Genomic DNA, 56,925 nt, shown 5'->3' with positions numbered 1-56,925 from the left:
TGAGGACCTTGAGCTCCACCCCGGTCTCCTCGCGCACCCGACGCAGCACCTCGTCGGCGTTGCTCGCCTCCCGGACCGCGGAGGTGGCGAACGGCAGCAGCTCCTCGACGCCCTTGTCCTCGGCCGCCTGGAGCGCCTCGTGGATCGTGGAGACCAGCCGGGCGACGCCGTCCTCGCCGATCGCGCCCTGGGCGTCCAGGAGCTGGGCGAGCCGCAGCTCCGCCTTGTGGGAGTGCGCGGGCAGCGGGCGCGCACCGGGGTGCGCGTCCATCACCAGCAGATGAACCGTGTTCGAGCCCACATCCAGGACACCAAGTCTCATGAGCGCCAACGCTACTGTGCGCTCGGGCACCGGCCCGCCACACGTGACGCTCGGCACGCATACCCTTGATGTGTGCCAAAGACGAAAAAGGCGAAGCGCGAGGAATCGACCGGTCCGTCCGCCCAGGACCCGACCGCCGCCCAGGACCCGACCGCCGGCAAGGCGGCGAAGGCCGGGCGCGGCGGCAAGGGCGGGCGCGGCAAGGGCGCGCTGCCGGTGGCCGGCCGGTCCGGTGGCGCCGCGGTGCCCGACGAGAAGGGCATCGACTTCGCGCGGGCCTGGGTCGAGTTCCCCGACCCGGCCGACGACGAACAGGTGTTCCGCTGCGACCTGACCTGGTTGACCTCCCGCTGGACCTGCATCTTCGGCAGCGGCTGCCAGGGCATCGAGGCCGGGCGCGCGGACGACGGCTGCTGCACCCTGGGCGCGCACTTCTCCGACGAGGAGGACGAGGTCCGGGTCGCCGGTCACGTGGCGCGGCTCACCCCCGAGATGTGGCAGCACCACGAGGTCGGCAACCGGGCGGTCGAGGACGGGGGCGGCTGGGTCCAGGAGGACGAGGACGGGGACCGGCAGACGCGGCGCTGGAAGGGGTCCTGCATCTTCCAGAACCGTCCCGGCTTCGCGGGGGGCGCGGGCTGCTCGCTGCACATCCTCGCCCTCAAGGAGGGGCGCGAGCCGCTGGAGACCAAGCCGGACGTGTGCTGGCAGCTGCCGGTGCGGCGGACGTACGAGTGGATCGACCGCCCCGACGACACCCGGATCCTCCAGGTGTCGATCGGCGAGTACGACCGCCGGGGCTGGGGTCCGGGCGGCCACGACCTGCACTGGTGGTGCACCTCGGCGACCTCCGCGCACGGTGCGGGCGACCCGGTGTACGTGACGTACCGGGCGGAGCTCACGGAGCTGATGGGCAAGGACGGCTACGACCGGCTGGTCGAGCTGTGCGAGCAGCGGCTCGCCTCGCGGCTGCCGCTGCTCGCGCCGCACCCCGCCGACCCGGCCCGGCCCGCCGGGCGCTGAGTCCGCGCCGGGCGGGGCCGCTCAGCCTTCGGGACCGCCGTCGCCCGCTGGGGGTCGCCCGGTGCCGCCGGACGGGTCGCCGCCGGTCCCGTCCGTCCCGCCGGGAGTGCCCGGCGCGCCCGTCCCGGTCCCGGGTTCCGAGGGTGCGGACGTTCCCGGGTCGGGCGGCGGCGAGGAGTGCGTGGCGGTGGGCGAGGGGCTCGGCCCCGGGGTCGGTCCGCCGCCCGAGGTGTCGGAGCCGTCGGTCGGACCGGACGGGCCCGGTGTCCCGGACGCGGGTGGACGCGGGACCGCGCCGTGCCCCCGGACGAGCACGAACGCACCGGCGGGGTGCAGGGAGATCCGGGCCGTCCAGGAGCCGGGCGGCTCGGCCCGCGGGTCGAGGTGGACCCGCAGGACGACGGTGTCACCGGGAGCGAGGGTTCCCGAGGTGCGGGAGAGCCGCAGCCAGTGGGCGTGCACGGTGGCGGACCAGTGCACCGGGGCGTCCCCGAGGGCGGTGAGGACGAGGGTGGTGGCGCCGCCCCGGGAGCGGACGGCGACCCCGAGCCGGTCGGCGCCCGGGACGACCCCCTCCGGGGTGACGACCTCGGCGGAGACCCGGGCCGGGCTGCCGGGCGGGTCCGCCGTGGTGGGGGTGTTGCCGGCGCCCGCCGTCTTCCCGGCCGGGCCCGGGTCGCCCCGGTCGGACGGGGTGTCGGGTGCCTGCTCGGCGCCGGTCCCGCCGATCCGCTCCACCTCGCTGGCGGTGGTGGGGGCGCCGTCGGCGCTCCGCGGCTGGTCGCGGGTGGTCCACAGGGCCAGCACCGGGGCGGCGACCACCGTCGCGACGACGGTCGTGGTCACGGCGCGGGCCCGTAGCCGTTCCCGACGGTCGGTGTGCTCCTGTGGGGCGAGCGGGAACCCCCGGCGGTCGAAGCGGGGCGCACCGCGCCGGGCGCGCGGGGCGTGCGCCATGGCCGCCCGGACCTCGGGGCGGGGCGCCGTCAGTATCGGCAGCGCCGCGGGGGTCACGCTGGTCCCGGGCCAGGCGTCCGGCCGGGCGCGTTCGGCCGCGCGGCGACAGCGCGGACAGTCGTCCACGTGGCGGACCAACCGTCCGCGCCGGTCGGGATCGAGGAGGACCCGGTCGTCCTCGGCGAGGCCGGACGCGCCGGGGCACGAGCCGGATCGCGCGACGGCGAGGGCGGTCCGGGTGCGCTCCACCTCGCAGGCGGCGGAGGCGAGCAGGTCCCGGGTGCGTCCGGTGTCGAGACCGAGGACGGCGGCGACCTCGTGGGCCGTGAGTTGGTGGCGCACGGCGAGTTCCAGCGCTTCGCGCTGCTCGGGGGTGGCGCCGGCGGCCTCCGGCCAGGCGAGCAGGGCGAGTTCGCGGTGCCGCGCGCGGACCGTGCCCCCGGCCCGCGCGACGGCCCGCGCCCCGGCGCTCGGTGCGGCCCCCGACCCGGCGCCTGATCCGGGAGCTGATCCGGGAGCTGACCCAGGGCCTGGTGCCGGACCTGGTGCCGGGCCTGCCCCGGTCGGGTCGGACGGGGGCGGATCGGGCGCGGTCGTGGCGCGTGCGGTCCCAGCGTCCGCGGACATGGCGTCCACGGACGTGGCACCTGTGGCCGTGGCACCTGTGGCCGTGGCGTCCGCGGTCACGGCGTCCGCGGTGGGGGGCGCGGCCCGGTGTCGGCCCGGTATCCGGCTGCCTTGACGTTTCTTCTTCTCGGCCGGCGGACCGTTGCGCACCTCCGCGAGGCGCCGCAGACACGTCCAGCGCGCGAGGGCGTAGAGCCAGGCCCTGCGCTCCGCCTCCGCGGCGGGCCCGCGGGCGCGCCGCCGTTCGGCGAGTACGAGGACCTCGGCGAGGGCGACCGCCGCGGCGTCGTGGTCGCACAGCACGGAGAGGCAGTACGTGAACAGCCCGTCGAGGTGCGGCTCGTGGCGCGGGGACGGGCGGGGGGCCGGGCCCCCCTTCCGGGAGCCGACCCGCTGGTGCGCGGACCTCGGTGCCCGGTGTGCTCCGGTGGTGCGGGCGGGGTGGCCCGCCCTGCTGCTCGTCACGCGTGCGACCGTAGGCGGCGGTCCACGGCCTCTCCCGCACCTTGAGCGCATTTAACCCGTACGGGTGATGGGGTCCCTCGAAAGGGGACCTGTCAGTGGGTGCGGCTACCGTTCGCTCCATGGCTGCCCGTACGAAGACCGCGAAGGACCGTCCGTCCTACCGTTGCACCGAGTGCGGCTGGCAGACGGCCAAGTGGCTCGGCCGCTGCGCCGAGTGCCAGGCGTGGGGCACCGTCGAGGAGTACGGCGCGCCCGCCGTCCGCACCACCGCGCCCGGCCGGGTCACCACCTCCGCCGTGCCGATCGGGCAGGTCGACGGCCGGCAGGCCACCGCGCGCTCCTCGGGCGTACCGGAGTTGGACCGGGTGCTGGGCGGCGGTCTGGTGCCCGGCGCGGTGGTGCTGCTGGCGGGTGAGCCGGGCGTCGGCAAGTCCACGCTGCTGTTGGACGTCGCGGCGAAGTCGGCCAGCGAGGAGCACCGCACGCTGTACGTGACCGGCGAGGAGTCCGCGAGCCAGGTGCGGCTGCGGGCGGACCGCATCCACGCGATCGATGACCACCTGTACCTCGCGGCCGAGACGGACCTGGCGGCGGTCCTCGGCCATCTGGACGCGGTGAAGCCGTCCCTGCTGATCCTGGACTCGGTGCAGACGGTGGCCTCCCCGGAGATCGACGGCGCGCCCGGGGGGATGGCGCAGGTCAGGGAGGTCGCCGGGGCGCTGATCCGGGCGTCCAAGGAGCGCGGGATGTCGACGCTGCTGGTGGGGCACGTCACCAAGGACGGCGCCATCGCGGGTCCGCGGCTGCTGGAGCACCTGGTGGACGTGGTCCTCCAGTTCGAGGGCGACCGGCACGCCCGGCTGCGGCTGGTGCGCGGGGTGAAGAACCGGTACGGGACCACCGACGAGGTGGGCTGCTTCGAACTGCACGACGAGGGCATCACCGGTCTGGCGGACCCGTCGGGCCTGTTCCTGACCCGGCGCGACGAGCCGGTTCCGGGCACCTGTCTGACGGTCACCCTGGAGGGCCGCCGTCCGCTGGTCGCCGAGGTGCAGGCGCTCACCGTGGACTCGCAGATCCCCTCCCCGCGGCGCACCACCTCGGGGCTGGAGACCTCGCGGGTGTCCATGATGCTGGCGGTGCTGGAGCAGCGGGGCCGGATCAGCGCGCTGGGCAAGCGGGACATCTACTCGGCGACGGTCGGCGGGGTGCGGCTGTCGGAGCCGGCCGCCGACCTCGCGATCGCGCTCGCGCTCGCCAGCGCGGCCAGCGACACCCCCCTGCCGAAGAACCTGGTGGCGATCGGGGAGGTGGGGCTCGCCGGGGAGGTCCGACGGGTGACGGGGGTGCAGCGCAGGCTCTCGGAGGCCCATCGGCTCGGCTTCACCCACGCCCTCGTACCAGCCGATCCGGGGAAGGTCCCGCCGGGCATGAAAGTGACCGAGGTGGCGAACATGGGGGACGCCCTGCGGGTGCTGCCGAGGAGTCGTAGGGGAGAGGCCCCGCGGGAGTCCGAGCACCGCCGGTAGACTTTGCCCCGGTCTCGCCCGTCCGTACGAACCCGGGCGCCCCCAGAACCGCGACCGGAGGAGAGCAGTGGCAGCCAACGACCGGGCAGCGGCTCCCGGAAAGTCCGGCGGGAGCGGCGACGGCCTGATGCGGGCCGCCCTGAGCGCGGTGGCGCCGGGCACGGCCCTGCGGGACGGACTGGAGCGCATCCTCCGCGGCAACACGGGCGGACTGATCGTCCTCGGGTTCGACCGGAACGTCGAGGCGATGTGCAGCGGCGGTTTCGTGCTGGACGTCGAGTTCACGGCGACGCGCTTGCGCGAGCTGTGCAAGCTGGACGGCGGCATCGTCATCGACAAGGACATCACCAAGATCCTCCGGGCGGGCGTGCAGCTCGTCCCGGACCCGACGATCCCGACCGAGGAGACCGGTACCCGGCACCGCACGGCGGACCGGGTCAGCAAGCAGGTCGGCTACCCGGTGGTGTCGGTGTCGCAGTCGATGCGGCTGATCGCCCTGTACGTGGGCGGGCAGCGGCGGGTGCTGGAGGACTCGGCGGCGATCCTGTCCCGGGCGAACCAGGCGCTGGCCACGCTGGAGCGCTACAAGCTGCGGCTGGACGAGGTCGCGGGCACCCTGTCGGCGCTGGAGATCGAGGACCTGGTGACGGTCCGCGACGTGAGCGCGGTCGCCCAGCGGCTGGAGATGGTGCGCCGGATCGCCACCGAGATCGCCGAGTACGTGGTGGAGCTGGGCACGGACGGCCGGCTGCTCGCCCTCCAGTTGGACGAGTTGATCGCGGGCGTCGAGCCGGAACGGGAGCTGGTGGTGCGGGACTACGTTCCCGAGCCCACGGCGAAGCGGTCCCGCACGGTGGACGAGGCGCTGTTCGAGCTGGACGCGTTGACCCATGCGGAGCTGCTGGAACTGCCCACGGTGGCGCGCGCGTTGGGCTACACCGGTTCGCCGGAGGCGCTGGACACGGTGGTGTCGCCGCGCGGGTTCCGGCTGTTGGCGAAGGTGCCGCGGCTGCCCGGCGCGATCATCGACCGGCTGGTGGAGCACTTCGGTGGGCTCCAGAAGCTGTTGGCCGCGAGCGTGGACGACCTCCAGGCCGTCGACGGGGTCGGTGAGGCACGGGCCCGCAGTGTCCGCGAGGGGCTGTCGCGGCTCGCGGAGTCGTCGATCCTGGAACGCTACGTCTGACCGTCCGCCCGATGGTCCGCCCGTGGGGGCGGAGGCGCCGGACGGGGGGGTGCGCGGGGCCGCCGTGCTGCGCGGCTCAGCGCTGGTCTTCGGGCGACGTGCGGGCGATGTGGGCGTTTCACCCCCCGTCCGACCGGCGTCCGGATGGCGGGAAGCCGCCAATCCGCGGTGCTCTGCGCGGCCCGCGCCGCACCCGCCGAACGGCGGGCCGGCGGCGGGCTCAGTCCTTGCGCAGGACGAACGAGGTGCGCGCGGTCGCGAGGCCGGGGGCCTCGGCCTCGACCAGATACGTTCCGGGGGCCGCCGAGCCGGCGGGGGCCGTGGCGCACTCGGGGGCGCTCTGCTTGCGGTTCCACTCCAGGGTGCGGGTGGCGGAGTCGTTGGCGGGGACCCGCAGCAGCAGGCTCTTCGAGTCCTTCGCGCAGTGGTCGGAGGCCCAGACGTCCTTGTCGCCTTCGGACTGGGTGATCGTCACCACGGCCCGCTCGGCGCCGAGGTCGAGCTTGCAGTCGACGTCGGAGGAGTTCTCCGCGATCAGCCGGAGCTTCGGGGTCTGCCCGGGGGCGTAGGTGTTCTCGACGCTGCGCAGCGTCAACTTCACCGCGGCGGAGGTGCAGTTGGGCAGGCTGGACCCGGCCGGCAACCGCTGGCCCGAGCCCGCGCCACCCGTACCGCCGGTGCCCTCGCCGTCCCCGGAGCCGTCCGCACCGTCGCCGCCGCCCGTACCGCCGGAGGAGTCGCCTCCGGAGCCGGAAGAGCCGCCGGAACCCTCACCGCCGTCCGTGCCGTCCGTCGCGCCCGGGGACTGCGTGCCGCCGGAGCCGCCGGACCCGGACTCGTCCCGTCCGCCCGGCTTCTCACTGATCGCCGGGCCGGAGCCGGAGGGCCCGGGGGTGATGGACGCCACGGGGTTCTTGTCGCCGGAGTCGTTGGTCTTGTCCCCGTTGCCGCCCCCACCGCTGGTACTGACCATCCAGATGATCAGCAACGCCAGCACGGCGGCCAGGCTCAGCAGAATCGCCCTCCGCCGCCAGTAGATGTTGGAGGGAAGCGGCCCGACCGGATTGCGCAGAGATCCCACGGCGGCAACTGTACGAGAGATCGGCGGCTTCTCCCGCCCCACCCGCCGCCCTCGGGGCAACTTTTCCGGATCATCATCCCGGAGACGGACCGTCACCGTCCCCCGGCACCCTGTCTTTCGTCAGGTGGGGGCCCTGACGATCGCTGGGTGTGACGGGCGGGGCCGGTTCCGTACGTTCCGTGACCATGAAGGATTTCAGTGAAGAGCTGTACCTGGACATCACCTCGCTGGCCCGGGATTCCCCCTCCTGGCTCCAACACACCGCAGAAATAGGCACGGAGGCGGGGATCGTCGTCTTCGTCGCCCTGTTCGTGGCGGGTGCGGCGGTCGACGGGACGTCCGCTCGCCGCGGCCCTGCTGGCGCCCGTCGCCACCGGTGTCGCCTACCTGCTGAGCGAGTTGGCGAAGACCGTGTTCGACCAGGACCGGCCGTGCCGGTCGGTGGCGGGCGCGGCGGCGTCCCTGGTGGCCTGCCCGGAGCGCGGGGACTGGTCGTTCCCCAGCAACCACGCCACGATCGCGGGGGCTTCGGCGGTGACGCTGGCGCTGGTCTGGCGGGGCCTGGTGTGGGTCACCGTGCCGCTGGCGCTGTTGTCGGCGTTCTCCCGGGTCTTCGTGGGCGTGCACTTCCCGCACGACGTGGTGGTCGGCCTCGCGCTGGGGGCGGTCGTGGCGCCGCTCGTCCTGCGGCTGGCGACCGCGCCCGCCGCCCGGGTGCTCGACTCCGTACGGCACCGGGGGCGGGAGCGGGGGCGGCACACGTCGGGTCACTGAGCCCCGTGGTCGGTGAGCCCCGCCTCGTACGCCACGATCGCCGCCTGGACGCGGTTCCTGACGGAGAGTCGGTCCAGGACGGCGCTCACGTACGCCTTGACGGTGCCCTCCACCAGGTGCAGCCGGGCGGCGATCTCGGGATTGGAGAGCCCGGCGCCGAGCAGGGCGAGCACCTCCCGTTCGCGGGGCGTGAGGAGGTCCGTGCGGGCCCGGGCGGCGGTGGCGCGGGTGAGCCGGGCGCCACCGAGGTGGTCGATGACGTGGCGGGCGACCTTCGGCGAGAGGAACGCCGCCCCGGCCGCCACCGCCCTCACCCCCGCGAGGAGTTCGTGCGGGTCCCCGGACTTCAGCAGGAAGCCGGTGGCGCCGCCGCCGAGGGCCCGGGCGACGTACGCGTCCTCGGAGAAGGTGGTCAGCATCGCGACGGCGGTGCCGGGGACGGTCCGCACCAGTTCCTCGGCGGCGGCGAGCCCGTCAAGGCGGGGCATGCGGATGTCCAGCAGTGCCACGTGCGGCCGGTGCGCCTGGGCGAGCCGGACCGCCTCGTGGCCGTCCCCCGCCTCGGCGACCACGTCGATGCCGTCGTCGGCGGCGAGGATCGCGCGGACGCCCGCGCGGATCATCGCCTCGTCGTCGGCGAGCAGCACCCTGATCGGTTCGTTCGGCTCGTTCATCCCGTCGGTCCCTCCCCCGCGAGCCGCGCCCGCGGAACCACGTCCTTGGCGACCAGGACGCCGTCCCGGTCGAAACAGAGCCTGAAGTGTTCGACCATCGTGAAGAGCTCCCCGTCCGCCCGGTAGTAGCGGCACTCGCCGGCCGCCGCCGGCCGCGGGGGCGCACGGTCCACCGGTGGGTCGGCGGCCGCCCGGTCGGGGAGTACGGGGCGCAGTTGGTCCAGGGTCGCGCCGGGGCGCAGCGCGGCGTACGCCGCGGGCTCCAGGGTGGAGTGCGCCTGGGCGTAGGCGTACCAGGCGAGCGCCCCGCCGAAGAAGAGCGCGCCGAGGGCCGGCACGGCGACGACGGCCGGCACCCGGCGGAGCCGGTCGAGGCGGCTCCGGTACGGGGTCCGTGCGCCGTGGCCGGCGGGTGAGCGTCCGGGCAGCCGGGCGTGGACGCGGAAGCCGGTGCCGTGGCGGCCCGCGGTGAAGGTCCCGCCGAGCGCGGTGACCCGGGCGCGCAGCCCGGGCAGCCCGAAGCCACCGGAACCGCCGGGGCCACCGGAGCCGTGGGCGGGTGCGGCGGTGGGCGAGTTCGGTGGCGGCGGGGGAACCGCTCCGCTGGTGACGGTGACGGTGGTGCCGTCCGCCCCGCGTTCGGTGCGCACCGTCACGGGGGCGCCCGGAGCGTGTTTGGCGGCATTGGTGAGCGCCTCCCGCACCACCGACCGGGCCAGCTGCTCGGCGAGCGGAGACCGCGACGCCCCGTCCGCGCCGGACCCGTCGGCCCCGTCGGGCTCACCAGTCCCATCAGGCTCACTGGTCCCACCGAGCGCACCCAGCGCACCCGTGCCGCCCGGGTGCTCCGTCCGCACCGTCATCCCCGAGGCCGCCGCGCGCCGCACCAGGGACTCGATGGAGTCGGTCGGCGCGGGCTCCAGCGGCACGGGCTCGTCCGGTTCGCGCAGCAGCCCGATCACCGCGTGCAGCCGGTCCGTGGCGTCCGCCGCCGCCGACCGCAGCTCCGCGGCGGCCCGCCGGTGCCGCTCGGGCAGGTCCCGGGCCAGTTGCAGCGCGCCCGCCCGCAGCGCGATCAGGCTGAGTTCGTGGCCCAGGCAGTCGTGGACCTCCTGGGCGATGCGGGCCCGCTCCCGCAGCCGCGCCCGGTCGGCCACGATGCGCTGTTCGCGCTCCAGCTGCGCGGCCCGGGCCCAGCCCGCCTCGGCGAGGGCCCGGCGCTGGCGCCAGTGCCGTCCGCACAGCCAGGGGAACACCACCACGAGCAGCAGGGCCGAGACCAGGACCAGCGCCTCGCTCACCGGGTCGACCCCGCGCACCGCGCTGCGGCCGAGTCCGAGGAGCAGCACCGCGCCGAAGGCGTACGGCGCGGGCCCGGCGCGCTCCGCGCGCACGCCCAGCAGCAGGGCGAACACGGTCAGCGCGGCACCGGTCTCCAGGGTCAGCAGCGCGGAGCCGGTGGCCAGTGCCAGGGCCGCCACCAGCAGGAAGGCGAGCACCGGGCGGGCACGGCCCAGCACGGTGGCGGCGGCCAGCACGGCGAGCGCGGCGATCCGGTGCCCCGGGGGCAGGGGTTCGCTGAACCCGAGCGGGCCGGCCGCCAGGACGGGCACGCAGAGGGCCGCCCACAGCGCCGCGTCCACCCGTCGTCGGCGGTGGGTCTCCCGGACGTCACCCTGTGCGTCCACGCTCACTCCTCTGCCGTCCCGGTCCGCTCCGGGCGTCGTACGGCGCCCCTGACGGGGACGCACCGGGACGCATCGCACCTGACCGGACCCCTGTTCCGGCGGGTCTGCGGGCCCGGTCGCCGGTGCGGGAGCGGGGCTCGACCCGCCCCCGCTCGGCCGCATATCCCGGACCCTGCCCCGGTGCCCGTGGCAGGATCGGCGGTGCCATGACTGTGCCGACGAAGCCCACGCCCCGTACCGCTCCCGACCCCCGTACCTCCCCGGAGGGCCCGCTCCGTGCGCTGCCCGCCCTGCACGACCCGGCGATCGCCTGGTTCGACGACCACGCGCGCGACCTGCCGTGGCGCCGTCCCGAGGCGGGCCCCTGGGGCGTGATGGTCAGCGAGTTCATGCTCCAGCAGACACCGGTCAGCCGGGTGCTGCCGGTGTACGAGCAGTGGCTGGCCCGCTGGCCGCGCCCCGCCGACCTCGCGAAGGAGCCCTCCGGGGAGGCGGTCCGGGCGTGGGGGCGGCTCGGCTATCCGCGCCGCGCGCTCCGGTTGCACGGTGCGGCCGTCGCCATAGCGGAGCGGCACGGCGGTGACGTCCCCGCCGAGCACGCCCAGTTGTTGGCGCTGCCGGGGATCGGTGAGTACACGGCCGCCGCGGTGGCGTCGTTCGCCTACGGGCAGCGGCACGCCGTGCTGGACACCAATGTGCGTCGGGTGCTGGCGCGTGCGGTGGCCGGCACCCAGTACCCGCCGAACGCGACGACCGCCGCCGAGCGCAAGCTCGCCCGCGCCCTGTTGCCGGAGGACGAGGCGGTCGCCGCGCGGTGGGCCGCCGCGTCGATGGAGCTGGGTGCGCTGGTGTGCACGGCCCGCAACGAACGCTGCGAACGCTGCCCGATCGCGTCGCTGTGTGCCTGGCGGCTGGCGGGCAAGCCGGCGCACGAGGGCCCGCCCCGGCGCGGCCAGACGTACGCGGGGACGGACCGCCAGGTGCGCGGCAAGCTGCTCGCGGTGTTGCGGGAGGCGACGGTCCCGGTGCCGCAGGCGGTGCTGAACCGGGTGTGGGACGAGCCGGTGCAGCGGGCCCGGGCCTTGGACGGTCTGGTGTCGGACGGGCTGGTGGAGCCGCTGCCCGGCGGCCTGTACCGGCTGCCGCACGTCTGACGGGTCCCGCGCCCGGCGGGGCCGCCCCGAGGGTGCCGGAACGGTTGCCGGTGCCCCGTCCCGATGCCGTACCGGTCGTGTCACGGGGGCTCCCCGTCGCGGGGCGGTGGACGGGCGCGACGGGGCCGCCGGGTGCGGTGATGTCACGGTCACGCCCCGGCCGGACTCACCCCGTGTCACCGTCACGCTCGGCAAACCGCCTCGAAAACGCATCAAACGCCGACCCCCTTACCGCTTGCCTACATCTGTTACACAACCGACGGACAGCCGTGCGTCCGTCGCGTGCTGGCCCGCACAGTGCCGTGACAACTCCTCCGTAACTTCTGTGCTGTGCCGTCGAGGCACACCAACGGGAGACATCGGCCAGGGGCCGGATCGGAGGCGACGGGGCATGGCGCACGGCGAGGTGCTCGAATTCGAGGAGTACGTCCGCACGCGGCAGGACGCACTGCTGCGCAGCGCCCGCCGACTGGTCCCCGATCCGGTGGAGGCGCAGGACCTCCTCCAGACCGCCCTGGTCCGCACCTACGGGCGCTGGGACGGGATCGCGGACAAGCGACTGGCCGACGCGTACCTGCGCCGCGTGATGATCAATACCCGGACGGAGTGGTGGCGCGCCCGGAAGCTGGAGGAGGTGCCCACCGAGACGCTGCCCGAGCGCAGTGTCGAGGACAGCACCGAACAGCACGCGGACCGCGCGCTGTTGATGGACATCATGAAGGTCCTCGCACCCAAGCAACGCAGCGTCGTGGTGCTGCGACACTGGGAGCAGATGTCCACGGAGGAGACGGCCGCCGCCCTCGGCATGTCGGCCGGTACGGTCAAGAGCACGCTGCACCGAGCCCTCGCACGGCTCCGCCAGGAGTTGGAGAGCCGGCGTCTCGACGCGAGCGCGCTCGAACGTGAGGAGCAGGAGCGTTGCGCGGCCTAGGAATCCGGTCCGGGAAGGAGCGGGACACCGCTCCACCCGGGCCGACCGTCGTCCGGACGCGACGCGTCCGGACGACGCGCACGCCGAGGGCGGGGAGCACGGCCGTGGCCGCGCTCACCGCCATCGGCGTTTTCGGCGTGCTCGGTGTCTCCCTCGTGGCGTGCACCGACGGCGGCACCGGCACCCGCGACGAGGGGCCGGCCCGCAAGGAACCGGGCGGGCAGTCGGTCGCCCCGCCCACGGCCTCGCCCTCGCCCGCCCCCAAGCGGGTCAACGCCGTGCGACTGCTGCTGGACGACCCCGAGGTCAGCGACGGCGTGAAGAAGGACCTGCGGCCCTGCACCGGGCCCGAGGACGCTCCCCCGGTGGACGTCAGCTACGGCAACCTCACCGGCGCCGCCCACCCCGACGTCGTCGTCAACGTCCTGTCCTGCGGGGACAACGTGGGGCTCGGCGCGTACGTGTACCGTCCCCAGGGCGGTGACTACACGAACGTCTTCCGGTCCGAAGAACCCCCGGTGTACGCCGAGATCGACCGCGGCGACCTCGTCGTCACCCAGCAGGTCTACGCCGAGCAGGACCCGGTCGCGTTCCCCTCGGGCGAGGACGTGATCACGTACCGGTGGGCCGAGGGTTCCTTCACGGAGCAGGCCCGCACCCACAACGACTACAGCAACGCGGTGGGCACCCCCAGCGCCGAGCCGCCCGGGAACTGAGAGCGACGGATACGGATTCCGATGGCAGAGCAGACCCACGTCCTCTTCGTCGAGGACGACGACGTCATCCGCGAGGCGACCCAGCTCGCACTGGAGCGGGACGGCTTCGTGGTCACCGCGATGCCCGACGGGCTGTCGGGCCTCGACTCGTTCCGGGCGGACCGCCCCGACATCGCGCTGCTCGACGTGATGGTGCCCGGCTTGGACGGGGTGAGCCTGTGCCGCCGCATCCGGGACGAGTCGACCGTCCCGGTGATCATGCTGTCGGCGCGCGCCGACTCCATCGACGTCGTCCTCGGGCTGGAGGCGGGCGCCGACGACTACGTCACCAAGCCCTTCGACGGTGCCGTGCTGGTGGCCCGCATCCGGGCGGTGCTGCGCCGCTTCGGGCACGCCAGCGGCACGGGCGCCACCGGTGCGGGCCACCAGGACGGCGCCGTCGGGGCGCAGGCCGGGGTCGGCGGGGTGCTGACCTTCGGCGACCTGGAGATCGACACCGTCGGCATGGAGGTGCTGCGCCTGGGCCGCCCCGTCGCGCTGACCCCGACCGAGATGCGGCTGCTGCTGGAGTTCTCGGCGGCGCCCGGCACCGTGCTCTCCCGCGACAAGCTGCTGGATCGGGTGTGGGACTACGGCTGGGGCGGGGACACCCGGGTGGTCGACGTCCATGTGCAGCGGCTGCGCGCGAAGATCGGCCAGGACCGCATCGAGACCGTGCGCGGCTTCGGATACAAGCTGAGGGCCTGAGATAGACGTGTGGGGGAAGGTGCGCGGACTGAGCCTGCGAACGGGTCTGCGCTGGAAACTGAGTGCCGCGATCGCGCTGGTCGGCGCCCTGGTCGCGCTGGTGCTGAGCCTGGTCGTCCACAACGCCGCCCGCGGCTCCATGCTGGACAACGCGCGTGACCTCCAGGACGAGCGGGCGCAGGTCGCCCAGCGGATCTACGAGGCCACCGGGCGGCTCCAGTTCGGCGCCCGGGTGGACGACCCGGACACCCCGGGCGAGCTGCGCGCGAAGGCCGTCGAGGGCCGGCGCGCCACCTACGTCGCGGCCGGTGACGCGAGCAGCAGTCCCGACATCTGGGCGGCGGTGCCCCTCAAGGACGGCCGGGTGCTGTCCCTGCACAGCCCGTTCCGGGACCGCAGTGCGACGATCATGCGGGATCTGGACCAGGCGCTGATCATCGGCTCGACCGCGGTGGTGCTCGGCGGCTGCGCCCTGGGGGTCCTCATCGGGGGCCAGCTGTCCCGACGGCTGCGCAAGGCGGCGGTGGCCGCGGGCCAGGTCGCCCAGGGGAACACCGAGGTCCGGGTCGTCGAGGCGATCGGCGGGATGGTCCGGGACGAGACGGACGACCTCGCCTGGTCGGTGGACGCGATGGCCGACGCGCTGCGTCAGCGGCTGGAGGCCGAGCGCCGGGTCACCGCCGACATCGCGCACGAGCTGCGCACCCCGGTCACCGGGCTGCTCACCGCGGCCGAGCTGCTGCCCCCGGGCCGCCCCAGCGAACTGGTCAGGGACCGGGCGCAGGCGATGCGGACCCTGGTGGAGGACGTGCTGGAGGTGGCGCGGCTGGACAGCGCCACCGAGCGCGCCGAGCTGCACGACATCCTGCTCGGCGAGTTCGTGACGCGTCGGGTCGCGGTCCGGGACACGGGGGTCCGGGTCCACGTCCTGCACGAGTCGGAGGTCACCACGGACCCGCGCCGGCTGGAGCGGATACTCGGCAACCTGCTCGCGAACGCGGCCAAGCACGGTCGGACCCCCGTGGAGGTCACCGTCGAGGGCCGGGTGCTGCGGGTGCGCGACCACGGGCCCGGCTTCCCGGAGGAACTGCTCGACGAGGGGCCGAGCCGGTTCCGCACCGGCAGCAGTGACCGGGCGGGGCACGGGCACGGGCTCGGGCTGACCATCGCCGCGGGTCAGGCCCGGGTACTGGGGGCCCGGCTGACCTTCCGCAACATCCGTCCGCCCGGTGCGCCGGCGGACGCGCCCGCCGAGGGGGCGGTGGCGGTGCTGTGGCTGCCGGAGCACGCGCCCACGAACACGGGGAGCTTCCCGATGCTCAACCCGTCCGGCGAGTGACCCGGGTCACGGGGAACCCCGTACGGCGGGCACGGCGAGGCCCCCGGTCACCGCATGGGAGCGGTGACCGGGGGCCGGGGTGCCCTGGGGCGTGGGACGGTCGGGTCAGAACGAGACGCCGACGCCCTTGAGGAACGCGACCGGGTTGATCGCGGAACCGTAGTTCGGGGTGTTGCGGATCTCGAAGTGCAGGTGCGGACCGCTGGAGTTGCCGGTGTTGCCGGACAGGGCGATCAGCTGACCGGCGTTGACCTTCTGGCCGATCTGCACGTTGACCTTCGACAGGTGCGCGTACTGCGAGTACTTGCCGTTGTTGTGCTTGATCACGACGGCGTTGCCGTACGCGGGACCGTCGCCACCGCCGTTGGGGCCCGCCTTGACGACGGTGCCGCCGCTGATGGACTTCACGGGCGTGCCGGTCGGGACGGCGAAGTCCTGGCCGGAGTGCTTGCTGGCCCACATGCCGCCGGCCTGCGCGTAGCTCGCGGACAGCGCGTAGGAGCTGAGCGGCTTGACCCAGCCGGTGCTCTTCTGCGCGGCGACCGGCTTGGCGGTGACGGACTTCTTGGCCTTCGCGGCCTCGGCGGCCTTGGCCTGCGCCGCGGCGGTGGCCTTGGCGGCCTTCGCCTGGGCGGCGGCCTGGACCTTGACGGACTCGGCGACCGTGCTCGGGGCCGAGGTGACGGCGTGACCCGGGGTCGCAGCCGCCGCGACCCCGGCGCCCAGTGCGGCCGAGACTCCGACGCCGGCGACGACGGCGACCGTCCGGGTACGAATCAGGGACGAACCGGACTTGAGGGACGTGGCGAACTTAGACATACGGGAACCTCCGGATTGGGGGGACGTACGCGTCCTGAGGGAGCCGCGCGGGCCGCCGTGACGCTCTCGGGTGAGGCATCGGGACCGTGGGGTGCGCGATCTCGGACAGGTACGGGATGACCCGGCGTACGTCGCTGTACCGACCGGGGTGCGATTCATTGGTAACCCGCCACCCCACATCGGTTCAAACCCCTCCACTACTAGGCGAACTCGTACATAAACGTCACAGTGGTGGGGCCTTGACAGCGTTCACCCTGCGTCCCTTTTCGACCGAAATAGTCCAGAAAAAACCCTGCGACGGGTGGTTTGGCACAGCGGACCGCCTCAACGCCGGCCCTCCCGGGCCCCACCCCGCACACCCTCCGCCCACCCCCCGTGACCGCCCCGCCCCGACCGTCCACCAGCTCGGGCCACCCACCGCGAACCATCCACTAATCCCCGTAGTACCGGACAAAACGCCTGTGCCCCATGTCACCGGGAGGCAAGATCCAGCACCCCCCGAATGTGACCCGGGCTACTCTCGACCGGGCGTTCCGGGCACCGCCGCGGACGTCGAATCGGGCTCGGTCGGGGCCGGTTCGGGGCGGCGGAGGTGACCCACGGCACACGGGAACCACGAAGAGCACCGGAAAGAGCACGGGGGAGACCGGATGGACCCATCGGTACTGGGCGCACGCCTCGCTTCCAGCGCGATCGCCCCCCTGGTCAAGAAGCTGTTCGTGACGGAGGGCCCCGGCGCGGGACTGGTCGACCAGCCGGTACGGCTCTCGGCCTACGTGTCCTTCCGGGGCGAACGGCGCACCCTCTCCGAAGCGCAGCTGCACCGACTCGCCGGCCATCTGGTGCACGAAGCCCTCACCTCACCCGGCGAACGCGCCTTCCCCGCCGACGAGGCGACCGCCGTCACCGACGCCCTCGCCCGTACCCTGCTCGCCCTCGGCGACCTCGACATGGACGACGTCCAGGCCGTGCAACTCGGCCACCGCGAACTGGCGAAGGCCCTGCGCACCCGGGCCGCCGAGGCCGCCGGCCCGCCCCCGGACCACCACCTGTCCGCCGACGCCGCGCTGTTCTACACGTCCGCCGTCGAGTGGGCCTGTCTGCACGTGCTGCACTTCTTCACCCAGCGCTCCACCTTCATCGCCCGCACCCTGGTGGCCCAGAGCCGTGTCCAGGCCGAGACCATCGCCAAGCTGGACGAACTCATCACCCGCGCCCCCCGCCCCGACACGATCCGGGCCGCCTTCGAACGCCGCTACCGCACCCACGTCGCCACCAAGCACAGCAAGCTCACCATCTACGGCATCGACCTCACCGCGACACCGGGCGCCTGGCCGCTGGACCTGGCGTACCTGAGCCTCACCTCCACCGAGGAGCCCGTCGAACCGCCGCGCTCCGGCGCCCTCGCCGACCACCTCACCGCCCCGCGCCCCGCCACCACGCACCTCGCCGACCGGGTCCTCGCCACCCACCCCAAGGTCCTGCTGCGGGGCGTCGCCGGCTCCGGCAAGACCACGCTCGTCCAGTGGCTCGCCGTCTCCGCCACCCGCGCCACCCCGGACGGCCCGCTGGCCCACCTGCACGACCGCGTGCCGTTCGTGCTCCCGCTGCGCACCCTCACCCGGCACGGCGAACGGCTCCCCGGCCCGGAACGCTTCCTCGAAGCCATCGGCTCCCCGCTGGCCGGCGCCCAACCCCAGGGCTGGGCCGACCACGTCCTGACCGGCGGACGCGCACTCGTCCTCGTGGACGGCATCGACGAGGTCCCCGACGTCGAACGCGACCGCACCCGGACCTGGCTCGCCGACCTGGTCTCCGCGTACCCCGGCAACCGCTGGCTGGTGACCTCCCGCCCCTCCGCCGTCCGGGAGGACTGGCTGGCCGACGAGGGCTTCACGGAGCTCACCCTCTCCCCCATGAGCCGCGCCCACGTGGACTCCTTCATCCACCGCTGGCACTCCGCGGCCCGCCACGGCACCGACGCGCCCACCACCGCCCTGCTCGACTCCTACGAACGGCAGTTGCTCACCGCCGTCACCACCCAACCCGACCTCGGCCGGCTCGCCACCAACCCCCTGATGTGCGGCCTGATCTGCGCCCTGCACCGGGACCGCCGCGGCTACCTCCCGCACGGCCGCAAGGAGTTGTACGAGGCCGCCCTCGCGATGCTGCTCGCCCGACGCGACCGGGAGCGCGACGTCCTCGCCACGGTCGGCCGGGAGCTGCGCCAGGAGCCGCAGACCCAACTGCTGCAACGGCTCGCCTACTGGCTGATCCGCAACGGCCGCACCGAACTCGACCGGGACCGGGCCGAGGCCATCGTCGGCGAGGCGCTGCCCGCCGTGCCCGAAGCGGCGACCCTCGGCGACGCCCGCACCGTCTTCGCCCACCTCCTGCTGCGCAGCGGCCTGCTCCTCGAACCGTCCCCGGGCGCGGTGACCTTCGTGCACCGCACCTTCCAGGACTACCTGGGCGCCCGCCGGGCCGTCGAGGAGTGGGACATCGGGCTGCTGACCCAGCACGCCGCCGACGACCAGTGGGAGGACGTCATCCGCATGGCGGTGGGCCACGCCCGCCCCCGGGAACGCGCGGAGATCCTGGACGGCCTGGTGGCGGCGGGCGACCGGGCGACCGAACGCCGCGACCGCAGCCGCATCCACCTGCTCGCCGCCGCCTGCCTGGAACACGCTACGGAACTCGACCCCGCGGTGCGGACACGGGTGGGGGACCGCGTGAACGCGCTGATTCCCCCGCCGAATCCAGCAGCGGCCCGGAAGCTCGCCGCCGTGGGCCCGCTCGTCCTCGACCTGTTGCCCGGACCGGGGGAACTGGGAGCGGAGGAATCCCGCATGGTGGTCATCACGGCGTCACGCATCGAGTCCGAAGCCGCGATTCCCTTCCTCGCCCGTTACGCACACGACCCGTCCCTTTCCGTACGGTCGCAACTCGCGTGGTCCTGGTACCGCTTCGACACGGCCCGGTACGCCGAGGAGGTCATCGCCCGAGTCGATCCGGAAGGGCTCTACTTCTCGGTACGGAGCGAGAAGGAACTCCGCGTCCTGGGAGAACTCGGCGGTCGCCCCCGAGTACAGCTGACGGGCCACATCGGAACGGACGCGATCGCCTCCTACGTCTCCCGCTATCAGCCACAGGCACTGACGATCCTGAACCATCGTTCCCTGACCGGTCTCCAGTGCCTGCGCGATGCCGAAAAGCTCCACTCACTGGTCATTCAGAACTGCGACAAACTGCTTGACCTCTCCGCCCTGACAGCACTTCCGGCCCTTCGCAGCCTGGACTACACGGCGAATCTGCATCGTCCGCCCTGGGAATCGTTCGAGGCGCTGACCGAACTGGACGAGCTCACGGTGTGGGCCCTTCACCCCGGGATGTCACCCGACGACTGGGAGTCCGTGGGAGCGGTTCAGCACATGACGGAACTCGGACTCGACGTCGAGCTGCTCATGGCGATGCCGGACACGCTCGTCCTGCCGGAACTCAGGCGTCTGGCGCTGTTCTACGTGCAGCAGGAGAACCCGGTCGACGTTTCTTCGTTCGCCGCGCGATTCCCCCGGCTCGCCCGGCTGAGGATTCCTTCCATGGGCGGCCATGAAGTGCGGCTGCACGGGTTCGACCGGCTTCCCGAGACCGTCGAGGTCAGCTACGACTGAAGCACCGCACGCACGGAAAAGGGGTTGCCCCCGGACTCGTCGAGTCCGGGGGCAACCCCTCAGCGTGTGCGGTCCGCGCGGGGCCGGGTCACGCTTCCTTGCTCAGGTTGGGGCCCGCGCCCCCACCGGCGGCCTGCTCGATCGGCGGGACGTCCGGCAGCGCGGTCTTCTCCTCGCCGCGGAAGGTGAAGGCGATCTCCTCGCCCTCGCCCTCGGTGTCGACGACCACGATGTGACCGGGGCGCAGCTCACCGAAGAGGATCTTCTCGGAGAGGATGTCCTCGATCTCCCGCTGGATGGTCCGGCGCAGCGGCCGGGCGCCCAGGACGGGGTCGTAGCCGCGCTTGGCGAGCAGGGACTTGGCGGTGGGGCTCAGTTCGAGACCCATGTCGCGGTCCTTGAGGCGCTCGTCCACCTTGGCGATCATCAGATCCACGATCTGGATGATGTCTTCCTCGGTGAGCTGGTGGAAGACCACCGTGTCGTCGACACGGTTGAGGAACTCCGGGCGGAAGTGCTGCTTCAGCTCGTCGTTGACCTTGGCCTTCATGCGCTCGTACCCGGTCTTGACGTCGCCCTGGGCGGCGAAGCCCAGGTTGAAGCCCTTGGAGATGTCCCGGGTGCCGAGGTTGGTCGTCATGATGATGACGGTGTTCTTGAAGTCCACGACCCGGCCCTGGCTGTCGGTGAGACGGCCGTCCTCCAGGATCTGGAGCAGGGAGTTGAAGATGTCCGGGTGGGCCTTCTCGACCTCGTCGAACAGCACGACGGAGAACGGCTTGCGGCGCACCTTCTCGGTGAGCTGGCCGCCCTCTTCGTAGCCGACGTAGCCGGGGGGCGAGCCGAAGAGCCGCGAGACGGTGTGCTTCTCGCTGAACTCCGACATGTCGAGGGAGATCAGTGCGTCCTCGTCGCCGAACAGGAACTCCGCGAGGGTCTTCGACAGTTCGGTCTTGCCGACGCCGGAGGGGCCCGCGAAGATGAACGACCCACCGGGGCGCTTCGGGTCCTTCAGACCCGCCCGGGTGCGACGGATCGCCTGCGAGAGCGCCTTGATGGCGTCCTTCTGGCCGATGACCCGCTTGTGGAGCTCGTCCTCCATGCGCAGCAGACGCGAGGACTCCTCCTCGGTCAGCTTGAAGACCGGGATGCCGGTGGCGGTCGCGAGGACCTCGGCGATCAGCTCGCCGTCGACCTCGGCCACGACGTCCATGTCGCCGGCCTTCCACTCCTTCTCGCGCTTGGCCTTCGCGGCGAGGAGCTGCTTCTCCTTGTCGCGCAGGGACGCGGCCTTCTCGAAGTCCTGCGAGTCGATCGCGGACTCCTTGTCGCGGCGGACGCCGGCGATCTTCTCGTCGAACTCGCGCAGGTCCGGCGGCGCGGTCATCCGACGGATGCGCATCCGGGAGCCGGCCTCGTCGATCAGGTCGATGGCCTTGTCCGGCAGGAAGCGGTCCGAGATGTACCGGTCGGCCAGCGTGGCGGCCTGCACCAGGGCGTCGTCCGTGATGGAGACGCGGTGGTGCGCCTCGTAGCGGTCGCGCAGACCCTTGAGGATCTCGATGGTGTGCGGGAGCGACGGCTCGGCGACCTGGATGGGCTGGAAGCGGCGCTCCAGGGCGGCGTCCTTCTCCAGGTGCTTGCGGTACTCGTCCAGCGTGGTGGCACCGATGGTCTGGAGTTCACCGCGGGCCAGCATCGGCTTGAGGATGCTCGCCGCGTCGATGGCGCCCTCGGCGGCCCCCGCACCGACGAGGGTGTGCAGCTCGTCGATGAAGAGGATGATGTCGCCGCGGGTGCGGATCTCCTTGAGGACCTTCTTCAGGCGCTCCTCGAAGTCACCGCGGTAGCGGGAGCCGGCGACCAGCGCGCCCAGGTCGAGGGTGTAGAGGTGCTTGTCCTTGAGGGTCTCGGGCACCTCGCCCTTGACGATGGCCTGCGCCAGTCCCTCGACGACGGCGGTCTTGCCGACGCCGGGCTCGCCGATGAGGACCGGGTTGTTCTTGGTGCGGCGGGACAGCACCTGCATGACCCGCTCGATCTCCTTCTCGCGCCCGATGACCGGGTCGAGCTTGGATTCCCGGGCGGCCTGCGTCAGGTTGCGACCGAACTGGTCCAGGACCAGGGACGTCGACGGGGTGCCCTCGGCGGGACCCCCGGCGGTGGCCGTCTCCTTGTTCTGGTAGCCGGACAGCAGCTGGATGACCTGCTGCCGGACCCGGTTCAGGTCGGCACCCAGCTTGACCAGGACCTGGGCGGCGACGCCCTCGCCCTCACGGATCAGGCCGAGCAGGATGTGCTCCGTGCCGATGTAGTTGTGGCCCAGCTGGAGGGCCTCGCGGAGCGACAGCTCCAGGACCTTCTTGGCACGGGGGGTGAAGGGGATGTGCCCGGACGGGGCCTGCTGGCCCTGGCCGATGATCTCCTCCACCTGCTGGCGGACCGCCTCAAGAGAAATCCCGAGGCTCTCCAGGGCCTTAGCGGCGACACCCTCACCCTCGTGGATCAGGCCCAGGAGGATGTGCTCAGTGCCGATGTAGTTGTGGTTGAGCATCCGGGCCTCTTCCTGAGCCAGGACGACAACCCGCCGCGCGCGGTCGGTGAACCTCTCGAACATCGTTAATCGCTCCTCAGAGCGGTCAGGCAGTGAAAGGGGTCGGTCCCCTCCCTGTCCTTCCGCAGCTTAGTCCCGCAAGCGGGGACCGCTCATTCCAACTGCCGACACCCGTGCGTGGCCTCCTGACCCCGAACGCCGACATCTGCTCCAACCCGATGGTGCGAGACGATGTTCCCGCAGGCCAGGCAGTTACCCCTACCATCAGTACGCCGATGGCGAACGGGGACCGCCCGGGCCTTGCGTGTCGCCCCTCCCCACTAGGGATGTCTTACCCGCACGTACGGACAGTCCATGCGGGAAGCCCCCCTCCCCTCCGCTACGGGCGAACAACCGCGCGGCGTGACCCCGGGTCGTGCGCACCCGTTTCGGCCACCCTGGGCCGACCGGTGACCACGGTGCGTAACCGTGGCCCTGCTGCGGCTGTTGTTCCGACATGGCTCCCACCGTTCCCCGCCCCCGACGTCCGCTCCCCGACGGCGGCGGGGTGCGCCAGTGGTACGAGAACGAGCTCGGCTGGCCGACGGTTCCCGGGACCCCGCGGGGGGCCGGCGCCGGGCCGGGGGTGCTCCTGGTGACCGGAGTGCGCTTCGACGCCCTGGAGGTTCCGTCACGGGCGGCCCGCGCGGTGCTGGAGCGACCGGGCGGGGCGGCGGTGGGGCCGGTGGCCCGCTGCGGCCCGCGCACGCGGTTCCTGGTGGCCGCCGGCTCCGCCGAAGAGGTGCCGGGCCTGCTCGCCTGGCTGGAGTGGGGGGCGCTGGCCGGGGAACTGGGGCTGGTGGCCGTCGGCGCGGGCCGGACGATCGAGGCGCCCCGGCCGCCGGGCTGGCCGGCGCCGGGCGGCGGCCCCGCAGGGGCCCCCGCATGGGTGCGGCCCCCCGAGCCGGGGCGGCCGGTGGAACCCTCGCTCCCGGCGCTACGCCCCCTCGCGGCGCACCGGGTGCGAGGGAACGCGCGCGGGGGCGGTGGGGACGCCCCCGACCTCGTTCGGCTCGTGGACGCCGTGGCCAGCGAGTGCCTACGGGTCCGGTTGGGCCGAGCGCGTGATCAGCGGTGGGCGTCGTCGTACGCCTGACGGATGTTCGCCGGGACCCGGCCCCGGTCGTTGACCTCGTATCCGTTCTCCTTCGCCCAGGCACGGATCTGGGCCGTCTCCTGGCCGCTGCCACCGGCCGCCGCGGCACGGGCCTTGCCCCGACCGCCCGCGGACCGGCCGCCGGTGCGGCGCCCACCCTTCACGTACGCCTCCAGCAGGCCGCGCAACTTGTCCGCGTTGGCCGTCGTGAGGTCGATCTCGTAGGTCTTGCCGTCCAGCGCGAACGTCACGGTCTCGTCGGCCTCGCCACCGTCGAGGTCGTCGACAAGAAGGACCTGAACCTTCTGTGCCACCGGATTTTCCTTTCATCGATAACGTGCGGGTCGGTCCCCGCGGCACCCGCCGCCGATTCGCCGTCCCTTGTTATATGCAGTACAGCAGTACGTCGGAAAGCAAACCGCTTTTGCTGGAAAAACACAAACCCCTAGGCGAGACCGCCCGCGCCGATCGCTCCCGAGAAGCCTAGGAAACACACGCGTTTCGGACATAGGGCACCGCGGCGGGGACTGAGCGGAATACGATGTCCGGTCGCTCACAGATGCAGAAGCATCCGACTGTTGCCCAAGGTGTTCGGTTTCACTCGTTCGAGTCCGAGGAACTCGGCGACGCCCTCGTCATAGGAACGCAGCAGCTCGCCGTACACATCCGAGTCCACCGGCGCCTCGCCGATCTCGACGAAGCCGTGCTTCGCGAAGAAGTCCACTTCGAAGGTGAGGCAGAAAACGCGCCGAACACCGAGCCAGCGGGCGGTCTGGAGCAGCTTCTCCAGCAGTTGATGGCCGACGCCCTCGCCCTTGAGTGCGGGGTTCACGGCAAGTGTGCGCACTTCCGCGAGGTCTTCCCACATCACGTGCAACGCCCCGCACGCGACGAGCTGGGCGTTGTCGTCGCGTTCCGCCACCCAGAACTCCTGGATGTCCTCGTAAAGCGTGACCGTGGCTTTGTCGAGGAGGATGCGCTTGTTGACGTAGACGTCAAGGAGTCGGCGCACCTCGGTGACATCACTGGTACGGGCCCGTCGGACGGTGACCGCTTTCCTGACGGGTGCGGGTGCCCCGGTGACCTCGGAATCTGGGACATTCGTCGGGACCGCCGGAACTCCGGGTTGCTCTGCTGGCATGAACGGACGCTATCGCCCGTCCTCCGCGTTCGGCGCGGGGGGCTCGCCCTCGGGGCTCCGGGTCGGCTCCGCGGGCTTCCCCGCGTCGTTAGCCGCGTCGTGCGCGGGTTCGTTTCGCGGCGCGGGCGGGGGCGGGGTTTCGGGGCCCTGCACCATGCGTACGGCGTCACTGAGGGCTTCGCGCTGTTCGGGCGACATCATGCCGAAGAACGCGACGAGGGCGGCGGCCGGATTGTCGCTCTGCGACCACGCCTCGTTCATCAGTGCGGCGGAGTAGGCGGCCCGGGTGGACACGGCCTCGTACCGATAGGCGCGCCCTTCGGCCTCGCGGCGCACCCAACCCTTCTGGTGGAGGTTGTCGAGGACGGTCATCACGGTGGTGTACGCGATCGTGCGTTCCCGCTGGAGGTCTTCGAGGACTTCTCGAACGGTCACCGGACGGTTCCACTGCCAGACCCGCGTCATGACCGCGTCTTCGAGTTCTCCCAGGGGGCGAGGCACAGCTCGCACCATATCCGGATAATTCACCTGCGGCGCGACAAATCGCAGCCGTCCGGTGGGGTATCGGAAAAGGAGTGCGCCGCCGCGCGGGGTACGCACGGCGGCGGGTTCGGCGGGCCCGCGGTACGGGGCTCCGCCGGGGCTGGGCCGCTCGGGTGGGCCTCAGGCGCTCTCGTCGCGGACCGCGGCCGACTGGCGGGCCCGCTCCGCCTGGCGCAGGGCGTAGTCGACGGCCGCGTCCTCCTTGGCCTTCTTGTCGCCCCCCTGGGTCTTCACGATCGTCACGATGAGCGCGGTGAAGAACACGGCCATCACCGTGGGGGGCAGCAGCGCGGAGACGTAGTCCATGGGGTCAGGGTAGCGAGCGCTATCCGGCCGCCCGTTGCTGGGGCGGTTCGGCGGGCGGCGCCGGCTCGGGCGCGGGGGTCCCGCCGGGCTTCGTCGGGGCGGGGCGCCGGCGCGGCGGGAACACCTCGGCGGGGGTGGGCACCGGGCGGTGCGGCGCCGCGGGGTCGGCCGGGCCGGCCGGTTTGGGGCGCTCGGCGGGGGTGTCCCCGCTCGCGGCGCGCGGGGCGACCAGTCCGCCGGGCAGGGCGGTCAGCCGGGCCCGGGAGGCCGGCAGGACGGCCACCGCGGTGCCGCCGGGGCGGCCGGCGGGCACGTGCACCGGCGCGGCCGGCATGGGCACCGTCCGGGCGGCGAGGCGGACCCGCACCGCGCGCTCGGCGAGGACCCGACAGCGTTCCAGGAGCGCCGCGGCGACCGGAGCGCCCCGGAGCGCGCGCAGTGCGGCGAGGTCGTCCGGGACGGGCTGGTACCCGACCGCGAGCGCCTCTTCCAGGAGCGTGAGGTAGCCGCTGGTGGTGCCGGGCAGGGCGGCCCGGTAGCGGGTCAGGTCGGCGATCAGGAAGGCGCGCAGCCGGGCGCCCTCGTACAGTGCCTCGTCCACCGATTCGGCGAGGCGGAGGCAGTCCTGGACGTCCTCGGCGGATACGGGCCGGGGGTGGACGGCGAGCGCGAGGGCACGGCGGAGCACACGTAGCTCCTCGGCGCTGAACGCGAGGCCGCCGCAAGATCCGTAGGGCGTGGGCATGGGGTGACGATACGCGCTAATCAGACAAAACTCGCCTTTTGTCAGCGTGTCTCGTCCCTCCGGTGCGATCCGCTGCGCGTGCGGTGTCCAGTTGGGTGCGCTGCGGGTTCGCGCAGTTCCCCGCGCCCCCTATCGGGTGCGACCCGCTGCGCGTGCGCTGTCCTGCGCGGTGCGCTGCGGGTTCGCGCAGTTCCCCGCGCCCCCTATCGGGTGCGACCCGCTGCGCGTGCGCTGCTCTGCGCGGTGCGCTGCGGGTTCGCGCAGTTCCCCGCGCCCCCTATCGGGTGCGACCTGCTCGGCGTGCGTTGTTCTCCGCGCCCCTGTCGGGGCGCTCCTGGTGGGGGCGGCTGCGGGCGGACGTGCTCGGCCCGATGGACAGGGGCGCGGGGAACTGCGCGAAACAACAGCGCACCCCGCTGAACAACGCACGCGCAGCGGAACGCACCGGAAGGGGCGCGGGGAACTGCGCGGGTGACCGCAGCGCACCGAGCGGAACGTACCTGCGGCCAGCGCAGCGTTACATGCGGGCGACGTTGCGTTCGTAGACGAGACGGAGCCCGATCAGCGTCAACCAGGGCTCGTGCTCGTCGATGACGGACGCCTCCCCGAGCACCATCGGCGCGAGCCCCCCCGTCGCGATGACGGTGACGTCGGAGGGATCGGGCGCCAACTCCCGCGCCATCCGCGTGACGACCCCGTCGACCTGCCCGGCGAAGCCGTACAGGATGCCCGACTGCATGGCCTCCACCGTGTTCTTGCCGATCACGCTCCGCGGCCTGGCCAGCTCGATCTTGCGCAGTTGCGCACCGCGCACCCCGAGCGCCTCCACGGAGATCTCGATGCCGGGGGCGATCACCCCGCCGGTGTACTCCCCGCGCGCGGACACCGCGTCGAAGGTCGTCGCCGTACCGAAGTCCACGACGATCGCGGGCCCGCCGTACAGGTCGACCGCGGCGACCGCGTTGATGATGCGGTCGGCGCCGACCTCCTTGGGGTTGTCCATGAGGATCGGCACCCCGGTCTTGATGCCCGGCTCCACCAGGACGGCCGGGACGTCCCCGTAGTAGCGCCGGGTGACCTCGCGCAGTTCGTGCAGCACCGACGGCACCGTGGAACAGATGGCGATGCCGTCGATGCCCTCGCCCAGTTCCATCCCGAGCAGCGGGTGCATGCCCATGAGTCCCTGGAGCAGGACGGCGAGTTCGTCGGCGGTGCGGCGGGCGTCGGTGGAGATGCGCCAGTGCTCGACGATCTCCTCACCGTCGAACAGCCCGAGCACGGTGTGGGTGTTGCCCACGTCGATCGTCAGCAGCATGGGGTCTACTCCGCTCCGCCGTCGGGCGTCCGGGGCGCGGGCGCCGCCTCGCGCAGGTCCAGGCCGATGTCCAGGATCGGCGCGGAGTGGGTGAGCGCGCCCACCGCGAGGAAGTCGACTCCGGTGTCCGCGTACGCACGGGCGTTGGCGAGGGTGAGGCGGCCGGAGGACTCCAGCAGCGCGCGGCCCTTCACCAGGGCGACGGCCTCCGCGGTCTCGGTGGGCGTGAAGTTGTCCAGCAGGATCAGGTCCGCGCCCGCGTCGACGACCTCCCGCAGCTGGTGCAGGGTGTCCACCTCGACCTCGACGGGCACCTCGGGGAACGCCTCGCGGACCCGGGCGAACGCCTGGGCGACCCCGCCCGCGGCGACCACGTGGTTGTCCTTGACCAGGGCCGCGTCCGACAGCGACATCCGGTGGTTGACGCCGCCGCCGCAGCGGACCGCGAACTTCTCCAGGGACCGCAGCCCGGGCGTGGTCTTGCGGGTGTCGCGGACCTGCGCGCCGCTGCCCTCCAGGACGTCGGCCCACGCACGCGTCGCGGTCGCGATGCCGGACAGCCGGCACAGCAGGTTCAGGGCGCTGCGCTCGGCGGTGAGCAGGTCGCGGGTGCGGGAGGTGACGCTGAGCAGCGGCTGCCCGGCGGTCACCCGGTCGCCGTCCTCGACGTGCCGTTCGACCTCGAACTCGTCGGTGCAGACGATGGACAGCACCGCCTCGGCGATCCGCAGCCCGGCCACCGTGCCCGCCTCGCGGGCGGTGAAGTCGGCGGTCGCGACGGCGTCCTCCGGGATGGTCGCCACGGTCGTGACGTCGACCCCGCCGTCCAGGTCCTCCTCGACGGCCAGGTGGGCGATGTCCTCGACCTCGACGGGGTCGAGTCCGGCGGCGGCCAGCAGGGCGGCGAGCGCCGGGTCGAGACCGCACTCGGCGGCCTCCTCGTACGCACCGTCGGCGGGCGCACCGCAGCCGCAGCCGTCGCCGCAGCCGGCTTCGGGGACGAGGGGAAGGTGGGTGTCGCTCACGGCTCAGTGCTCCTGGGGACGGCGGTCGGGCGGTCGGCGGTACGGGTGCCGCGGGGCGCCCCTGGGGAGCCGTCAGCCGGTGCGGGCGCGGCGCCAGCGTACGCGCCCGGGCGGGTCCGGTCGTCGGCGGGCCCGGGGACGGCGGCGGTCGACGCGGTGACCTCGACGGTCGGGGGGAAGTCCGCCGCGGGCGTCGTGTCGAGCACCAGCGCGCGGTCGGGGGCGAGCGTGACGACGAGGTGGCGGCGCCACTGCGCGTCGTCCGGCCCGGCGTGGTCCTCGCGCCAGTGGCAGCCGCGGGTCTCCTCGCGGCGCAGGGCGGCGGCGACGAGGACCCGCGCCACGCACAGCAGGTTGGTGGTCTCCCAGGTGTCCACGCCGGGTTCGGCGGTCTTGCCGTGTTCCGCCAACGCGTCCCGCGCGGCGGTGTGCAGGTCCTGGAGCCCGCGGGCCGCCCGGGCGAGGGACTCCCCGGAGCGCAGCACCCCGGCGCCGTCGGTCATGATCCGCTGGATGCGGAACCGGTCCTCCGCGGCCAGCAGGGGGTGCGTGGGCGCCGCCGGGTGCGCGACCGGCTCCGGTGCGTGCTCCGGCCCCCGGGGGTGGCGATCGGCACGGACGATGGCGGCGGCGATGCGTTCCGCGTAGACGAGCCCTTCTAGCAGCGAGTTGGAGGCCAGCCGGTTGGCGCCGTGCACGCCGGTGCAGGCGACCTCCCCGCAGGCGTAGAGGCCGGGGACGGTGGTGCGGCCTTCGGCGTCGGTGCGCACGCCCCCGGAGGCGTAGTGCGCGGCGGGTGCGACCGGCACCGGTTCGGTGACCGGGTCGAGTCCGTGCGCCCGGCAGGCGGCGAGGATGGTCGGGAAGCGGTGCTCCCACATCTCGGCGCCGAAGTGCCGGGCGTCCAGGTACATGTGTGCGGCGCCCTGTTCGCGCATGCGGCGCATGATGCCCTTGGCGACGACGTCCCGGGGCGCCAGTTCGGCGAGTTCGTGCTGCCCCACCATGAAGCGCACCCCGTCGGCGTCGACCAGGTGGGCGCCCTCGCCGCGGACCGCCTCGGAGACCAGCGGCTGCTGGCCCTCCGCGTCCGCGCCGAGGAAGAGGACGGTGGGGTGGAACTGGACGAACTCCAGGTCGCTGACCTCGGCGCCGGCCCGCAGCGCCAGGGCGACGCCGTCGCCGGTGGACACGGCCGGGTTGGTGGTCGCGGCGAACACCTGGCCCATGCCGCCGGTGGCGAGCACCACGTGCGGGGCGTGGACGGCGCCCACCCCGTCGTGCTGGCCCTCGCCCATCACGTGCAGGGTGACGCCCGCGGCGCGGCCCGCGGCATCGGTCAGCAGATCCAGGACCAGGGCGTTCTCGACGGTGGGTATCCCTCGGGCACGGACCGCGTCCACCAGGGCGCGGGAGATCTCGACGCCGGTGGCGTCACCGCCGGCGTGCGCGATCCGGCGGCGGTGGTGGCCGCCCTCCCGGGTGAGCGCCAGGCCGCCGTCCGCGGACTCGTCGAAGCGGGCGCCGGTGTCGATGAGCCGGCGCACGGCGTCCGGGCCCTCGGTGACCAGCAGCCGTACGGCGTCCTCGTCGCAGAGTCCGGCGCCGGCGACGAGGGTGTCGTCGAGGTGCTGGCCCGGGGTGTCGCCCTCGCCGAGGGCCGCCGCTATGCCGCCCTGCGCCCAGCGGGTGGAACCGTCGTCCAACCGGGCCTTGGTGACGACGACGGTCTCCAGGCCGGCGGCGGCGCAGCGCAGTGCGGCGGTCAGCCCGGCCACCCCCGAGCCCACGACGACGACGTCGGCGGTGAGCGACCAGCCGGGGGCGGGCGCGTGCAGGCGGATGCCGGTGCTCCGGGCGGGGCGGGAAGGTGCTGCGCGGGTCACGAGACGGCTCCCGGGAGGTCGGACTCGCCGGCGGACGCGGGCGTGCCGAAGGTGAGGGGCAGATTGTCGATGAGGCGGGTCGAGCCGACCCGGGCGGCGACCACGAGCACGGCGTCGCCGGTGTGGTCGTCGGGGACCTCCGTGAAGTCGGAGGGGTCCACCAGCGCCAGGTGGTCGAGGACGAGCGGCGGGTCCAACCGGCTCGCGGCGTCCAGGCACTGGCGGGCGGCGGCCCGCACCGCGGCGGGCCCGCCCGGGGCGGCCCCGGCGACGGCGTGCGCATCGGCCGCCGCCCGGGCCTCGCCCAGGGCGTCCAGCGCTTCGGCCCGGGCACGGCTGCTCGGCGCGTGCACGGCCCGGGCCCGCAGCGCCTCCTCGGCCGCGTGCCGGTCCCGGCCCGCGAACAGGGCCTTCGACAGGGACAGCGCGGTGCGGCGTTCGGCGGCGGAGAGGTAACGGTTGCGGCTGGAGCGCGCGAGACCGTCCTCCTCCCGGACGGTGGGCACGGCGACGACGTCCACCCCGAAGTTCAGGTCCTGCACCATGCGCCGGATCACGGCGAGCTGCTGGGCGTCCTTCTGCCCGAACAGGGCCAGGTCGGGGCGGGTGAGGTGGAGGAGCTTGGCGACGACGGTGAGCACGCCGTCGAAGTGGCCGGGGCGGGAGGCGCCCTCCAGCCGCTCGCCCATCGGGCCGGCGGTGATCCGCACCTGGGGCTCGCCGCCCGGGTAGACCTCGTCGGTGCCGGGGGCGAACACCAGGTCGGCGCCCGCCCGCCCGGCCAGCTCCACATCGGCGTCCAGGGTGCGCGGATAGCGGTCGAGGTCCTCGCCGGCGCCGAACTGCAGGGGGTTCACGAAGACGGTGACGACGACCTCGCCGGTCACGCCGACCAGTCGGCGGGCGGTGCGGATCAGCTCCGCGTGGCCCGGGTGGAGGGCGCCCATCGTCATGACGACGGCCCGGCGGGCGGCGGGCGCCGCACCCGGACCGGTGACCGGCCCGCGCAGTTCGGCGGCGGAGTGCAGCAGCCTGGCGGTCATGGGGCGGTGCCTTCCGTGGGGCCCGGCTCGCCCGCGAGGACGTCGAGGAGGTCTTCGGCGAGTTCGGGCTTCAGCAGTCCGTGGGCGAGTGCCCGGTCGGCCGTGGCGCGGGCCATCGCCAGGTACCCGGCGACGGTGCCGGGCGCGTGCGCGCGCAACTGGGCGACGTGCGCGGCGACCGTACCGGCGTCCCCGCGGGCGACGGGCCCGGTCAGCGCCGCGTCGCCGGAGCGCAGGGCGTTGTCCAGGGCGGCGCCCAGCAGGGGGCCGAGCATCCGGTCGGGGGCCGCGACGCCCGCCGTCCGCAGCAGGTCCATGGCCTGGGCGACCAGGGTGACCAGGTGGTTCGCGCCGAGGGCGAGGGCCGCGTGGTACAGCGGCCGGGACTCCTCGGCGATCCACTCCGGTTCGCCGCCCATCTCGATCACCAGCGCCTCGGCGGCGAGCCTCAGCTCCTCGGGCGCGGTGACCCCGAACGAACAGCCGGCCAGGCGCTGCACGTCCACGGGGGTGCCCGTGAAGGTCATCGCCGGGTGCAGGGCCAGCGGCAGCGCGCCGGCGCGCAGCGCGGGGTCGAGGACCCGCACGCCGTACCGGCCGGAGGTGTGCGCGATCAATTGGCCGGGCCGGACCGCGCCGGTGTCCGCGAGTCCTTCGACGAGGCCGGGCAGGGCGTCGTCGGGGACCGTCAGCAGGACGAGTTCCGCGCGGGCCAGCACCTCCTCGGGGGTGACCAGGGGCACGTCGGGCAGCATGTGCGCCGCGCGGCGCACCGAGCTCTCGGAGACGCCCGAGACGGCCACCGGGCGGTGGCCGGCGAGTTGCAGCGAGGCGGCCAGGGCGGGGCCCACGCGGCCCGCTCCCACGACGCCGATGGTGAGGCGGGCGGGGCGGTCCCTGGGGTCGGGGGGGTGGAGTGCGTTCACTCGGTGACGACCTTCCGTTCCAGTCCGCTCGGGGTACCGGACGAGTTCTCGTCATGCTAACGCGGTGGTTCTTGGGCGTCCGCTGTGCAGTGGTCCGCTGCGCGTGCGCTGTCCTGTGCGGTGCGCTGCGGTTGCCCGCGTAGTTCCCCGCGTCGCTGGTCGGGTGCGTTCCGCTCGGCGTGCACTGTCCCGCTGAGCTGCGCGGTGGCTTCGCGCAGTTCCCCGCGCCCCCTATCGGGTGCGACCTGCTCGGCGTGCGCTGCTCCGCGCGGTGCGCTGTTGTTCTGCGCAGTTCCCCGCGCCTCTGATCCCCGGTGCGTCCGACTGCACGTGCACTGTCCCGCTGAGCTACGCGGTCACTTCGCGCAGCTCCCCGCGCCCCCTATCGGGTGCGACCTGCTCGGCGTGCACTGCTCCGCGCGGTGCGCTGTTGCTCTGCGCAGTTCCCCGCGCCCCTGATCCCCGGTGCGTCCGACTGCACGTGCACTGTCCCGCTGAGCTACGCGGTCACTTCGCGCAGCTCCCCGCGCCCCCTATCGGGTGCGACCTGCTCGGCGTGCACTGCTCCGCGCGGTGCGCTGTTGCTCTGCGCAGTTCCCCGCGCCCCTCATCGGGGTGCGGGGCTGATCTCAGGTGTGGCCTGCCGGACGGGCACGAGCCACGACGGATAGGGGCGCGGGGAACAGCGCACGTCGAGCGGGACGCGCCCGATAGGGGCGCGGGGAACTGCGCAACACGCGTCAGACGGTGCAGGACAGCGCACGAGGAGCCGGACGCACCCGATCAGGGGCGCGGGGAACTGCGCGAAGCCACCGCGCAGGCCAGCTGAACCATGCACGAGGAGCCGAACGCACCCGACCAGCGACGCGGGGAACAGCGCACGGGGAGCAGGACGTGCCGGAGGGGGGCGCGGGGAAGTCAGCGCGCCCTGCGGAACAACGCACGCGCAGCGGATCGCACCGTGCGGAACGGGGTACGCCACCAGCGCCCCCGAGCCGGCCGCCCCCGCCGCAACCGGGAGAATTCGCGGAACTCCCCGAGAGTCCGCCAATCGTGGCGCCCCGGCGCCGGAGGCAACGGCTCCCCCCGCCGCCGAGCCCGGTACAGGTCCAACGCGTACTGCTGGGTGAGGCTCATGCGCACCCCTCGTCTCGTAGATGGATCGGCCGGGGCCGAACTCCCACGAGCGTGCGGCGGGCCCCGTCACCCGGTCACGCCGATTGACGCCGGTCGTCAATCGGCGTGAGCACCGGCCCGAACCAGGTGCACCATGGCCCCATGAGCGTGCGCATCGACATCGCGGGCCTGCCGCCCGAGCGGATCGTCTTCGAGCCGTCCCCCCTCGCGGAGCTGGGCCTCGCGCTGCACGCCCTCGCGGAGCCGGGTCACCACCCGGGCCTGCACGGCTGGGCCACCGCGACCTCCGCGTCCCTGAAGCCGGACCTGGCCGACCGGCTGTGCGAGGCGGACTTCCTGTGGCGGACGACGTTCTCGGACGTCTTCATGCCCTTCGCGGGGCTGCGCGGTCACCACGGCCGCCCGGCGGCGACCCTCGCCGAGGAGCTGGACGTGCTCGACCGGCTGGACGACGAGCGGTTCGTGAACGCCGCGCTGGAGTTCACCTGCAACCAGACCTACGACCAGGGCCGGCCGTCCCCGCTGACCGACCCGGCGGTCGCCGCCGAGTCCCTGGAGCTGGCCGCCACCCGGGGCCCGCGCCAGACCGACTTCACCCGGCGCCTGCTGGCGGACCCGGCGGCCGTGCGCGCCTGGGTGCGCCGCCTCATCGAGGACTGCGAGGAGGCGTTCTTCGCCGACACCTGGCGCCGCGTCCAGGGTCAACTGGCCGCCGACGCCCGGCACAAGACGGAACTGCTGCGCCGCAAGGGGCTCACGGAGGCGCTCACCGCGGTCTCCCCCGCCCTGTCGGTCGACGAGGACCGCCGGTACGTCTTCCTCGACAAGCTGGCGCAGGGCTCCACCACCGCCGTGGACCCCGCGGTCGGCACCGGGCTGGTGCTCGTCCCCTCGCACTTCGGCTGGCCGCACCTGCTGGCGCTGCACGCCCCGGGCTGGCGGCCGGTCATCCAGTACCCGGTGGCGAGCGGGGAGCTGCCCGCGCCCGCCTCCGTGGAGCTGCTGGAACGCCGGCTGGAGGCACTGGCGCACCCGGTGCGGCTCCGGCTGTGCCGCAACATCGCCCGTTCCCCGTACACCACGGGTGAGCTGGCGCACGCCCTGGGCATCAGTGCCCCCGAGGTGTCGCGGCACCTCTCGGTGTTGAAGAAGGCGGGGCTGGTCAGCCCCCGTCGGCGCGGTCGCTACGTGCTGCACCAGCTCGACGTGACGGTGGTGGCCCGGTTGGGGGCGGACATCCTGGAAGGCATCCTGCGCTGACCGGCAGCCGCCGGCGCACGCCCCGCTGACGGGTTCAGCGGGCCCCGCCGCCCGCGCGCACCAGCCCCGTCTCGTAGGCGAGCACCACGACCTGGACCCGGTCCCGCAGTCCCAGCTTGGTGAGGATGCGCCCCACATGGGTCTTCACGGTCGCCTCGGACAGCACCAGACGGGCCGCGATCTCCCCGTTGGACAGGCCCTGGGCGACCAGCACCATCACCTCGCGCTCCCGGTCCGTGAGCCGTTCCAGCTGCTTGTTCCGCGGCTGGGTGCCGGTCTCCGGCAGCATCGGCGCGAACCGGTCGAGCAGCCGCCGGGTGGTGGAGGGCGCGACCACGGCGTCGCCGCTGTGCACGGACCTGATGGCGGTCAGCAGCTCGGCCGGGGGCACGTCCTTGAGCATGAACCCGGAGGCGCCGGCCTTCAGCCCGGAGAAGGCGTACTCGTCGAGGTCGAAGGTGGTGAGGATCAGGACCTTCGGGGGGTTGGCGCCCGAGCAGATCCGGCGGGTGGTCTCGACCCCGTCCAGCTTCGGCATGCGCACGTCCATGAGGACGACGTCGACGGAGGACGCGCGCAGCACCTCCAGGGCCTCGACCCCGTCGCCCGCCTCCGCGACGACGTCCATGTCCGGCTGGGCGGCGAGCACCATCCGGAAACCGGTGCGCAGCAGCACCTGGTCGTCGACGAGCATCACCCGGATCGGGGTCATGAGGGACTTCCCTTCCTGTACGGGACATCGGCCGGGTCGCCCGTGACGACCCGGCGGCCCCCGGGGAACCGTGGGCGCGGCGCGGCCCCGGAGCGGACCTTCAGTGTGCTCTGTGTGTTCAGTGTGCGGGCTTGAGGGGCAGCAGGACGCTGATGCGGAACCCTCCGCCCGGGCGGGGACCCGCGTCCAGGGTGCCGCCGACCATGCCGACCCGCTCCCGCATCCCGATCATGCCGTGCCCACGGCCGTCGGCGCCGCCGTCCTCGTACAACTCGTGCGGGGCGCCCTTGCCGTCGTCCTCCACGAGCAGGCCGAGGCCGTCGTCGAAGTAGACCAGCCGGACGCTCGCGCCCGCGTTGGGGCCACCGTGCTTGCGGGTGTTGGTGAGGGCCTCCTGCACGATGCGGTACGCCGTCAGCTCCACCCCGCTGGGCAGCGGGCGGGGCGTGCCCTCGACCTTGAAGTCGACGGGGAGCCCGGCCGTGCGGCACTGCTCCACCAGCTCGCCCAGCTGTTCCACGTCGGGCTGCGGAACGTACTCGCCGGACTCCTCCGGCTCCCCGGTGCGCAGCACGCCGAGCAGCCGGCGCATCTCCGCGAGCGCCTGGCGGCCGGTGCCGGAGATGGTCTCCAGCGCCTTGCGCGCCTGGTCGGGGGCGGCGTCCAGGACGTAGGCGGCGCCGTCGGCCTGGACGACCATGACGGAGACGTTGTGCGCGACCACGTCGTGCAGCTCGCGCGCGATGCGGGCGCGTTCGGCGGCGACCGCGACCTTGGCCTGGGCCTCCCGTTCCCGTTCCAGCCGGGCCGCGCGCTCCTCCAGCTGGGCCAGATAGGCGCGGCGGGTGCGGATGGAGTCGCCCAGCACCCAGGCGAGGGCGAACGGCACCATGAGGAAGACGATGAACAGTGCTTGGCGGAACGCCGTCTGGTCGGGTTCCGGCCAGCGGAGCGTCGACACGGGTGCCGCGGCGAGGCCCACGACCAGCGCGAACCGGGAGGCCCAGCCGGCCCCGTCGGCGGCGACGGTGTAGACGATCACCAGCATGGCGAAGTTGACCAGCATCACCGGCACGTCCAGTGCGACCTGGGCCAGGCCGACGACGACGGCCAGGACCAGCATCCGCTCGGGCACCCGGCGCCGTAGCGCGACCACCAGCCCCAGCAGCAGCGACGCCACCACGGACGGGACGCCCAGCACGGCGCCGGCCGCCTCGTCCGGCGGGGTCGGGCTGTCCGCCGTGCTGATCAGTCCCGCCAGGTTGATCCCGAACAGGGCGACGGCCCAGAAGACGTCGACCCCGGTCGGGTGTCTGCGGAGGAAGTCATAAACGCGCTGCACGTAACCCAGGGTAGGTACGCGTGCCCTGTGCAGGGGTCAACCGGAGGTCTCATCCCCATCGGCCACGCGTACTCCCCTAGGTGGAGGCGGCACCGTCCGCACCGCCCGGCGGGGACGGCTCCGAGCCGGTGTCCGGGCCCGTGCTGCGGACCTGAGGGGTCCGGTTCCGTGCCCCGTCGGACCGGGGGCGCCGGCTGCTCGGCCGGATCCACGGCCAGTAGGCGACGCACACCACGAAGGGGGCGACGAACGCGGTCAGCAGCCACAGTCCGACGCTCGCCGGCGAGTAGACGTAGGAGTGCCAGCGCTGCGGCAGCAGCGCCGAGGGCGCGACCAACAGCACGATCAGCACCACCCAGGTGATCAGTACGGTCGTCACCAGGCGCAGTGCCGTCATCGCCGTCGCTCCCCTCGCCCTGCGTGCTCGTGATCCGCCCCGGACGAAGGGTAGTGCCCGAGGCCGCGGGGATGACGGCGCCCCGGGGCACGTCACCGCTGGTCAGGAGGGGGCGACGGGCCCGCGCCGTACAGCGCCTAGCCTGGCTCCGTGACGGACGAGACGACCCCAGGACCGGGGCAGCCCACCGACCCGACCGAACCCCCGGCGACGGGTGGGGGCCGGGCGGCGCGCGGCTGGCGGGCGGCGGCCGAGGAGGCCCTGTACGGGCCGCACGGCTTCTATCTGCGCCCCGAGGGCCCCGCCGGCCACTTCCGGACCTCCGTGCACGCCTCACCCCTGTTCGCCGGGGCCGTGGCGCGTCTGCTGTGCCGGGTCGACGCGGCGCTCGGGCACCCCGGGGAGCTGGCCTTCGTCGACCTGGGCGCCGGGCGCGGCGAACTGGTCACCGGGGTCCTGGCCGCGCTACCGCCCGAGGTGGCCCCGCGCATCCGGGCGGTGGCCGTGGAGCGCGCCCGGCGGCCGGTGGACCTGGACCACCGGATCGAGTGGTGCGCCGAGCCGCCCACCGGGGTACGGGGTCTGCTGTTCGCCAACGAGTGGCTGGACAACGTCCCCCTGGACGTCGCCGAGACCGACGCCGACGGGGTGCTGCGGCGGGTGCTGGTCGCCGCGGACGGCACGGAGTCCCCCGGCGGACCGCTCGACGGCGCGGACGCGGAGTGGGCGGCCCGCTGGTGGCCGCTCGAACCGGTGCCGGGCGGGACCGGTTCCCGCCCGGCACCCGGTCTGCGGGTCGAGATCGGCCGCCCCCGCGACGCCGCCTGGGCCGGTGCCGTGGCGACCCTGACCGCCGGACTCGCCGTCGCGGTCGACTACGCGCACCACCGCGCCGCGCGCCCCCCGTACGGCACGCTCACCGGTTTCCGCGCCGGCCGCGAGGTGCTCCCCGTACCGGACGGGTCCTGCGACCTCACGGCGCACGTGGCGCTCGACGCGTGTGCGCTGCCGGGCGCCGAGCTCACCGGGCAGCGGGCCGCGCTGCACGCCCTCGGGGTGAGCGGCGGGCGTCCGGCGCTGGCGCTGGCGTCGAGCGACCCGGCCGGCTACGTGCGGGCGCTCGCCCGGGCCGGCGAAGCGGCCGAGCTGACCGCACCGGGCGGCCTCGGCGACTTCGGCTGGCTCCTCCAACCGGTGGGCGTCCCGGCCGGACTGCTGGACCGGACCGCCGCCCGGTAGCCGCCCGTCGCTACTTGTCGATGTCGCCGACGACGAAGAACAGCGAACCCAGGATGGCGACCATGTCGGCCACCAGCGTCCCGGGCAGCAACTCGGTCAGGGCCTGGATGTTGTTGAACGAGGCCGAGCGCAGCTTGAGCCGGTACGGGGTCTTCTCGCCCTTGGACACCAGGTAGTAGCCGTTGACGCCGAGCGGGTTCTCCGTCCAGGCGTAGGTGTGGCCCTCGGGTGCCTTGAGCACCTTCGGCAGCCGCTGGTTGACCGGGCCGGGCGGCAGGTCGACGATCCGGTCGAGACAGGCGTCGGCGAGGTCCAGCGCGTTGTGCGTCTGCTCCAGCAGGCACTCGAAGCGGGCCAGGCAGTCGCCCTCCTCACGGGTGACGACCTTGAGCACGTCGCCGAGCTCCCCGTACGCGAGGTACGGCTCGTCGCGCCGGAGGTCGAAGTCGAGACCCGACGCCCGCCCGATGGGGCCGCTCACCCCGTACGCGTGCACCGCTTCGAGCGACAGGACGCCCACGTCCCGGGTGCGCCCCCGGAAGATCTCGTTGCCGAGCACCAGCCGGTCGTACACGTCCATCCGCGAGCGCACCGAGGCGACGGCCTCCCGGGCGCGGGTGGTCCAGCCGACGGGCAGGTCCTCCTTCAGACCACCGACCCGGTTGAACATGTAGTGCATGCGTCCGCCGGAGATCTCCTCCATGACGGTCTGGAGTTCCTCGCGCTCGTGGAAGGCGTGGAACACCGGGGTGATGCCGCCGAGCTCCAGCGGGTACGACCCGAGGAACATCAGGTGGTTCAGCACGCGGTTCAGCTCGGCCAGCAGGGTGCGCATCCACACCGCGCGCTGGGGCACCTCCATGCCGAGCATCCGCTCCACCGCGAGGACGACCCCGAGCTCGTTGGAGAACGCGGACAGCCAGTCGTGCCGGTTCGCCAGCATGACGATCTGCCGGTAGTCCCGGGCCTCGAAGAGTTTCTCCGCGCCGCGGTGCATGTAACCGATCACGGGTTCCGCATGGCGCACGCGTTCACCGTCCAGGACCAACCGCAGCCGCAGCACTCCGTGGGTGGACGGGTGCTGGGGGCCGATGTTGAGCACCATGTCGGTGTTCTCCGCGGCGCCGCCGATGCCGACCACGGTTTCCGTCGTCGGCCCCCCGAGAGCGGCCTGCGCGGCCCCGGACGTCATGGATGTCATGGCCCCAGTCTCCCTTACGTACGCTGGCGGTATGGAAACGGGGAGCGCGGGCGGGTCCGCGGCGGGGAACGTGACGGAGGGTACGGGGAGCGGGCCGGACTGGATCGCGCTCCCGCCGGGACTCCTGCGCATGCGCCGGCTGCTGTTGGTGGTGTGGCTGGTGCCGTTGACGGTGGCCACCGGGGTGCTGCTCGGGGTCTTCGTCGGACCCCCGTGGGCGGCCTTCGCGGTCCTGCCGTTGGCGCTGCTGCTGTGGGGCTGGCCGATGTTGGGCCGCAACTGGCGTTCCTGGCGGTACGCGGAACGCGCCGACGACCTGCTGATCAGCCGGGGGGTGCTGTGGTGGGAGCAGACCATCGTGCCGTACGGGCGGATGCAACTCGTCGAGGTCACCTCCGGTCCGGTGGAGCGGCACTTCGGGTTGGCCAGCGTGCAGCTCCACACCGCCGCCGCGGCGAGCGACGCGCGCATCCCGGGCCTGCTGCCCGAGGAGGCGGAACGGCTGCGTGACCGGCTCACCGAGCTGGGCGAAGCACGATCGGCGGGCCTGTGAGCGGGTCCGGGGCCGGCGAGCCGGCCGACGAACCCCGCCCGAACGTACCGACCGCGCCGGACGTGTCGACCGCACCGGACGGGACGGTCGCGCCGGACGGGACGGTGGAAGCCGCCGTGGTCGAACGGCGGCTGCACCCCGTCACCCCGCTGCGCCGCGCCTGGGCGCCCATAGCGATCCTCGCGGGCTGGGCGGTGCACGACCCGGGCGGCACCCAGGAGCGGGTCACCTCCCTCGACACCACCACGCTGGTCGCCTCGGGCGCCGCCGTCCTGGTCCTCGCCGCCCTGTACGGCGTGCTGACCTGGTGGTTCACCCACTTCGCGGTCACCGGGACCGAGCTGCGCATCCGCACCGGGCTGCTGTTCCGGCGCACCGCGCACATCCGGCTCGACCGCATCCAGGCGGTGGACGTCACCCAACCCCTGTTGGCCCGGGTGGTCGGCGTCTCCAAACTGAAGCTGGACGTCGTCGGCGCCGACACCAAGGACGAGCTGGCGTTCCTCGGCGCCGACGAGGCCCGGTCGCTGCGGGCCGAACTGCTGGCGCGGGCGGCCGGGTTCGCCCCCGAGGACGCGCAGGGGGTCGGCGAGGCCCCGGTCCGGGAGCTGATCCGGGTGGGGCCGCGGCAACTGGCCGTCTCGCTGCTGTTGAGCGGCGGCCCCTGGTGCGCGCTGGCGGGCGCGCTGGCCGTGCCGACGTTCCTGTGGGTGCTCACCCACAACGTGTGGACGGTGCTCGCGACCGCACTGCCGCTCGCGGGCGTCGCGGTCACCAGCACCGTCGGACGGTTCGTGAAGGAGTACGACTGGACGGTCGGGGAGTCGCCCGACGGACTGCGCATCGACTACGGGCTGCTCGACCGCATGCACGAAACGGTGCCGCCGGGGCGGGTGCAGACCGTCCGGATCGAGGAGCCGTTGCTGTGGCGGCGCCGCCAGTGGGTACGGGTCGAACTGGACGTGGCGGGCTCGTCGAACTCCGTCCTGGTGCCGGTGGCTCCGCGGGCGCTGGCCGCCGAGGTCATCTCGCGGGTGCTGCCCGGGGTGACGGTGCCCGAGGAGTTGTCCCGGCCGCCGCGGTCGGCCCGCTGGTGCGTGCCGCTGTGGTGGCGGGGGTACGGGTTCGCCGTGAGCGACACGGTGTTCGCGTCCCGGCACGGGTTGCTGCGGCGCAGCTTGTCGTTGGTGCCGCACGCGAAGGTGCAGAGCGTGCGGTTGCTCCAAGGGCCTTGGCAGCGGTGGCACGGGGTTGCGGACGTCCGGGTGGAGACGGGGGCGAACCGTTCCGTTCCGGCCCGGTTGCGCCCTGCGGGTGAGGCGGCGCTGTTGTTGGCTGCGCAGGCGGAGCGGTCGCGGACGGGGCGGCGGGCCGCGCGCCCCGACCGCTGGATGTCCTGACGACCCCGCCCCGTGCGGCGCGCCCCTGGGTGGGTGCCTCCTGGGGTACGTCGTCCCCTGCGGGTGCGCGGTGGTTGCCCGCGCAGTTCCCCGCGCCCCTTCAGGGGCGCCCTGCTGGACGTCCGGGTCACAGGGCGCCCCTATGGGGGCGCGGGGAACTGCGCGAACAGCCACGACGCACCCGCAGAGGACCGCGCGGAGCAACAGCGCAGCGGAACGCTCCCGCGAGGGACGGGCGTCAAGCGCGCAGGGCCGAGCGAAGGCCCTGCATATCGATCGGCTCGGTCTCATCGTGCGCGGTCAGGTCCACGACCTGACCGACCCGCTCCGCGTCATCGGACACCTTGAAGTCCGCCTCGGACTCCGCCTTGTGCAGCGCCAGCGCCTCCTCCCCGACGACATCGGCGAGGTCCTCGTTCTGCACGGCTTCCAGCGCGGCCCGCGCGGGCTCGCTCTTGTTGCCGAAGAAGTCGAAGCCGCCCTGGACGGTCCGCGGGCGGACGGGCGGCACGGGAACGACCGCCACCGCCGCCGCCCGCGGCACGGTGACGTGACCGGCCGCGGAACCGGGACCGGCCGTCGCGGGTACGGCGGCGCGCTCGTGGCCACCGGTGGCCGACTCCTGCGCCCGGGCCCGGACGGCCGCCGGCGCACCGGCCGGCGCATCCGCACCGCGGCGCTGCTTCGGGGGCGCGGAGGGCGACGGGGGCGACGGGGGCGACGGGGGAAGCTCCCGGGTCGGCCCGCCCACCGCACCGCGCTCCAACCGGTCGAGCACCGCATTGGCCCGCAGGTACAGCGCCACGGTCGCGACCGGCGCCACCTCGTCCGTCGCGAGCAGCGCCTTCGACGCCGTAGCCGGCGCCGGCACCGCGGAGGACGCCGCGTCCGCGGGGGCGGCGGACGTCTCCATCGCGAGCTGCCGGCGGCCCTCCAGCGCACTGGCCCGCTCGGTCTCGGCGGTGGCGTACCGGCGCAGCAGCCCCGCGTGCTCGCCGCGCAGGGCGGCCAGTTCGGCGCGCTTGGCGCGCAGCCGCTTCTCCAGCTTGCCGCGCACCGCGCGCGCCGACTCCAGTTCGCCCTCGATCTCGGCGACGCGTTCCTCGAAGCGCCACTCGTCACTCGTGCGCGCCCGCAGCAACTCCGCGACCCGTCGGCCCGCCGACCGGTCCCAGTTCCGCATCACGACCGAGCCCGCGACGGCCGCCACGGAGGCGCCCACCACGAGCCCGCGCAATATCGCGGCTTCCGAGACGAACCAGGCGCCGGTGGCGCAGAGGACGGAGGCTCCGGCGATCACCGTGGGAGGGAGCAGCCGGTGCAGGGGTGGTGAATGGCGGTGGCGTCCACGAGGCATAGCGAGAAACTTACCGCGCGTGGGGGATTGTTGCCGCCCCGCCCGCACAAAAACGCGGCGCCGCCCGGTCTTTACTTCTTGAGCAACCCCTTCGACTCCAGATACTCCTTCGCCACATCGGCCTCCTTCTGCCGCTCGGCGTCGACCTTGCGGTTGAGTTCTACAAGATCATCTGTTGAGAGCACATCGGTCAACTTGGCCAGGGCGTCGGCTATCTCCTTGTCCCCGGCGTCCGCGGCGTTCACTACCGGAAGGACGTTGTCGGCGTTCTGGAGCTTCTTGTCGTCCGCGAGCAGGACGAGCCCGAAGGAGTCGAGGGTGGCGTCGGTGGTGGTGGTGAGGACCAGTTGGGCCGTGCCGTTCTTGACGGCCTGCTTGGACTGGACGGTTCCCACGCCCTTGGGGTCCACCCCGGCGACGTCGATGCCGTACGTCTTCTTGAGGCCCGGTGCGCAGAAGGGCCGCACCTCGCATTCGTCGCCGGCCGCGATCGTGACCTTCTCGTTCGTCTTGCCGAGATCCGAAAGAGACGTGAGGTCGTGCTTCTTCGCGAATTCCTCACTCACGGCGAACGCGTTCTGGTCGACGGCCTTGCCCGCGGGCAGCACCTTCAGCCCGCGGGGTTCGGCCAGCTTCTTCAACTCGGCGACGGTCGCGTCGACATCGGACGATGCCACCGGCTCGGCATCCGGACCGTTTTTGTCCGCGTTGAGGAATTCGGCGAGCGTCGCCGCGTATTCGGGGACGACGTCGATCGTGCCCTTCTCCAGCGCCGGTTCGTAGATCTCGCGGTTCTCCACGGTCTTCACGGAGGTCGGGTAACCGGCGTCGGCGAGAACCTGCTTGTACAGCTGGGCGAGCACCTTCGCCTCGGTGAATCCCGCGGCGCCGACGACCAGCGAACCCTTCTTGCCGCCGCCCGATCCGCCGGAGCCCTCGTCCTCCAGGCTGTCGCCGGAGCAGCCCGCGGCGGCCGTCAGCGCGGCCACGGCCAGCGCGGCGAGCGCCGTCCGGCCCGCTCTGCGCGGTGTTCGGGGTCGACCGCGGTCCGTGTGCGGTGGGGTGCCGTCACCGGATGCGCCCGTGGGTGCCGGGTGGTCCGTGCCGTGCTGGTGCGTGCCGTTCATGTCGACCGTCCCTTTTCGTTTTCGTGGAAGGAGCCGTTCTCCTCCGCGGCGGGGCGCACCCCTCCAGCGGGGAGCAGGTGGGGAGTCAGCGGGCGGCGCGGGCCCGCCCGCGCATCGGGTCGAGGAGGCGGCCGGCGACCACCAGCACGCCTTCCACGAGCAGGGCCAGCGCCGCCACCAGGAAGGCGCCCGCGACGACCTGGGGGGTGTTCTGGAGGCTGAACCCGGCGGTGATGATCCGTCCGAGGCCGCCCTCCCCCGCCATCGCGGCCAGGGTCGCCGTCGCCACCACCTGCACCGCCGCGGACCGGATCCCGGCCATGACCATCGGGTACGCCAGCGGCAGTTCGACCCGGGCGAAGAGCTGCCGTCCGTCCATCCCCATGCCCCGGGCCGCCTCCACCACCGACCGGTCCACCTCGCGCATGCCCAGGTACGCGTTGGTGAGCAGCGGCGGCACCGCGAAGAGGACCAGGGCGACGAGGGTCGGCGCGTCCCCGTGGGTGCCGAGCGGGGTCAGGGTGAGGAGCACCAGCACGGCCAGGGTGGGCACCGCGCGGCCGATGTTGGAGAGGTTGACCGCGAGCGCCCCGCCCTTGCCCAGGTGGCCGAGCCAGAGGGCGAGCGGCAGCGCGATCAGGCAACTGATCAGCAGACAGACCCCGCTGAAGTAGAGGTGTTCGGCGAGCCGCTGCCACACGCCGCGCTCGCCCTGCCAGTTGGCGCCGGTGGTCAGCCAGTCGTACGCCCCCGATATCGCGTTCATATCGCTTCGGCCGCCTTCCCCGTGCCGGAGGTGCCGGAGGTACTGGAGGTGTCAGAGGTACTGGTGGTTCCGGAGGTGCCGCGCCGCCGGCCGGGTGCGCGCGGGGTGCGGCTCCAGGGGGTGAGCAGCCGTCCGACGCCCAGCAGCAGGAGGTCCGCGACCAGCGCCAGCAGCACGCACAGCACCGAAGCGGTGAGCACCTGCGCCTTGAAGCTGGTGTCCAGGCCGTCCAGGATCAAGGTGCCGAGCCCGCCGTAGTCGACGATCGCCCCGACGGTGGTCAGCGCGACCGTGGCCACCGTGGTGATCCGCACCCCGGCGAGCAGCGCGGGCAGCGCCAGCGGGAGTTCGACCTCCCACAGTCGGCGCACCGGCCCGTACCCCAGGCCCCGGGCGGCCTCCCGGACCTCCTCGGGGACGGACTCCAGACCCATCAGGACGTTGCGGACCAGGATCGTCAGCGAGTACAGCACCAGGCCCGTGACCACCAGGGCGGCCGACAGTCCGAAGACCGGCAGCAACAGGGAGAACATCGCCAGCGAGGGGATCGAGTACAGCAGGGTCGTGAGCCCGAGGACCGGGCCCGACAACACCGGCCAGCGACGGACCAGCAGGGCCAGCGGCACCGCCACGAGCACGCCGATCAGCACCGACACGGCGGTGATCGCGAGGTGTTCGAGCGTCGCGTCCACCAGTTCCTGGCTGCGGGAGCGTACGTACTCCCCGCAGATCCAGTCGTTCGCCACCAGACAGTCGCGCGTGCTCATCCGAACACCCCTCCCCCCGTTCCTCCCCGGCCGCGGCTACCCGGGCTCCCCGTGCAGCCGGTCCCGCCGGTCTTCCCGCAATCCCGGTTTCCCCGCTTTTCCGGCGGGCACTCCTCGAACGTACATCTGACAACCTTGGACATTCGGTCGTGCTGGCGACCCTAACCCCGGCCACTGACAACCACCGGCGCGGCCCGTACCGGTGCAACACGGCCTTCACACTTCCCGTACCCCTGGGGGACTGCATGATCCGGTTCGAGAACGTGAGCAAGCGCTACCCCGACGGCACCACGGCCGTGGACGACCTCTCGTTCGAGGTCGCGGCCGGCGAACTGGTCACGCTGGTCGGCCCGTCGGGCTGCGGGAAGACCACGACGATGAAGATGGTGAACCGGCTGGTCGACCCGTCGAGCGGCCGGATACTCCTGGACGGCGCCGACATCGCCGACGGCGACCCGGTCGAACTGCGGCGCCGCATCGGCTACGTCATCCAACAGGTCGGGCTGTTCCCGCACCGCACGGTCCTCGACAACACGGCGACCGTCCCGCACCTGCTGGGCGTGCGGCGGGCGAAGGCGCGCGAACGGGCCGCGGAACTCCTCGACCTGGTGGGCCTCGACCCCTCGGTCCACGGCGACCGCTACCCCGACCAGCTCTCCGGCGGCCAGCGCCAGCGGGTCGGCGTGGCCCGCGCCCTGGCCGCCGACCCGCCGGTGCTGCTGATGGACGAGCCCTTCGGCGCGGTCGACCCGGTGGTCCGCGAACGCCTCCAGTCGGAGTTCCTGCGCCTCCAGCAGTCGGTGCGCAAGACCGTGCTGTTCGTCACCCACGACCTGGAGGAGGCCGTCCGGCTCGGTGACCGGATCGCCGTGTACGGGCAGGGGCGCATCGAACAGTTCGACGTCCCGGTGACCGTGCTGGGCGCCCCGGCCAACGACTACGTGGCCGACTTCGTCGGCGCGGACCGGGGCCTGAAGCGGCTGTCGGTGACGCCGATCGAGGAGGGCGACCTGGAACAGCCCCCGGTGGTGCGGCTGGACGACGCGCTCCCCCGGGAACTCGACGCGCGCTGGGCCGTCGTCCTGGACTCCGCGGGCGCCCTGCACGGCTGGCTCTCCGCGGAGCGGGCCCGACGGAGCACCGGCACGGTCCGCGAGCACGCCCGCCGGATGGAGGCGTGGCTCCCGGTGGGCGCCTCGCTGAAGCAGGCGTTCGCGACGATGCTCCAGCACGACGCGGGCTGGATCGCCGTACTCGACGAAACCGGCGCAGGGGGCGCGGGACGGTTCCTGGGGGTGCTCACCCCGGGCGGGCTGCACGAGGCCCTGCGCCGGTCCACGGCGGCCCAGCTGCGGGACGTGCCCCGTACCGAGGTCGCGCTGGAGACGGTGTCCGGGAACTGACCCGCCCCCGCAGGCCCCGGGGCGGCCGGAGGGACCGGCACCGCCCGCGCGGGCCTACGCTGGGAACATGAACCAGTTCCCAGGCCGCGGACGAGTCGCCGGACTGCCCGAGTGGGACCGCTGCGCGGTCATGGGCGTGGTCAACGTGACCCCGGACTCCTTCTCCGACGGGGGCCGGTGGTTCGACACCACCGCCGCCGTCAAACACGGCCTCGACCTGATCGGCCGGGGCGCCGACCTGGTCGACGTCGGGGGCGAGTCCACCCGGCCCGGGGCCCGCCGGGTCGACGAGGACGAGGAACTGCGCCGGGTCGTCCCCGTGGTGCGCCAGCTGGCCGCCGAGGGGGCCGCGGTCTCCGTGGACACCATGCGCGCCAGTGTCGCCGAACGGTCGCTCGCGGCGGGCGCCCTCCTGGTCAACGACGTCAGCGGCGGCCTCGCCGACCCCGCCATGGTCCCGGTGGTCGCGGCGGCGGGCGCCCCCTTCGTGGTGATGCACTGGCGCGGCTTCCTGGAGGGCCCCCAGATCCGGGGCGTCTACGCCGACGTCGTCACCGAGGTGGTGGACGAGCTCCGCACCCGGGTGGACGCCGTGATAGCCGGCGGGGTGGCCGCCGATCGGATAGTCGTGGACCCCGGCCTCGGCTTCTCCAAGGACGTCGACCACGACCTGGCGCTCCTCGCCCGGCTGGACCGGCTGCGCGTCCTCGGCCACCCGGTGCTGGTCGCCGCCTCCCGCAAGCGTTTCCTGGGGCGGGTCCTCGCGGGCCCCGAGGGCGCCCCGCCACCGGCCCGCGAGCGCGACGCGGCCACCGCCGCCGTCTCCGCGATCGCCGCCCACGGCGGCGCCTGGGCCGTCCGCGTCCACGAGGTGCGGGCCACGGCCGACGCCGTCCGGGTCGCCCGCGCCGTCGAGGGAGCCCGATGAGCACTCCCGGCACGCCCGACGGCCCCGCGGGTCCCGACGGACCGGCCGGTCCGCAGGCCCCCCGCACCGAGCGGGACGAGGTCGAACTCGCCAACACCGCCTTCTACGAGGCGTTGGAACGGGGCGACTTCGACGCCCTGTCCGACATCTGGCTGGACGAACGGGACCTGTCCGACGTCTCGGGTCCGGCGCCGGAGATCTCCTGCGTGCACCCCGGCTGGTCCCCGCTCACCGGCCGCGGCGAAGTCCTCAGGTCCTATGCGCTGATCATGGCGAACACCGAGTACATCCAGTTCTTCCTGACCGACCTGTTGGTCTCCGTCTCCGGCGGGACGGCCCTGGTGACCTGCACCGAGAACATCCTCAGCGGTGGCCCCGCCCCCGAGGACGGCGGCGAGCTGGGCCCCCTGGTGGGGCAGCTCGTGGTCGCCACGAACGTGTTCCACCGCACGCCGCTGGGTTGGAAGCTCTGGTCGCACCACGCCTCCCCGGTGCTCTCCGAGGCGGTCGGCGACCCGGACGGCGAGCCGGGCGAGCCCACCGGTTGACCCCGTCGGACGCCTCCGCACGCCGGCGCACCCCCGCGGACGGGTGCTGTCGGCGGGCCCGGGTAGCCTCGTTCGACATCCCCTTTCGACGACGAGCAGGAGGACCGGCGTGGATCGTGTCGCGTTGCGCGGCCTGAAGGCCCGTGGGCACCACGGCGTGTTTCCCCGGGAACGCGAGGAGGGTCAGACGTTCCTCGTGGACGTGACCCTGAGCCTCGACACCCGTCCGGCGGCGGCCGGCGACGACCTGGAGAAGACCGTCCACTACGGCATCGTCGCCGAGGAGGTCGTCGCCATCGTCGAGGGCGAACCGGTCAATCTGGTCGAGACGCTCGCCGAACGCATCGCCACCGCCTGTCTGGGCCACGACGCCGTCCAGGAGGTCGAGGTGTGCGTCCACAAGCCCGACGCGCCCATCACCGTCCCCTTCGACGACGTGACCGTCACCATCACCCGGAGCCGCGTATGACAGCCCAGCCGGACCCCACCGTGCAGCCGGTGCCCTCCTCGGTGACCGAGCAGGTGGACGCCGCCGACACCACCCTCAGCAACCCCAGGCTCGCCGTGCTCTCCCTCGGCAGCAACCTGGGCAACCGTCTGGAAACCCTCCAGGGCGCCGTGGACGCCCTGGAGGACACCCCCGGACTACGGGTCACCGCGGTCTCCCCCGTGTACGAGACCGAGCCCTGGGGCGTCGAGCCCGGCTCCCAGCCCGCGTACTTCAACGCCGTCGTCATCGTCCGGACCACCCTGCCGCCCGGTTCGCTGTTGGAGCGCGCCCAGGCGATCGAAGAGGCCCACCAGCGGGTGCGGGACGAGCGGTGGGGACCGCGCACCCTGGACGTCGACATCGTCACCTACGCCGACGTGGTCTCCGACGACCCGCAGCTCACCCTCCCCCACCCGCGGGCCCACCAGCGCGCCTTCGTCCTGGCCCCCTGGCACGACGTCGACGCCGCCGCCGAGCTGCCCGGCCACGGCGCCGTCGCCGCACTGTTGGCGGGTCTCGCCCCCGGCGCCGTCACCCCGCGCGGCGACCTGGAACTCCAGTTGCCCGAGTAGTCGTTAAGGTCAACCGGGGGCACCACCACCGGTTGCCCCCGCCACCGGCCACCGGGTCGGCCACCGGGCCGACCGCAGGACGGCGGTGGGACGGCCGTAGGACTGAAGGGACGACGTGAATCAGCTGCGCATCAGGACCCTGCTCGGTCTCTTCGTCGGGACCGGGGTCGTGTCCTGGGCGGGAGCCCGCCTGTGGGACTCCGTCGGCACCCTGCCGGGCGTGCCGCTCGCCGCGCCGATCGTGCTCGCGGTGATCGCGGCGGTGCTCACCGCCACCGCCCTGTCGCTACGGGCGCGGCTGCGCGCCCAGCGGGACCGGGAGCCCGGGGCGAAGGGCGTCGACCCGTTGATGGCGGCGCGGGCCCTGGTCTTCGGCCAGTCCAGTGCACTGGTCGCGGCGCTGATCTCGGGGCTCTACGGCGGGGTCGGCATCTTCCTGCTCGGTTCCCTCGACGTCCCGGTCCGTCGTGACCAGGCCGTCTACGCCGGGTTCTCGGTGCTCGCCGGGATCGCCGTGGTGGCCGCCGCGCTCTTCCTCGAACGCGTCTGCAAGCTCCCCGAGGACGACGACACCCCGCATCCCCCGGGCACCGAGGCACGCGGGGTCTGAGGCACGCTGGGTCCGAGGCCCGCGGGGTCCGAGCGCACGGCCCCCGGGCGCCGCACACCGGCGCCGGCTCACCGCGCCAGGATCAGGCTCATCGCCTCCGCGCGGGTCGTCGCGTCCCGCAGCTGCCCGCGCACCGCGGACGTCGTGGTCTTGGCGCCCGGCTTGCGGATGCCCCGCACCGACATGCACATGTGCTCGGCCTCCACCACGACGATCGCGCCGCGGGCCTCCAGGATGCGCATCAGCGAGTCGGCGATCTGGGTGGTCAGCCGCTCCTGCACCTGGGGGCGGCGGGCGTAGACCTCCACCAGCCGGGCCAGCTTCGACAACCCGGTGATCTTGCCGGACTCGGCCGGGATGTACCCGACGTGGGCGACGCCGTGGAAGGGCAGCAGGTGGTGCTCGCAGAGGCTGACGATCTCGATGTCCTTCACCAGGACCATCTCGTCGTGTCCGAGGTCGAACGTCGTCGTCAGGACGTCCTCCGGCTGCTGCCACAGCCCGCCCAGGATCTCCCGGTACGCGCGGGCGACCCGGGCCGGGGTGTCCCGCAGGCCCTCCCGGTCGGGGTCCTCCCCCACGGCGATGAGCAGCTCCCGGACGGCGTCCTCCGCGCGCTTCGCGTCGAACTCGCCTATCGTGCCCTCGCCGTCCAGCGTCACGGGGTCGGTCATGGTCTGCCTCGTTCCTTAGCCGTACAGACGGGTACGTGCGGGACACACGAAAATGCCGCGCCCCCCAAGAGTAACTAGGGGGGCGCGGCACACATTCCGGGCCCGATGGGCACCGGCGCGGCCACGGAACGGGGCGGTGGGCCCCGGGGCGGTCGCGCCGGCGACGCGCGGTCAGCTGTCCGCGCGGCCTTCCTCCTGCGGGGAGGGGGCCTCGACCGGGGCGACCGGGGTCGCATCGGCCTTGGTCGTCAGCGACGGGGTGGCGCCGCCGGCGCCGTTCGTCAGCGACAGTTCCTTCGGGGAGAGGACCGGCGGACGCGTCGAGGGCGTACGCCGTGAGGAACCCGTCCACGCCGGGCGGGCCGGGCGCTTGATCAGGGAGGAGAAGATCTCGGCGATCTCCTCCTTGCCCAGGGTCTCCCGCTCCAGCAGCTGGAGCACCAGGTTGTCGAGGACGTCGCGGTTCTCGACGAGGATCTCCCACGCCTCGTTGTGCGCGTTCTCGATGAGCTTCTTGACCTCTTCGTCGACGAGCGCGGCGACCTCTTCCGAGTAGTCGCGCTGGTGCCCCATCTCCCGGCCGAGGAACGGCTCGGTGTTGTCGCCGCCGAACTTGATCGCGCCCAGCCGCTCGGTCATGCCGTACTGCGTGACCATCGCGCGAGCGGTGGTCGTGGCCTTCTCGATGTCGTTGGCCGCGCCGGTCGTCGGGTCGTGGAAGACGAGCTCCTCCGCCGCGCGCCCGCCCAGCATGTACGCGAGCTGGTCGAGCATTTCGTTGCGCGTGGTGGAGTACTTGTCCTCCTCGGGGAGGACCATCGTGTAGCCGAGGGCACGGCCGCGCGACAGGATCGTGATCTTGTGGACCGGGTCGGAGTTGGGCGAAGCCGCCGCGACCAGGGCGTGTCCGCCCTCGTGGTACGCGGTGATCTTCTTCTCCTTGTCCGACATGATCCGGGTCCGCTTCTGCGGGCCCGCCACGACGCGGTCGATGGCCTCGTCGAGCATGTGGTTGTCGATCAGCTTCAGGTCGCTGCGGGCGGTGAGCAGGGCGGCCTCGTTGAGGACGTTGCTCAGGTCCGCGCCGGTGAAGCCGGGGGTGCGACGGGCGACGGCCGCGAGGTCGACGTCCGGTGCGACCGGCTTGCCCTTCTGGTGGACCTTGAGGATCTCCAGCCGGCCCTGCATGTCGGGACGGTCGACCGCGATCTGCCGGTCGAAACGGCCCGGACGCAGCAGCGCCGGGTCGAGGATGTCGGGCCGGTTGGTGGCGGCGATCAGGATGACGCCGCCCTTCACGTCGAAGCCGTCCATCTCCACGAGCAGCTGGTTCAGCGTCTGCTCGCGCTCGTCGTGGCCACCGCCGAGACCGGCGCCGCGGTGACGACCGACCGCGTCGATCTCGTCGACGAAGACGATCGCCGGGGCGTTCGCCTTGGCCTGCTCGAAGAGGTCACGGACCCGGGAGGCACCGACACCGACGAACATCTCGACGAAGTCGGAACCCGAGATCGAGTAGAACGGCACCCCGGCCTCGCCGGCGACGGCGCGGGCCAGGAGCGTCTTGCCCGTTCCGGGGGGGCCGTACAGCAGCACGCCCTTGGGGATCTTGGCGCCGACGGCCTGGAACTTCGCCGGCTCCTGGAGGAACTCCTTGATCTCGTGGAGTTCCTCGACGGCCTCGTCGGAGCCCGCCACGTCGGCGAACGTCGTCTTCGGGGTGTCCTTGGTGATGAGCTTGGCCTTCGACTTCCCGAAGTTCATCACCCGGGAGCCGCCGCCCTGCATCTGGTTCATCAGGAACAGGAAGACGACCACGATGAGGACGAAGGGCAGCAGGGAGAGCAGGATGCCGAGGAAGGGGTTGTCCTTCGAGGGCTGGACGGTGTAACCGTCGGGGATCTGCTTGTCCTGGTACTTGGCCTGGAGGTCGGCGGCGAGGTCGGCGCCCTGGTCGCCGATGTAGCTGGCCTGGACCTTGGTCTGGCCCTCGACCTTCTGGCCGTCCTTCAGCGTGATCTTGATCGTCTGGGAGTTGCCCGTGGTGAGCTGGGCAGACTTCACCTGGTTGTTACTGATGGCCTGGATGACCTGGCCGGTGTCCACCGTCTTGTAGCCGCCGGACGAGCCGACGACCTGCATCAACACGACCACGGCGAGGACGGCCAGCACGATCCACATCACGGGCCCACGGAAGTATCGCTTCACGTCCATCCATACGGAGCGGTGCCGCCCCGTCCCTCCTGCCATAGTGAGTTTGATAAAGACTGTTCTTCGGACGGTACCCCAGCATTGTCACCCGAAGCCGCAGCGTGCTGGTGCCAATCCCGCGGCAATGCCGCGGTGATCCCGCCTCCGCTTGCTCCAACGGCGGGAAGGCCCCGAGGGTTCCCGGGCCCCCCGTCCGCCCGGCCCGGGGCCGTGCCGAACGGCTCAGCCGCCGTACACGTGGGGCGCGAGCGTACCCACGAACGGCAGGTTGCGGTACTTCTCCGCGTAGTCGAGGCCGTAGCCGACGACGAACTCGTTGGGGATGTCGAAGCCGACCCACTCGACGTCGATCGCGACCTTGGCGGCCTCCGGCTTGCGCAGCAGCGTGCACACCTTGAGGGTCGCCGGTTCGCGGGAGCCGAGGTTGGAGATCAACCAGGACAGGGTGAGCCCGGAGTCGATGATGTCCTCGACGATCAGGACGTGCTTGCCCTTGATGTCGGTGTCGAGGTCCTTGAGGATGCGCACCACCCCGGAGGACTGGGTGCCCGCGCCGTACGACGACACCGCCATCCAGTCCATCGTGACGGGGGTGGACAGCGCGCGTGCCAGGTCCGCCATCACCATCACGGCGCCCTTCAGGACACCGACGATCAGAAGGTCCTTGCCCGCGTACTCCGCGTCGATCTTCGCAGCCAGCTCAGCCAGCTTCGCGTCGATCTCTTCCTTGGTGATGAGCACCGACTGGAGGTCGGTGCCCATGTCTTTCGCGTCCACCCGCATCACTTTCGGTCGTCCGAGCCGCTGCCGGGCCCGCCCGGGCCCGGCTCAGCTTTGCCGGATCACCAGTCTGCCACCCTGCCGCTGGGCCACGACCCGACCGGGGAGATTGATGGCGCCCTGTCCCCGCCAACCGGTGATGAGCCGGTCGACCTCCTCGATGTGCCGGGCGAAGAGGGAGCCCGCGGGGGCGCCCGCGTCAATGGCCGCGCGGCGCAACACGCGCCGGCGCACGGCGGACGGCAGGGCGTACAACTTGGCGCACTCCAGGAGCCCGGACGGGTCACGGACCGCGCTGTCGGCCTGGGCGGCCCAGGAGTCCAGGGCGTCGGCGTCGTCCCGGGACAGCTGGGCCGTCCGGGCCAGTGCCTCCACGACCCCCTTGCCGAGGGCCTTCTCCAGCGCGGGCAGGCCCTCGTGGCGCAGCCGGGACCTGGTGTAGGCGGGGTCGGTGTTGTGCGGGTCGTCCCACACCGGCAGGTGTTGGACGAGGCACGCCTTGCGGGCGGTCTGTCGGTCGAGGTGCAGGAACGGGCGTCGGTAGCGGCCGGCGGCGCCCGAGACCGCGGCCATCCCGGACAGCGAGCGGATGCCGGAGCCCCGGGCGAGGCCCAACAGGACGGTCTCGGCCTGGTCGTCGCGGGTGTGGCCGAGCAGCACGGCGACCGCCCCGTGCCGCTCGGCGGCGGCGTCCAGGGCGGCGTAGCGGGCGTCCCGGGCGGCGGCCTCGGGTCCGCCGTCGCGGCCCACGGTCACACCGACGGCCTCGACCGGGGCGAGACCGAGGGCGGTGAGACGGGCGGCGACCTCGTCGGCGCGGGCCGCGGAGCCGGGTTGGAGTCCGTGGTCGACGGTGATGCCGCCGGCCCGGACGTCCAGCTTGGGGGCCTCGAAGGCGAGTGCGGAGGCCAGCGCCACCGAGTCGGCGCCGCCGGAGCAGGCGACGAGCACCAGGGGGGAGGAGGGTGCGGCGGTCCGCGGCGCGCGGGGCGTGCGCGAGGGCGTACGGGGTGGGGGTGCGCTGGCGGCCGGGGGGGCGGGGTCCGCGCGCAGGTCGTGTTCGGTGAGCAGGTCGTGGAGGACGCGGCGGACCGCCAGGCGTATCGCCGCGACCGCAGGATGGGGACCCATGTCCGGTTCCCTTCGTGAAGTTCGGGGGTGGGGGCTCGGATCTGTCGACCGATCTCCGGGCTGTCCGGGGTCACCGGAACCTCGCGGATCGGGGCGCCCTTCCGGATCGCCGGGATCACCGGGATCTCCGGGCCGACCGCCGGCGTGCTCCCGGGAGTCCCCGGGTGCGCCGCCCGTGATCGTGCTGCCGTTCGGTCTCCGGACGACCGGAACGGGCCGCTGTGCCGCCGCGCCCGGTCACTCAGAGTGTGTCGATGGTGACAGAGCCGAGCCGTTCCCCGAGCATTGCACGCCTGTCAGGGGCTCACGGTCCCTCGGACGGGTGATTGCGAAGGCGTTCCCCTGCCGTCGGCCGCCGGGGGTTCACGCCTCTGCCTTACCGTGCACCCGCGCGATCCAGTCCGCCGGTTTGCTGATCTCCGCCTTGGTGGGCAGCGTGTTCGGGGAGGTCCAGGCGCGGTTGAAACCGTCCATGCCGACCTGGTCGACCACGGCCCGCACGAAGCGTTCGCCGTCGCGGTACTGGCGGAGCTTGGCGTCGAGTCCGAGGAGCTTGCGCAGGGCCTGGTCGAGTCGGGAGGCGCCGCGGGCGCGGCGCTGCTGGAACTTCTCCCGGATCTCCGCGACGGACGGGACCACCGCCGGGCCCACTCCGTCCATGACGTAGTCGGCGTGCCCTTCGAGCAGGGACATCACGGCCGTCAGCCGGCCCAGGACCTCGCGCTGCGCCGGGGTCTGCACCAGTTCCACGAGCGACCGGCCGCCGTCGTCCTCCTCGCCCTCCGGGCGGCCCCCGGCCAGCGACTGCGCCGCTTCCCTGATGCGTTCGAGGAACGTCATCGGGTCCACATCGGTCTCGGCCAGGAACGTCTGGATCTCGCCCTCCAGATGGTCGCGCAGCCAGGGGACGGCGGTGAACTGGGTGCGGTGGGTCTCCTCGTGGAGGCACACCCAGAGGCGGAAGTCGCGCGGATCGACGTCCAGCTCGCGTTCCACGTGGACGATGTTCGGTGCCACCAGGAGCAGTCGGCCGCCGCCGTTGGCGCCCGCCGGGAGTTCCCGGGTGGCCGGGGCGAAGGTCTCGTACTGACCGAGGACCCGGGACGACAGGAACGAGAGCAGCATGCCCAGTTCCACGCCGGTGACCTTGCCGCCGACCGCGCCGAGGACCGCGCCGCCCGGGGTGCTGCCGCGGCGCTCCTGCATCTTCTCCAACAGGGGTTTCAGGATCTCGCGGAAGCCCGCGACGTTCGCCCGGACCCAGCCCGGGCGGTCCACCACCAGGACGGGGGTGTCGTGTTCGACCGGGTGTTCCGCTCCGACCATGCGGGTGTAGTTCCGCACGTGTTCCTCGGACGACTTGGCGTGCCGTCGCAGTTCGGCGACGATCGCTCGCGCCTCGTCCCGGCTCACTTCGGGGCCCGGTCGCACGAGTCGGGTCGCGGTCGCCACCGCGAGGTTCCAGTCGACCATCTCCGCACCACCGATGCTCGTCATGCGTCAACGGTACGGGACCCGTGCGGGTCCCTGCGGGGCTTGGGGGGTTCGGGGGGTGGTCGTGGCGGTTCCCCGCGGGTGCGTGGTGTGTTGCCCGCGCAGTTCCCCGCGCCCCCTCGGTACGTCCCGCTGCGCGTGCGCGGTCCGGCTCGGGTGCGCGGTCCCTGGGCGGGTGCGTTCCGCTGCGCGTACGCGGTCCGGCTCGGGTGCGCTGTGGGTTCGCGCAGTTCCCCGCGCCCCTGATCCGGTGCGATCCGCTGCGCGTGCGCGGTCCGGCTCGGGTGCGCGGTCCCTGGGCGGGTGCGTTCCGCTGCGCGTACGCGGTCCGGCTCAGGTGCGCTCCGGTTCCGCGCAGTTCCCCGCGCCCCTGATCCGGTGCGATCCGCTGCGCGTGCGCGGTCCGGCTCGGGTGCGCTGTGGGTTCGCGCAGTTCCCCGCGCCCCTATCGGGGCACGCCTGTGGCCCGACGGCATCGGAAGGCGCCCCGTCAGGGGCGCGGGG

At 73.2% G+C, this 56,925-nt stretch carries 50 protein-coding genes and 1 pseudogene (1 of these 51 only partly in view); 21 read left to right on the top strand and 30 right to left on the bottom strand.

Annotation, left to right across the window (positions count from 1 at the left end; genetic code table 11):
* Positions 1–322, bottom strand: partial view of a Ppx/GppA family phosphatase gene (locus ACFYOU_RS31945; RefSeq protein WP_389772612.1) — the 5' end (the start) only. Its footprint begins 644 nt before the window's first position; 322 of the gene's 966 nt are visible here — the first part of the coding sequence; the start codon lies at positions 320–322; its stop codon lies off the left edge, out of view.
* 72 nt (positions 323–394) lie between these two features.
* Between ACFYOU_RS31945 and ACFYOU_RS31940 the strand changes: the two genes are divergently transcribed.
* Positions 395–1,345: a hypothetical protein gene (locus tag ACFYOU_RS31940; protein WP_389772614.1), complete on the top strand. Its 951-nt coding sequence runs from the start codon at positions 395–397 to the stop codon at positions 1,343–1,345.
* A gap of 21 nt (positions 1,346–1,366) precedes the next feature.
* Here the strand turns inward: ACFYOU_RS31940 and ACFYOU_RS31935 are convergent, their stop codons facing one another.
* Positions 1,367–3,394 (bottom strand): hypothetical protein, encoded by a 2,028-nt coding sequence (locus ACFYOU_RS31935; RefSeq protein ID WP_391310586.1) that lies wholly within the window; start codon positions 3,392–3,394, stop codon positions 1,367–1,369.
* Between the two features lie 119 nt (positions 3,395–3,513).
* Here ACFYOU_RS31935 and radA point away from each other — a divergent pair, with 119 nt between their 5' ends.
* Both radA and disA read left to right on the top strand, forming a co-directional pair.
* Positions 3,514–4,923 (top strand): DNA repair protein RadA, encoded by a 1,410-nt coding sequence (radA, locus tag ACFYOU_RS31930; protein ID WP_391310584.1) that lies wholly within the window; start codon positions 3,514–3,516, stop codon positions 4,921–4,923.
* Between the two features lie 127 nt (positions 4,924–5,050).
* Positions 5,051–6,109 (top strand): DNA integrity scanning diadenylate cyclase DisA, encoded by a 1,059-nt coding sequence (disA, locus tag ACFYOU_RS31925; RefSeq protein WP_387005277.1) that lies wholly within the window; start codon positions 5,051–5,053, stop codon positions 6,107–6,109.
* Between the two features lie 220 nt (positions 6,110–6,329).
* On the opposite strand, the gene ACFYOU_RS31920 is transcribed toward disA, so the two are convergent.
* Complete coding sequence (locus tag ACFYOU_RS31920) at positions 6,330–7,190, bottom strand: hypothetical protein (protein WP_391310582.1); 861 nt, start codon at positions 7,188–7,190, stop codon at positions 6,330–6,332.
* A 318-nt stretch (positions 7,191–7,508) separates the two neighbouring features.
* Between ACFYOU_RS31920 and ACFYOU_RS31915 the strand changes: the two genes are divergently transcribed.
* On the top strand, positions 7,509–7,964 hold the full coding sequence (locus tag ACFYOU_RS31915) for a phosphatase PAP2 family protein (RefSeq protein ID WP_391310579.1): 456 nt from the start codon (positions 7,509–7,511) through the stop codon (positions 7,962–7,964).
* Here the strand turns inward: ACFYOU_RS31915 and ACFYOU_RS31910 are convergent.
* Both ACFYOU_RS31910 and ACFYOU_RS31905 read right to left on the bottom strand, forming a co-directional pair.
* Entirely contained in the window at positions 7,958–8,638 is a 681-nt protein-coding gene (locus ACFYOU_RS31910) for a response regulator (RefSeq protein WP_391310577.1), read from the bottom strand. The two genes, ACFYOU_RS31915 and ACFYOU_RS31910, sit on opposite strands and share 7 nt — an antisense overlap.
* Complete coding sequence (locus tag ACFYOU_RS31905; protein ID WP_391310575.1) at positions 8,635–10,326, bottom strand: histidine kinase; 1,692 nt, start codon at positions 10,324–10,326, stop codon at positions 8,635–8,637. The genes ACFYOU_RS31910 and ACFYOU_RS31905 overlap by 4 nt, the downstream gene beginning before the upstream one ends.
* Before the next feature lie 206 nt (positions 10,327–10,532).
* Here ACFYOU_RS31905 and ACFYOU_RS31900 point away from each other — a divergent pair, with 206 nt between their 5' ends.
* The 5 genes from ACFYOU_RS31900 to cseC all read left to right on the top strand — a co-directional run bounded on the left by ACFYOU_RS31900 (position 10,533) and on the right by cseC (position 15,213).
* Positions 10,533–11,480, top strand: a complete 948-nt coding sequence (locus tag ACFYOU_RS31900) for an A/G-specific adenine glycosylase (protein ID WP_389772635.1) — start codon at positions 10,533–10,535, stop codon at positions 11,478–11,480.
* Between the two features lie 391 nt (positions 11,481–11,871).
* On the top strand, positions 11,872–12,411 hold the full coding sequence (locus ACFYOU_RS31895) for a SigE family RNA polymerase sigma factor (RefSeq protein ID WP_385484057.1): 540 nt from the start codon (positions 11,872–11,874) through the stop codon (positions 12,409–12,411).
* 104 nt (positions 12,412–12,515) lie between these two features.
* Complete coding sequence (locus ACFYOU_RS31890; protein WP_391310571.1) at positions 12,516–13,127, top strand: hypothetical protein; 612 nt, start codon at positions 12,516–12,518, stop codon at positions 13,125–13,127.
* A gap of 21 nt (positions 13,128–13,148) precedes the next feature.
* Positions 13,149–13,874 (top strand): two-component system response regulator CseB, encoded by a 726-nt coding sequence (cseB, locus tag ACFYOU_RS31885; protein WP_391310569.1) that lies wholly within the window; start codon positions 13,149–13,151, stop codon positions 13,872–13,874.
* Between the two features lie 19 nt (positions 13,875–13,893).
* Entirely contained in the window at positions 13,894–15,213 is a 1,320-nt protein-coding gene (gene cseC / locus ACFYOU_RS31880) for a two-component system sensor histidine kinase CseC (protein WP_389772643.1), read from the top strand.
* Positions 15,214–15,318: 105 nt separating this feature from the next.
* Here cseC and ACFYOU_RS31875 read toward each other — a convergent pair whose 3' ends face one another.
* Positions 15,319–16,032 (bottom strand): M23 family metallopeptidase, encoded by a 714-nt coding sequence (locus ACFYOU_RS31875; RefSeq protein WP_389772645.1) that lies wholly within the window; start codon positions 16,030–16,032, stop codon positions 15,319–15,321.
* Positions 16,033–16,682: 650 nt separating this feature from the next.
* Between ACFYOU_RS31875 and ACFYOU_RS31870 the strand changes: the two genes are divergently transcribed.
* Positions 16,683–19,703, top strand: a complete 3,021-nt coding sequence (locus ACFYOU_RS31870) for an NACHT domain-containing protein (RefSeq protein ID WP_391310566.1) — start codon at positions 16,683–16,685, stop codon at positions 19,701–19,703.
* An 88-nt stretch (positions 19,704–19,791) separates the two neighbouring features.
* Here the strand turns inward: ACFYOU_RS31870 and ACFYOU_RS31865 are convergent, their stop codons facing one another.
* On the bottom strand, positions 19,792–22,320 hold the full coding sequence (locus ACFYOU_RS31865; protein WP_387005081.1) for an ATP-dependent Clp protease ATP-binding subunit: 2,529 nt from the start codon (positions 22,318–22,320) through the stop codon (positions 19,792–19,794).
* A gap of 433 nt (positions 22,321–22,753) precedes the next feature.
* Between ACFYOU_RS31865 and ACFYOU_RS31860 the strand changes: the two genes are divergently transcribed.
* Complete coding sequence (locus tag ACFYOU_RS31860; RefSeq protein WP_391310564.1) at positions 22,754–23,392, top strand: SCO3374 family protein; 639 nt, start codon at positions 22,754–22,756, stop codon at positions 23,390–23,392.
* Here the strand turns inward: ACFYOU_RS31860 and ACFYOU_RS31855 are convergent.
* The 10 genes and pseudogenes from ACFYOU_RS31855 to ACFYOU_RS31810 all read right to left on the bottom strand — a co-directional run bounded on the left by ACFYOU_RS31855 (position 23,365) and on the right by ACFYOU_RS31810 (position 32,322).
* Complete coding sequence (locus ACFYOU_RS31855; protein ID WP_385484077.1) at positions 23,365–23,706, bottom strand: Lsr2 family protein; 342 nt, start codon at positions 23,704–23,706, stop codon at positions 23,365–23,367. The two genes, ACFYOU_RS31860 and ACFYOU_RS31855, sit on opposite strands and share 28 nt — an antisense overlap.
* A 239-nt stretch (positions 23,707–23,945) precedes the next feature.
* Positions 23,946–24,533 carry an amino-acid N-acetyltransferase gene (locus ACFYOU_RS31850; protein WP_387005087.1) on the bottom strand — a complete coding sequence of 196 codons (588 nt, stop codon included), beginning with the start codon at positions 24,531–24,533 and terminating at the stop codon, positions 23,946–23,948.
* A 9-nt stretch (positions 24,534–24,542) separates the two neighbouring features.
* On the bottom strand, positions 24,543–25,034 hold the full coding sequence (locus ACFYOU_RS31845; protein ID WP_391310562.1) for a BlaI/MecI/CopY family transcriptional regulator: 492 nt from the start codon (positions 25,032–25,034) through the stop codon (positions 24,543–24,545).
* A 162-nt stretch (positions 25,035–25,196) separates the two neighbouring features.
* Positions 25,197–25,382: a hypothetical protein gene (locus tag ACFYOU_RS31840; RefSeq protein WP_389772659.1), complete on the bottom strand. Its 186-nt coding sequence runs from the start codon at positions 25,380–25,382 to the stop codon at positions 25,197–25,199.
* A gap of 19 nt (positions 25,383–25,401) precedes the next feature.
* On the bottom strand, positions 25,402–26,127 hold the full coding sequence (locus ACFYOU_RS31835) for a hypothetical protein (protein WP_391310560.1): 726 nt from the start codon (positions 26,125–26,127) through the stop codon (positions 25,402–25,404).
* A 517-nt stretch (positions 26,128–26,644) separates the two neighbouring features.
* A complete protein-coding gene (locus ACFYOU_RS31830) occupies positions 26,645–27,442 on the bottom strand; it encodes a type III pantothenate kinase (RefSeq protein WP_385484092.1) in 798 nt (265 codons plus the stop codon).
* A 5-nt stretch (positions 27,443–27,447) separates the two neighbouring features.
* Entirely contained in the window at positions 27,448–28,467 is a 1,020-nt protein-coding gene (gene nadC, locus ACFYOU_RS31825; protein ID WP_387005102.1) for a carboxylating nicotinate-nucleotide diphosphorylase, read from the bottom strand.
* Positions 28,468–28,634: 167 nt separating this feature from the next.
* Positions 28,635–30,353, bottom strand: a pseudogene (locus ACFYOU_RS31820) (L-aspartate oxidase); the annotation flags it as partial.
* The gene (gene panC / locus ACFYOU_RS31815) at positions 30,350–31,396 is read right to left on the bottom strand and encodes a pantoate--beta-alanine ligase (protein WP_391310558.1); all 1,047 of its coding nucleotides are present in this window, start codon (positions 31,394–31,396) and stop codon (positions 30,350–30,352) included. The gene panC and the pseudogene ACFYOU_RS31820, both read right to left, overlap by 4 nt.
* Positions 31,393–32,322 (bottom strand): Rossmann-like and DUF2520 domain-containing protein, encoded by a 930-nt coding sequence (locus ACFYOU_RS31810; RefSeq protein WP_389772669.1) that lies wholly within the window; start codon positions 32,320–32,322, stop codon positions 31,393–31,395. The genes panC and ACFYOU_RS31810 overlap by 4 nt, the downstream gene beginning before the upstream one ends.
* A 1,278-nt stretch (positions 32,323–33,600) precedes the next feature.
* Between ACFYOU_RS31810 and ACFYOU_RS31805 the strand changes: the two genes are divergently transcribed.
* Positions 33,601–34,719, top strand: a complete 1,119-nt coding sequence (locus ACFYOU_RS31805; protein WP_389772672.1) for a DUF5937 family protein — start codon at positions 33,601–33,603, stop codon at positions 34,717–34,719.
* Positions 34,720–34,753: 34 nt separating this feature from the next.
* On the opposite strand, the gene ACFYOU_RS31800 is transcribed toward ACFYOU_RS31805, so the two are convergent.
* The 3 genes from ACFYOU_RS31800 to ACFYOU_RS31790 form a co-directional block, all read right to left on the bottom strand.
* A complete protein-coding gene (locus ACFYOU_RS31800; protein ID WP_391310555.1) occupies positions 34,754–35,431 on the bottom strand; it encodes a response regulator in 678 nt (225 codons plus the stop codon).
* Positions 35,432–35,549: 118 nt separating this feature from the next.
* A complete protein-coding gene (locus ACFYOU_RS31795) occupies positions 35,550–36,773 on the bottom strand; it encodes a histidine kinase (protein ID WP_391310553.1) in 1,224 nt (407 codons plus the stop codon).
* 76 nt (positions 36,774–36,849) lie between these two features.
* Positions 36,850–37,170, bottom strand: a complete 321-nt coding sequence (locus ACFYOU_RS31790) for a hypothetical protein (RefSeq protein ID WP_391310550.1) — start codon at positions 37,168–37,170, stop codon at positions 36,850–36,852.
* 150 nt (positions 37,171–37,320) lie between these two features.
* On the opposite strand from ACFYOU_RS31790, the gene ACFYOU_RS31785 reads away from it, so the two are divergent.
* Positions 37,321–38,409, top strand: a complete 1,089-nt coding sequence (locus ACFYOU_RS31785) for an SAM-dependent methyltransferase (RefSeq protein WP_391310548.1) — start codon at positions 37,321–37,323, stop codon at positions 38,407–38,409.
* 10 nt (positions 38,410–38,419) lie between these two features.
* On the opposite strand, the gene ACFYOU_RS31780 is transcribed toward ACFYOU_RS31785, so the two are convergent.
* Entirely contained in the window at positions 38,420–39,601 is a 1,182-nt protein-coding gene (locus ACFYOU_RS31780; RefSeq protein WP_389772718.1) for an NADH-quinone oxidoreductase subunit D, read from the bottom strand.
* A 40-nt stretch (positions 39,602–39,641) separates the two neighbouring features.
* On the opposite strand from ACFYOU_RS31780, the gene ACFYOU_RS31775 reads away from it, so the two are divergent.
* The gene (locus ACFYOU_RS31775) at positions 39,642–40,163 is read left to right on the top strand and encodes a PH domain-containing protein (RefSeq protein ID WP_391310546.1); all 522 of its coding nucleotides are present in this window, start codon (positions 39,642–39,644) and stop codon (positions 40,161–40,163) included.
* Positions 40,164–40,225: 62 nt separating this feature from the next.
* Positions 40,226–41,563 (top strand): PH domain-containing protein, encoded by a 1,338-nt coding sequence (locus ACFYOU_RS31770; RefSeq protein WP_391310610.1) that lies wholly within the window; start codon positions 40,226–40,228, stop codon positions 41,561–41,563.
* 238 nt (positions 41,564–41,801) lie between these two features.
* Here the strand turns inward: ACFYOU_RS31770 and ACFYOU_RS31765 are convergent, their stop codons facing one another.
* From ACFYOU_RS31765 to ACFYOU_RS31750, 4 genes are all read right to left on the bottom strand, one after another.
* Entirely contained in the window at positions 41,802–42,863 is a 1,062-nt protein-coding gene (locus tag ACFYOU_RS31765) for a hypothetical protein (protein WP_391310544.1), read from the bottom strand.
* A 128-nt stretch (positions 42,864–42,991) separates the two neighbouring features.
* Entirely contained in the window at positions 42,992–44,047 is a 1,056-nt protein-coding gene (locus ACFYOU_RS31760) for a glycine betaine ABC transporter substrate-binding protein (RefSeq protein WP_391310542.1), read from the bottom strand.
* Between the two features lie 85 nt (positions 44,048–44,132).
* Positions 44,133–44,813, bottom strand: a complete 681-nt coding sequence (locus ACFYOU_RS31755; protein WP_391310540.1) for an ABC transporter permease subunit — start codon at positions 44,811–44,813, stop codon at positions 44,133–44,135.
* Positions 44,810–45,580, bottom strand: a complete 771-nt coding sequence (locus tag ACFYOU_RS31750; protein WP_391310537.1) for an ABC transporter permease subunit — start codon at positions 45,578–45,580, stop codon at positions 44,810–44,812. Before ACFYOU_RS31750 ends, ACFYOU_RS31755 begins: the two co-directional genes overlap by 4 nt.
* A gap of 245 nt (positions 45,581–45,825) precedes the next feature.
* Between ACFYOU_RS31750 and ACFYOU_RS31745 the strand changes: the two genes are divergently transcribed.
* The 6 genes from ACFYOU_RS31745 (at position 45,826) to ACFYOU_RS31720 (ending at position 50,131) form a co-directional block, all read left to right on the top strand.
* Positions 45,826–46,983 carry an ATP-binding cassette domain-containing protein gene (locus ACFYOU_RS31745; protein ID WP_391310535.1) on the top strand — a complete coding sequence of 386 codons (1,158 nt, stop codon included), beginning with the start codon at positions 45,826–45,828 and terminating at the stop codon, positions 46,981–46,983.
* 67 nt (positions 46,984–47,050) lie between these two features.
* Positions 47,051–47,911 carry a dihydropteroate synthase gene (gene folP, locus ACFYOU_RS31740; RefSeq protein ID WP_391310534.1) on the top strand — a complete coding sequence of 287 codons (861 nt, stop codon included), beginning with the start codon at positions 47,051–47,053 and terminating at the stop codon, positions 47,909–47,911.
* Positions 47,908–48,459 (top strand): nuclear transport factor 2 family protein, encoded by a 552-nt coding sequence (locus ACFYOU_RS31735; RefSeq protein WP_391310532.1) that lies wholly within the window; start codon positions 47,908–47,910, stop codon positions 48,457–48,459. Before folP ends, ACFYOU_RS31735 begins: the two co-directional genes overlap by 4 nt.
* A gap of 109 nt (positions 48,460–48,568) precedes the next feature.
* The gene (folB, locus tag ACFYOU_RS31730; RefSeq protein ID WP_387005147.1) at positions 48,569–48,928 is read left to right on the top strand and encodes a dihydroneopterin aldolase; all 360 of its coding nucleotides are present in this window, start codon (positions 48,569–48,571) and stop codon (positions 48,926–48,928) included.
* Positions 48,925–49,521, top strand: a complete 597-nt coding sequence (gene folK / locus ACFYOU_RS31725) for a 2-amino-4-hydroxy-6-hydroxymethyldihydropteridine diphosphokinase (RefSeq protein WP_391310529.1) — start codon at positions 48,925–48,927, stop codon at positions 49,519–49,521. Before folB ends, folK begins: the two co-directional genes overlap by 4 nt.
* A gap of 115 nt (positions 49,522–49,636) precedes the next feature.
* Entirely contained in the window at positions 49,637–50,131 is a 495-nt protein-coding gene (locus tag ACFYOU_RS31720; protein WP_389772709.1) for a DUF3180 domain-containing protein, read from the top strand.
* A 68-nt stretch (positions 50,132–50,199) separates the two neighbouring features.
* On the opposite strand, the gene folE is transcribed toward ACFYOU_RS31720, so the two are convergent.
* The 5 genes from folE to ACFYOU_RS31695 all read right to left on the bottom strand — a co-directional run bounded on the left by folE (position 50,200) and on the right by ACFYOU_RS31695 (position 56,424).
* Positions 50,200–50,805 (bottom strand): GTP cyclohydrolase I FolE, encoded by a 606-nt coding sequence (gene folE, locus ACFYOU_RS31715; protein ID WP_385484148.1) that lies wholly within the window; start codon positions 50,803–50,805, stop codon positions 50,200–50,202.
* Between the two features lie 171 nt (positions 50,806–50,976).
* A complete protein-coding gene (gene ftsH, locus ACFYOU_RS31710; RefSeq protein WP_389772721.1) occupies positions 50,977–53,019 on the bottom strand; it encodes an ATP-dependent zinc metalloprotease FtsH in 2,043 nt (680 codons plus the stop codon).
* A gap of 219 nt (positions 53,020–53,238) precedes the next feature.
* Entirely contained in the window at positions 53,239–53,799 is a 561-nt protein-coding gene (gene hpt, locus ACFYOU_RS31705; protein WP_385484153.1) for a hypoxanthine phosphoribosyltransferase, read from the bottom strand.
* A gap of 45 nt (positions 53,800–53,844) precedes the next feature.
* Entirely contained in the window at positions 53,845–54,927 is a 1,083-nt protein-coding gene (gene tilS / locus ACFYOU_RS31700; protein WP_391310526.1) for a tRNA lysidine(34) synthetase TilS, read from the bottom strand.
* A gap of 363 nt (positions 54,928–55,290) precedes the next feature.
* Positions 55,291–56,424 carry a zinc-dependent metalloprotease gene (locus ACFYOU_RS31695; protein ID WP_391310524.1) on the bottom strand — a complete coding sequence of 378 codons (1,134 nt, stop codon included), beginning with the start codon at positions 56,422–56,424 and terminating at the stop codon, positions 55,291–55,293.
* Between the last annotated feature and the right edge of the window lie 501 nt (positions 56,425–56,925).

The organism is Streptomyces sp. NPDC005955 (assembly GCF_042871255.1).
Lineage (GTDB): Bacteria > Actinomycetota > Actinomycetes > Streptomycetales > Streptomycetaceae > Streptomyces.
The sequence above is the reverse complement of the archived record's forward strand: the minus strand, read 5'-3'. Positions and strand labels throughout refer to the sequence as shown.

Coding starts and splice junctions, on each gene's coding strand:
- radA (WP_391310584.1), top strand. CDS start 3,514: ATGGCTGCCCGTACGAAGACCGCGAAGGACCGTCCGTCCTACCGTTGC.
- disA (WP_387005277.1), top strand. CDS start 5,051: ATGCGGGCCGCCCTGAGCGCGGTGGCGCCGGGCACGGCCCTGCGGGAC.
- ACFYOU_RS31910 (WP_391310577.1), bottom strand. CDS start 8,638: ATGAACGAGCCGAACGAACCGATCAGGGTGCTGCTCGCCGACGACGAG.
- ACFYOU_RS31900 (WP_389772635.1), top strand. CDS start 10,533: ATGACTGTGCCGACGAAGCCCACGCCCCGTACCGCTCCCGACCCCCGT.
- ACFYOU_RS31895 (WP_385484057.1), top strand. CDS start 11,872: ATGGCGCACGGCGAGGTGCTCGAATTCGAGGAGTACGTCCGCACGCGG.
- cseB (WP_391310569.1), top strand. CDS start 13,149: ATGGCAGAGCAGACCCACGTCCTCTTCGTCGAGGACGACGACGTCATC.
- ACFYOU_RS31875 (WP_389772645.1), bottom strand. CDS start 16,032: ATGTCTAAGTTCGCCACGTCCCTCAAGTCCGGTTCGTCCCTGATTCGT.
- ACFYOU_RS31870 (WP_391310566.1), top strand. CDS start 16,683: ATGGACCCATCGGTACTGGGCGCACGCCTCGCTTCCAGCGCGATCGCC.
- ACFYOU_RS31865 (WP_387005081.1), bottom strand. CDS start 22,320: ATGTTCGAGAGGTTCACCGACCGCGCGCGGCGGGTTGTCGTCCTGGCT.
- ACFYOU_RS31860 (WP_391310564.1), top strand. CDS start 22,754: ATGGCTCCCACCGTTCCCCGCCCCCGACGTCCGCTCCCCGACGGCGGC.
- ACFYOU_RS31850 (WP_387005087.1), bottom strand. CDS start 24,533: ATGCCAGCAGAGCAACCCGGAGTTCCGGCGGTCCCGACGAATGTCCCA.
- ACFYOU_RS31840 (WP_389772659.1), bottom strand. CDS start 25,382: ATGGACTACGTCTCCGCGCTGCTGCCCCCCACGGTGATGGCCGTGTTC.
- ACFYOU_RS31835 (WP_391310560.1), bottom strand. CDS start 26,127: ATGCCCACGCCCTACGGATCTTGCGGCGGCCTCGCGTTCAGCGCCGAG.
- ACFYOU_RS31830 (WP_385484092.1), bottom strand. CDS start 27,442: ATGCTGCTGACGATCGACGTGGGCAACACCCACACCGTGCTCGGGCTG.
- panC (WP_391310558.1), bottom strand. CDS start 31,396: ATGACCGCCAGGCTGCTGCACTCCGCCGCCGAACTGCGCGGGCCGGTC.
- ACFYOU_RS31805 (WP_389772672.1), top strand. CDS start 33,601: ATGAGCGTGCGCATCGACATCGCGGGCCTGCCGCCCGAGCGGATCGTC.
- ACFYOU_RS31800 (WP_391310555.1), bottom strand. CDS start 35,431: ATGACCCCGATCCGGGTGATGCTCGTCGACGACCAGGTGCTGCTGCGC.
- ACFYOU_RS31790 (WP_391310550.1), bottom strand. CDS start 37,170: ATGACGGCACTGCGCCTGGTGACGACCGTACTGATCACCTGGGTGGTG.
- ACFYOU_RS31780 (WP_389772718.1), bottom strand. CDS start 39,601: ATGACGTCCGGGGCCGCGCAGGCCGCTCTCGGGGGGCCGACGACGGAA.
- ACFYOU_RS31775 (WP_391310546.1), top strand. CDS start 39,642: ATGGAAACGGGGAGCGCGGGCGGGTCCGCGGCGGGGAACGTGACGGAG.
- ACFYOU_RS31760 (WP_391310542.1), bottom strand. CDS start 44,047: ATGAACGGCACGCACCAGCACGGCACGGACCACCCGGCACCCACGGGC.
- ACFYOU_RS31755 (WP_391310540.1), bottom strand. CDS start 44,813: ATGAACGCGATATCGGGGGCGTACGACTGGCTGACCACCGGCGCCAAC.
- ACFYOU_RS31750 (WP_391310537.1), bottom strand. CDS start 45,580: ATGAGCACGCGCGACTGTCTGGTGGCGAACGACTGGATCTGCGGGGAG.
- ACFYOU_RS31745 (WP_391310535.1), top strand. CDS start 45,826: ATGATCCGGTTCGAGAACGTGAGCAAGCGCTACCCCGACGGCACCACG.
- folP (WP_391310534.1), top strand. CDS start 47,051: ATGAACCAGTTCCCAGGCCGCGGACGAGTCGCCGGACTGCCCGAGTGG.
- ACFYOU_RS31735 (WP_391310532.1), top strand. CDS start 47,908: ATGAGCACTCCCGGCACGCCCGACGGCCCCGCGGGTCCCGACGGACCG.
- folK (WP_391310529.1), top strand. CDS start 48,925: ATGACAGCCCAGCCGGACCCCACCGTGCAGCCGGTGCCCTCCTCGGTG.
- folE (WP_385484148.1), bottom strand. CDS start 50,805: ATGACCGACCCCGTGACGCTGGACGGCGAGGGCACGATAGGCGAGTTC.
- ftsH (WP_389772721.1), bottom strand. CDS start 53,019: ATGGACGTGAAGCGATACTTCCGTGGGCCCGTGATGTGGATCGTGCTG.
- hpt (WP_385484153.1), bottom strand. CDS start 53,799: ATGCGGGTGGACGCGAAAGACATGGGCACCGACCTCCAGTCGGTGCTC.
- tilS (WP_391310526.1), bottom strand. CDS start 54,927: ATGGGTCCCCATCCTGCGGTCGCGGCGATACGCCTGGCGGTCCGCCGC.
- ACFYOU_RS31695 (WP_391310524.1), bottom strand. CDS start 56,424: ATGACGAGCATCGGTGGTGCGGAGATGGTCGACTGGAACCTCGCGGTG.